Raw genomic sequence first — 53550 nt, 5'->3', positions numbered from 1 at the left:
TGACCTCTTCGAAGTGGTCACCGACGGGGTCTACCTGCGCGCGGTGCCGCTGATCCGGCTGCTCGGCGCCTCCCAGGCGCTGGGCGAGTTCCTAGTCCGCCGCCCGGAGAACTGTGACCTGCTCTTCAGCATCGCCGACACACTGGAGGCGGACCGGGATCAGCGCCAGCACAATCACGCCCCCGACGACGACGCGGCCATCGCCGTCCCGGAGATCACCGAACCCGAGGTGCTGCGCGACCGGCTGATGGAGTCCGTGCATGCCGAGGCATCAGCGGAGCGACCCACTGCGGCGCTGGACGTCGAGTTCACCGCCAAGGTCGCCGGCGTCGCGCTGCGCCGTGCCTACCGGCGCGAACTGACCGCGCTGGCGCTGCGCGACCTCAGCGCCAGTGACCCCGCGGCCTATCAGCCGATGGTCTCCCGGCAGCTCTCGGACCTGGCCGCCGCCGCCATCGATGCCGCGCTGGCGGTCAGCCGGGCCGAGCTGACCCACCGCAACGGGCGCACCGCGGAGACCGTGGAGCTCGCCGTGATCGGCATGGGCAAGTGCGGCGCCCGCGAGCTGAACTACATCTCCGACGTGGACGTCATCTTCGTCCACCGCGCCTCCGCTGACATCGACTCCGCCGCCGCGCGCAACACCGCGGTGGCCATGGCTTCTGGGATCTCGAAGGTCATCAACGGCACCGGCCCCGAGCCCGGGCTGTGGGAGGTGGACGCGAACCTGCGCCCCGAGGGCCGCGAGGGAGACCTCTCCCGCACCCTGGAGTCCCACCTGGAGTACTACAAGCGCTGGGCCCACGGCTGGGAGTTTCAGGCGCTGCTCAAGGCCCGGCCCATCGCCGGGAGCCGCAGCCTGGGCAAGGACTACATCGACGCCATCTGGCCGCAGGTCTGGACCTCCTCGGCCCAGGAGAACTTCGTGGAGAACGTCCAGCGGATGCGCCGACGGGTCTTCGACAACATCCCCGCCGACGAGGTGGAGCGGGAGATCAAGCTCGGCCGTGGCGGGCTGCGCGACATCGAATTCACCGTCCAGCTGCTCCAGCTGGTCCACGGCCGGGTCGATGAGTCCCTGCGCGTGCGGGACTCGCTGACCGCCATCGAGATGCTCGAGGCCGGGGAATACGTGGCCCGCACCGACCGTGACGCGATGTCGCGCTGCTACCGGATGCTGCGCCTCTACGAGCACCGGATCCAGATGAGCAACATGCGCCGGACCCACCTGATGCCGGTCAAGCCCGATGAGGTCCGCGCGCTGGCCCACTCTGTGCAGCCGCCGAACCGGCGTCGTCGTCCTGCCGGGGACGAGGTGCTCCACCAGTGGCGCGAGATCGCGCGGGAGGTCGCCAGCTTCCACGAACGCATCTTCTACCGTCCGCTGCTCTCGACCACCGCGGTGCTCTCCGATGAAGAGGTCCGACTCACCGCCAAGGCGGCACAGGACCGGCTGGCCGCGCTGGGCTACCACGATCCCGCCGGCGCGATGCGCCACATCTCCACGCTGACCTCCGGGGTGTCCCGCCGGGCGAAGCTGCAGCGCCGGATCCTGCCGATGATGCTGGGCTGGTTCGGCGAGGGCGTGGACCCCGACGGCGGGCTGCTGGCCTTCCGGCGGCTCAGCGAGTCCCTCGGTCAGAGCCCCTGGTACCTGACCATGCTGCGCGATTCCTCCGTGGCGGCCGAGCGACTGTGCCTGGTGCTCTCGGGCTCCCGGTTCATCTCCGACATGCTCGAACACTCGCCGGAGTCCACGAAGTGGCTCGGCGACAACGCGGCCCTGGCCCCGCGCAGCTTCGACGCGCTGTGGAAGGAGATCAGCAACAAGATCACCCGGCACAAGGGGGACCCCGAAGCTGCCATGCGACTGACCCGTCTGGTCCGCCAGCGCGAGACGCTGCGGGTCGCGATCGGCGACGCCGTCGGGCTGCTCGAGATCTCCGAGGTCGGCACCGCGCTCTCCGATGTGGACCGGGCCGCGACCCTTGGTGCCATGCGGGTGGCCGAGTCCGAGGTCTGGCAGGCCGAGGGTCGGCACGCCGACCTGGCGGTGATCGCGATGGGCCGCCAGGGAGGACGTGAGATCGGTTATGGCTCAGACATGGATGCGATGTTCGTCCATGACGTCGCCGAGGGCGGAGACCCGAAGCTCGCTGACGCGCAGGCGCAGAAGCTTGCGATGCGGGTCAGCGCCCAGCTCTCCAAGCCGCTGAAGCCCGCCATCCGCGGGGAGTTCCCGCTCAAGCTCGACGCGGACCTGCGGCCAGAGGGCAAGCAGGGTCCGCTCTCGCGATCCCTGGAGTCCTACACCGAGTACTACCGGCGCTGGATGGACGTCTGGGAGCGTCAGGCGCTGCTGCGCGCCCGGCCGATCGGCGGCGACGATGACCTGCTCGACGGGTTCATGGAGCTGGCCGACTCCGTGCGCTACGGGGCTCCGCCGAGTGCCTCGCAGATCCGCGAGATCCGCCGGATCAAGGCCCGGGTGGAGTCCGAACGGCTGCCCCGCGGGGCTGATCCGTCCCGGCACGTGAAGCTCGGCCGCGGCGGTCTCAGTGATGTGGAATGGCTGGTGCAGCTCGTCCAGCTTCAGCACGCCCACGCCATGCCGCGGCTGCGCACCAGCGCCACGCTGGTCGCGCTCGACGCGATGGTCGACGAGGAGCTGATCAGCCCGCTCGACGCCGAGCAGCTCGCCGAGGCCTGGAAGCTCTGCACCCGGGTCCGCTCGGCCACCACCGTGTGGAGCGGCAAGACCGCCGACGTGTTGCCATCAGCCCGCCGCGACCTCGACGCCGTCGCCCGCTGGTGCGGGTTCCCCTCGGGGGGCAGCGCCGACTTCGAGGACCACTATCTGCGCACCACCCGTCGCTGCCGGCAGGTCTACGAGCGGCTGTTCTACGACGAGGTCTAGCTGTCGACGACGGCTCAGGGCCTCGGATGCCCCGGGTCGCTGGGCACTGGGTCGGATGATGATCTCGTTGACATCCACCCCGTCCCCGGCGCTGACGCAGTAGCCGATCACTGCCGCGATCGCGGAGGCGGGCAGCAGATGGACGCGCTACTCGCCCATGAACCTCTGCGTCTCGGGATCGGTGAGGGTGTCGGGCAGCTCCGACTCCGTGGCCCCGGGGCTGATCGTGGCCGATGAGCTGACCGTCCAGCTCAAGGCCGGACTGGGTGGAGACCCCCCCGTCACGGTACGGGGCGCTGATCGGCTCCTGACGCATAGCTGCCCGACCATTCCTCGAGTGACCCTCGACCACAACGAATCCACGTCACTGGAGATCACAGTGTCGGTGATCAGACCATGCCGCCATTGGCGTAGAGCGTCTGCCCGTTGATCCACCGCCCGGGTCCGGCGAGCAGTGCGACGACTTCAGCGATGTCCTTGGGGGTTCCGAGACGCTCAAGCGGATTCATCTTGGCCAGCCGGTCGATGGTCTCGTCGTCCTTGCCGTCGAGGAACATGTCGGTGGCTGTGGGGCCCGGTGCGACCGCGTTGACCGTGATGTCTTGTCCGCGCAGCTCCTTGGCGAGGATGAGACTGACGGCGTCCACTGCGCCTTTGGTCGCCGCATAGGGGCCGTAGCCGGGGAGTGCGAGCTTCTTGACCGAGGTGGAGAAGTTGATGATCGCGCCGCCCGCGCGCACGTGGTTCGCTGCGGCTCGGTTGACCACGAAGGTGCCCCGGATGTTGGTGCGGTGCATCTTGTCCAGCACCGCGAGGTCGAAGTCCGCGATGGGTCCGAGGACCATGGAGCCCGCCGCGTTGACCACGACGTCGATCCCGCCGAACCGGCGCTGCGTCTCTTCAAAGAGCGCGTCGACCTCCAGCTCTTCGGCTACATCGGCTTGCATGGCGAAGGCCGTGCCGCCTTGGGACCTGATGGCTTCCACCGCCTCGTCGGCGGCGGCGGTGTTTCCGGCGTAGGCGATGGCGACGTTCTGACCCTCGGCGGCGAGTCGCTCGGCGACTGACCGCCCGATACCGCGTGAACCGCCGGTGACGATCGCGACTCGGCTCTTTTGCTGCGTGGTGATGCTTTCAGACATGGGGGATCCTTCTGTTGTTGATGTGGATGGGTATCGTCTGCGCTGCGGTCGGCGCGGCGGCTCTGGCCCGACCGAGAAGCCCGGTCGGGCAGAGCTCAGGTCTGGGAGACTGCGATGGATCCGAGAATGCTGAGCCGTTCTGCAGAGGGAGACCCAGGCTCCGTCTCGTATACGATCTCGTTCCCGGAGAGACAGGCCCTGTTGCACCCACCCAGATGAACCGGCGGGTGCCCCGTTCACCAGGGCAGGTCAATACCTTCCCAGGTGGTGAAGCTGTTGCTCGGGCCGTCTGGCCCGAGGCGTGCGACGCGAACCACCTCGCGGGATGCCTCATCGACAGTCTCTGTCCCCTGGAAGTTGACCAGCGCGGTCTTCGCGAAGCCAGGGGATACGAGGTTGACCGAGATGTCAGTCTCCTCCAGTTCGATCATCATGGACAGCGTCACTGCGTTGAGCGCGGTCTTCGATGCGGAATAGACCGGCTCGAAGGTCTCGTGGAAGGGGAAGGCCGGGTCAGCCATCCTCGTCAGCGAGCCTTGTGCGCTCGTGACGTTTATGATGCGTGCGTCCGCTGATCGTCGCAACAGCGGCAGCATCTCCTGGTATACGGCGAGGACTCCGAAGACGTTGACCTCCCAGACTGCCCGCACCTCATCGAGGGAGACGACGTTGGGCTGCGCCCGCGCGCGCAGCTCGTCCATGTCTTGGATGTCGGAGCGGACGGAGGAGATCGCGGCGTTGTTCACGAGCAGATCGAGTCGGCCGGCCTCCTTCTCGATGATCTGGGCGGCGTGGTGGATGGAGGCCCTGTCTGTCACGTCGAGGCGAATAGCGGTGGCGTTGGCACCGATCTCGGCGGCGGCGCGTTCACCGCGGGGCAGGTCGCGTGATCCGACGTATACGCTGACGCCGTCGGCGGCCAGTTCCCTCGCGACCTGCTTTCCCATGCCTTGGTTGGCTCCGGTGATGAGTGCGATGCGGTCATCGGGGTTCATGGTGACGGTCTTTCCTGTGGGGCGCTGCTGATACGGGGAGTGGGGGAGGGCGGTCGCCTGAGGAGCGTCCTTTGGCCTCGTCGGCCTCCTGGGGACCGCCGGAGAATGCCAGGGCGGCGATGGACATCATGGTGGTGCTGCTGAAGAGCGCAGACGCGCCTGTCGTATGGTGCATGGGTGCCGTTCTGTCGTCAGGGCTGCGAGGGTTACGAGGGCACCGATCCGATGACGGAGAGCAGCTGCAGCTTCTCGTAGCTCTCTGAGCCTGGAGATGCTGTGTAGACCAGCAGCAGATGGAGCTGGTTGCGATCCACCAGCGTCTGGCAGTTCAGCTCCAGTGCTCCCACCTGGGGGTGGACGAAGTGCTTCAGTTCAGCGGGCCGGATTCCGACTTCGTGGTTGTTCCATGCCTCCTGGAACTCCGGATTGTCCTTGAGCAGCTCGACCAGGTGTGCCGCTTCTGAGCGGGGACCGCGCAAGGTGGTGACCTGACGCAGGTGAGACACCCACATCCTGGTCAGAAACGGATGATCCTCCGGCCGGTAGAAGTCCCGCGCGCCCGGCCGGGTGAACCAGCGATAGCCGATGCTCCGCTCGGGACCGGTGAAGGAGGTCAGGTTCCCGCTCAGGGCGACACCGAGCGGCGTCTGTTTCAGAGTCTGTCCAAGCTCGGTGACGATCTCGGCCGGAGTGTCATGGAGGCGATCAAGGATCCGCAGCAGACCTGGACTGATGTGCGCGCTCTCGGGCCCCCGGCTCGGCGCGTGGCGGCCGTTGAGTCGGAACAGGTGATCTCGTTCATCGAGGGACAGGTGAAGACCCTGGGCGATGGAGGCCAGCATCTGCTCGGACGGCTGCGTGCCGCGCTGCTGCTCCAGCCGGGTGTAGTAGTCGGTGGACATGTGGCAGAGGACTGCCACCTCTTCACGCCGCAGCCCGCCGGTGCGTCGTCGTTCCCCGCGGGGAAGCCCGACGTCCTCGGGCTGCAGGAGCTCGCGGCGCCGTCGGAGAAACTGCGCCAAGCCGGCGCGATCCGTGGTCATTGGTATCTCCTCCATGTGGTGTCCCTCAAGTTTTACCGGCAGGCGGGTCCCGTCACCAGGGACTGACCGTCCCTCTCGTCGGTGAGCCAGGGGCTGCGAGTCCAAGGACGAGCTGACACCGCCTGGTCCCATGTGGCTGGACTACATGTCCGCCACAGGAGGGGACGGGGGATCGGGGGGACTGGAGAGTCCTGGATAGACCCGCACCAGAAGTGAACCATTGGTGTCACACGCCGGAACTGGCGAGGAATCACCACAATGAGGAGCTTCTAATGGTCACCAACATCGAGATCCCCAACATGCGAGGCAAGATCGCCGTTGTGACAGGAGCCAGTGATGGCATCGGCTTTGTCATCGCCTCACGTCTCGCGGAGGCGGGTGCGGAGGTCATCATGCCGGTTCGTTCCCCCGTCAAGGGTGAGGCTGCCGCGGAGCGTATCCGCACGGCTGCGGGAAACCGGAACGTCTCCACCCGAGAGATGGACCTCTCCTCGCTCGACTCCGTCGCCGCTCTGACCGACCAGTTGATCTCCGAGGGCCGACCCATCCACGTTCTGATCAACAATGCCGGTGTCATGACGCCACCGACCCGGCAGGTCACGAAAGACGGGTTCGAGCTGCAGTTCGGCACGAATCATCTGGGCCACTTCGCGCTGACGATGGGGCTGTTGCCCCTGCTCAAGGACGGGCGCGCGCGTGTGACCCACCAGACGAGCATCGCGGCGCGCCGGGGTGAGATTCTCTGGGAGGATCTGAACTCGGAGAACAACTACGACGTCATGAAGGCGTACACGTCTTCAAAGATCGCCGTTGCGCTCTGTGCCCGGGAGCTGAACCTTCGCAGTCGTCGAGAAGACTGGGGGATCTCCAGCAATATCTCCCACCCGGGCGTCTCTCCCACCAACCTGCTCAATGCGCAGCCTGGACTCGGACGCGATCGAGAGACGGGTGGTCGCCGGATGATTCGGGTGCTTTCGCGTCTGGGGATCGCCGGGACGCCACAGTCAGCGGCACTTCCCGCGCTGGTCGCGGCCACCGACCCCTCGGCGCGTGGGGACGAGTTCTACGGACCTCAGCGCACCATGGGCGGCGGCCCCTCTAAGCAGGAGTTCTGGGCACCGTTCGCTGGCATGGACAACGCCACGCGGATCTGGCAAGCGTCCGAGCAGCTCGTGGGGATCCGCTTCGCAGTGTGATCCCCACCCCATTGTTGCGGGATCACCGCAGACTCGAATCAGCGTCTACAGGTCGTCCGCGGATCATGCCACTGGGGGAGTAAATCACCGGAGCAGCGCGTGGACTTGCCCGGAGAGATCTGCGAAAGACCGCATTGGACGTGGCTCTCCAAGGACCACGACTGATCAAGTTCGGAAGCATCAGGGGTGCGCATGAGGTCTCCTCCTCTCGCGCCGCCAGGGATTGAAAATCCGTCAACGGTAGTAGATCTGCACCTCAGTGGACTAGGGTTTCCGAGATTCTTGCGCGCCCTGCGCAAGCCTGTGACGTCTGGAGGAGGTCGCACATGTCAGCCGGATTCAGCTGGGTGCCGGATGCGGAGCGGGGCGAATGGCTGCGCTCTATGGAGGCGGAGTCCTTCGGCAGCCTCTTCTCGGTGGTGCCCCGGGGCTTCGAGATGTACGCCCGGGTGTTTCACCCCGTGGAGCGTGACCGTCCGCGCGCGACCAGGTCCTGGCACGCCATAGATCGGACGACCTACTTCGACGATGCCGCGGACATCGGGGCCCTGCTCGAGACTGAGCCCTGCACCTGGTCGGCGGCGGCCGCCTCATTCGGGACGACCATGCACGCAGAGGCGCAGTATGCGCGCCTCATCGGATCCGCTTCCGGCGAGGAGGTGGGAGCTGTGGCCGCCGATGGCTGGCGGTACGGCGAGCCATCGGAGGGTGCCCTTGATGCGAGCACGCTGACGGCGGCGTCCCAGGTGCTCGCACGTCATACCGGGACCCCCGACACGGGCATTGCAGCGATCTGGGAGGGGTGGGGCGGCCTGGTGAGTTCAGCCGGGTCGAAGGACTACCTGACCGAGGCGAGCCCGCCTCCGGTGGGCCACCCCGCCGCCGGAGAGGGTATCTGGGGCACAACGGCTCAGTCCTTTCGGCGGCGATTCGCTGTCGCCGCCCAGCGCAGCAAGAGCTCGGTGCGCTCGCTCCGGGTGACCCTGCCGCGTCTGGCGCCTCGAGCACCGAAACCAGGAACGGGCGTGCTGGCACCCGAGATCGCAGCGGGGCCCCGATTCGACCTGCACGGGGACACCGGGCGGAACTACGTCCTCTTCGAAGCCGGTGCTGCCGCCTTCGCCGATCCTCACTGGCCTGCCCGCGCGCCGTGGTCCGATGACGCCGCCCGAGTGCAGTCACCCAGCATCCTCTGGCCCGAGGATCGTTCCTGGGTGCTCGCCACGGAGCTCGACTACGACTCCACGCTGATTGCGGGGACCGCCGCCCTGATCAGCGATCTCGTGCGGACATCAGGTCTGGAGGTGCTTCCGATCCACCCGAACGCCGACCTGACCTGGGACGGCGACTCGATCAACCGGGCCGCGTGAGGTCAGACATCACACACACGAACGCGCCCACCCGCTCGTCCAGGGATGAGTGGGTGGGCGCGCCAGTGCGTGAGCGGATCAGACTGCGAGCTTGGCGATCAGCGCCTCGGCGGTCTCCGCGGAGGACTGCGGGTTCTGACCGGTGATCAGCAGACCGTCCTGAACGACGTAGGAGCTCCAGTCATCGCTCTTGGAGTAGTCGCCGCCGAGCTTGGTCAGCTCGTCCTCGACGAGGAACGGCACGACGTCGACCAGGTCGACCCCGGCCTCCTCGGTGTTGGTGAATCCGGTGACCTTCTTGCCCTGCACGAGCGGGGTGCCGTCCTCGTTGGTGGCGCGGCGCAGCACGCCGGGGGCGTGGCAGACCAGCGCGAGGGGCTTCCCGGCGCGCAGCGTGGACTCGATCAGGCGGATCGAGGCGGGATCCTCGGCGAGATCCCAGAGCGGTCCGTGGCCGCCGGGGTAGAACACGGTGTCGTAGTCCGCCTCGGAGACGGAGTCCAGGCGAAGGGTCTCTGCCAGCGCGGCGGTTGCCTCGGCGTCGTCCTCAAACCGGCGCGTGTCATCGGTCTTGAAGTCAGGCTCGTTGCTGGCGGGATCCAGCGGCGGCTGGCCGCCCTGGGGGGAGGCCAGGGTGATCTCGTAGCCGGCCTCCTGGAAGCGGTAGTACGGTGCGGCGAGCTCTTCGAGCCAGAACCCGGTCTTCTTGCCGGTGTCGCCGAGCTCGTCGTGGGAGGTGAGAACGATCAGGACCTTCATGGGGATCTCCTTGGTATAGACGGTCTTGTAGCGTGAGGTGCCGCAGACTGAGTGCTCAGGCGGCCTGCGAGGGGGATTTCTGGGATTCGGCCATGCTGGGCGCGAGCAGCTCCAGGGTGCGGTGCTGGACCGCCTCTTCGGGCGCGAGGTTCACCAGCATCAGCTCATCGGCCTGGACCTCATCCGCGAAGGCGTCGAGCCAGGTCACGACCTCCTCCTGAGTGCCGACGGCGGCGCGGGAGAGCATGCTGAGCACCTGCTGGCCGGCGGGGTGATCGCGGAGCATCACTACATCGTCATCGGTGATCTGTCGGTTGCGGCCCAGGTGGTTCTTGATCCAGGCGTTCTCCGCCAGAGTCTTCTGCGCCTGCGCGGTCTCCGCGTCGTCGTGGGCGATGACATTGGCCGCGGCGATGAAGTGCGGCTGCGCGTCTGGTCCCAGCAGTGAATTGGTCGCGTCGAAATGTTCGCGGTAGATGTGCGCCGCCTGGTTGAGCATCTGCGGGGCGAAGTGCGAGGCGAACGCATAGGGGAGTCCCAGCTGGGCGGCGAGCTGGGCGCCGAAGAGCGAGGACCCGAGGATGTAGAGCGGGACGTTGGTGCCCCACCCCGGATAGGCGTTGACGCCGGGGATGCGGCTGTATCCGGTGAGGTAGCCGCTGAGCTCCATCACGTCGGCCTGGAAGCGGTCTGCCTCGGTGCCGTCGCGGCGCAGCGCGCGCATGGTGGGTCCATCGGTGCCGGGTGCCCGGCCCAGCCCCAGGTCGATCCGCTCGGGGTAGAGCGTCGCCAGGGTGCCGAACTGCTCGGCGATCATCAGCGGGGCGTGGTTGGGAAGCATGATGCCCCCGGAGCCGACCCGCACGTTCTCGGTGGCGGCGGCCACGTGCTGGATCAGCAGCGCGGTCGCGCTGGAGGCGATGTTGGGCATGTTGTGGTGCTCGGCGAACCAGATGCGCGTGTAGCCCAGCTTGTCAGCGGTCTGGGCGAGCCGGACGCTGCGGGCGATGCCGTCGGCGACGGTCTCCGGCGCGCGGACAAACGCGAGGTCAAGCAGGGATAGCGGGCGCGAAGCGGTGTTGGGCATATCTGATGCAACAGCACAGAGGAGCGATCTCATTCCGCGAAGTGGCCACCGGCACAGGTTCAGGCTCTGCCCATGACTGTAGAGCCCCTACAAATTCGTTGACACACTGAACCAAAGTGCTATGTTCGCATCACAATGATCAAGCAGGTGCGGTGTGGCAGACGTGACCACTCCGTCTGCTGGAGACGCCTTATTCTCCAGTCGTTCCGGCCGGCCACCCGATTCCTGAAGGGGATTTCCGCCGTGGCGAATGCCGATCCATCACCCGCGGAGAACGAGCAGCCCGCGCGGTCCTTCTACATCTCATTGGCCATCGGGTCTGCGCTGCTGACCGTCCTGATCTACGGCTTCCTGATCTGGTCGAACTGCGAGTCCGACGGGATAGCCGCATTCTTCGGCGACGTGCACCGCTTCCACACCGCCCAGGGCTGCTAGCAAGGTTCAGACGTCCGAGCAGCACCAGGAGCAGCACCAGGAGCAGCACGTCGAGCGCACAGCAGATGGTCCTGGACGACTCGCGGGTCCAGTCCAGCGTCGGCCCTCGACCCGGGCAATGCCCGCCCGACAGCTCATGCCGCCGCTCGCAGGGAGCTTCACAGAAGTTGTCACGTTGCGCCAGAACCCGTGGACTGACGTGATCTGCGCTACGGTGACGCCATGGCTCTCATCAACAGCAATGGTCTGGCACACGTCCGGCTCACCGTCACCGACATCGCCCGATCGAAGGCGTTCTACGACCAGGTCTTCGGCTGGCCCGCCGTGGTGGACACCTCGGCGCACGCCGATGATCCCGCGGTCCGCGCCTCACAGGAGCAGTTCTACGGCGGGGTCATCTACCAGACGCCGCAGGGCACGCTCGTCGGTCTCCGGCCGGTGGGGGAGACCTCGTTCAATGCCGACACCACCGGGCTCGATCACCTGAGCTTCGCCGTGGACTCCCGCGACGCGCTGCAGGACGCTGCCCAGGCGCTGGCCGGAGCCGGCATCGAGCACGGTGAGATCAATGACCTCCACGACACCGGGCTGGCGATCCTCTCCTTCCAGGACCCCGACGGCATCAACCTCGAGCTCACCGCACCCCTGGGCTGATCTCCGCAACCATCCACGACACAGTCTCGGGGCCTATGCCCAAGGCGTAGAGGTCCCTGACACAGCTGCGGCCCCGCACCGACTACTCGGTGCGGGGCCGCAGCTGTTAAGGCTCGGTGTGAGATCAGACCGAGTAGTACAGCTCGAACTCTGGCCTAGGTATAGGTGGGTCTAGTGGCGTCTCGTCTTCCCCGTGATTCCGGGGGAGTAAGCCCAGCGGGGGATAGTCGGATCGTGAGGGATGCAGTGGCGTTTGGGGCCGAGATGGGGCCAGCTTCTGTTCCCGGAGCTAGGATTCAACCATGTCCGGCAAGGTCCCCCAGGAGGAACGCTGCGAGTGCAGTTGCACCGTCAATGAGCGAATGCCGCAGGTGCAGAGCCCGCCCTATGCGTTCGACGTCCCAGGGGCCGCGCACTACACCGGCTCATCCGAATGGGAGATCCGCGACGCACTCCGCCGCGGCGACCTCACCCCCAGCTACCGGGGAACCAAGGTCAAGATCAAGCGCACCGAGCTCGAGCACTGGGTCGACAACCTACCCAACGAGCGCTAACCGCTCTCTGATCTGGGCCAGTGGTGTCCACTCCAGGTGTGTCGTGTCCTACCCTGCGATTAGGCTCGCACCATGGACCCGATGACGACGCACTGGCTCACGGCGGAGCAGGTCGCCCAGACTCTCGGATTCACCTCGAAGACGATCCGCAGCTGGTGCGTGCAGGGCCGGTTCCCGAATGCTAAGAAGTTCCCGGACGACAAGCCCCGCTCAGAGTGGCGGATCCCCGAGAGCGACGTACGTCTACTCAGTGACCGCCCGCCCCACCAACGTGGTCGCATACTGACCCGTAAGGAGCGGGCGGCGCTTATGAACCTCTATAGGGGATGACCCAGGGAGCACCCGACACGAAGCATGGCCCTCCCTGTGGTGGTGCCCTACTTCTCTAGCTCAGCTATTGCATAGCCCAGATAGCCCACAGCCTCAGCTAGTTTCTGGACTGCTGGATCAGTCGACGATGACTGCGCCTGGTAGGCACTGGCAGTTGCTGCTAACGCGAACTGCTTGGATTTCTGACTCATAGCGAACTCCTGATGGTAGACGTGCGAGACTCGGAAACGTTGAAACCGTATTACCTATCTCTGACTGCTCCGGCGCATTGGTGAAGCTTGCTTGGGAGTAGTCGTATTCTGCGGATTCAAAGCTGAGAGTTCTTGTGCGATGGATAAGAGTGCCGAGACTTCGGCCACTTTCAGGCGCTGATCAACGCTTAAGCCGTCGAGCTCGGTGATAGTTCCTGACGATTTTCCCTGCGCTCTCCCTATCGTGTCGCAGAGCGAATCCCACGCGGTGCTGTAGTCGTTCATGGTCACACCTTCCTAGACTGACACTTAGCCGGCGAGAACCGACGTGAACCACTGTATGTACGTTTCAGAACACATGCTTCAGCCAGGGGTTAAAGACTCAGAAGTTGGTCTGGTGAATTCCGTTCCCCTTGTCATACCCTGCGGTTAAGCTTCGGCACACGTGCGGATCGATCACTCACACCTAGAGGGGCACACCATGACCAGCCAGGCCTTCCATCCACCGGATCCGAACGCTATGGCGTGGGCGAATATGCGCTATGAGGCGGAGTCCAAGTCGATCGCGGTCGCCTACATACTGTGGATCTGCTTCAGCATCCTCGGGGTGCACCGCTTCTACCTGGGCAGTCCGCTTATCAGCCTTGCCCAGCTCTTCACCCTGGGCGGCCTTGGAGTCTGGACGCTGATTGATGGCTTTCTGATTCCGGGTCGGATCCGGGCGGTCAATGAGGAGATCCGGATCGAGGTCTACCGCCGCCATGGGCTGCCGGCGCACTATCCCGGCGCCACGGGCCGGTGACACAGCAAGGGAGGGCGAGAGCTTCCGGCCCATGTCCTAGCTGTGCGCCATCATCGTTCCATGAACGGTGCCCGCCCACTCCCAGAGTTGCTGATCTACGGGGAGCACAGCCTCGACCCTGCCAAGGTGAAGTCGGCACCGTACCGGCGCGAGCCTTACGTCCGCGTGGAGCTCCCCGACCTGGGCACGGTGGACGCGAAGGTGCGCCGATGGACCCCGACTCGGGTGCTGGTCGTGTGGGATGACGACGCGCACGACAGGCGGAGCGCGTGGGTGCCCGCCGACTGGGTAACCAGGATCGACCGGGCCGAGAGTTCGTGGCGTGATCCGTACGACCTATGATGAAGGCAGCCTCAGTCGGCCGTTGCGCCCCCTCGCCCATCGAGGTCATCTCCTCGCTGGTGCCAACGCCTTCCGCGTTCGAATGGTCGCCCTGTCGAGAGAATCGCGGAGATCCACCACTGCGCCGCGCAGCACTGCATCGGCATCTTCGCCTGTTGCACTCTTGGCACGTGACAGCGACAGGTATGCCGTCACCATCAACTCTTCCAAGGGCTCATACACGTCCGGTGCGGCGTATAGCTTGAGGCCAGCAATCTTCATTCGCATCACTGACTCATGCGCTTCAAGGTCGGCAAGAGCCTCAGAAGCACCCTCGTCGGCCTGCGAAACCTCTGCTCTCACTTGCCGCTTGCTGATGCGGCCTGCCGCGCCTTCTCCAATAAAGTGGAAGTGCGCGGAGAGGTTGTTGACGAACCTCTCAAATGCCCAGACGTATCCCGCAGCATCCTCAATCACTGCTTTGGCCGCTACCGACAGACGTTCTTGACGCGCCCGTTCCAGCTCGCGGCGGAATGTGAAGCGATGAGCGAGCCACGTAGCCAGCACTGCCACGACCACAGGCGCGCCCCAAGTAAGCAGGAGAGCCAGATAGTCAGGCGCGGCGGCGGTGGCCTCCTCGGCGGCGTCGGGGCTCGTCAGATACATCCGTTGATCATATTCGCAAACACGAGAGCCGCCCCACCCTTGACTGAGGGTGGGGCGGCTTTCGTGGGGGCGTCTTTGTCCCAGTGAGGGAGGGCCAGGCGATCGGTTCAATCTCCCACGTGTTCCCGAGACGCCAGGCAGCTAGTCTGTGCGCATGTCACTTATCTTAATGTCACACGAAATTGAGCTGACTTTCGACAATGAGCAGGAGGCAACATCGGCCTACGCTGCGTTAGAGCCAATCCTTCTGAACCTTGAAATTGAACACCGGCGTGGGACGGACCGAGCCGAAGCTTGGGTTGTCCGATCAAAGGTGCTCTACGACTCCAAAGTCGAGTACGTCCAGGCAATTGCGGACACAGTAAGTGCGACCGGGAACATCGACTATGAGGCCCGCGAGGTGTTTCTTGGAAACGGTGGATGACCTGGGATGCATCCCGAAGTAGCTCGAGCCGTCTTCCGGACTCCCCAAGGGAGGGCCACGCGGTAAGCGCGACCCTCCCTGGCCTACTTCGTCACCCCTGCCTCTCTGCGACTTGAGCCCTCTTAACCGACTTAGCGATTACGTGGCCGTCAAGCTTGACCGAGGCGTGCACCGGTGCCGCCTGGACAGCTGCCACCATGGCCGAGGCGAGCCGCGGATAGTCGATGCTGAACCCTTCGCCCCCGCCGGCTGCGGAGGCCTGTGGTGCCGGTGCGGTTGACGCGGTAGACATCGGTGCCGTGTAGGCCTGCGGTGGGATCATCTGGGACTGACTGACCGGCCCACCTTCTTCGAGGTGCAGGGCGTTGATCCGATCGAACAGGCCCACCCCGTACTTCTCCACCGCCGCGGTGCGCATCATGTACTCACCGTTGGACGCCATGATCGGCACATCATCCGACGTGCCAGTGCCGGGGCCAACGATGGGGCCGCCGTCCTTCTTGGTGACACCACCGTTGGTCCTGCCGCCAGGGCCTGCCGTCAGAGCGCCGATAGTGTGCACGGTGATGTATGAATCGCGGTTCCGAGCCGCCGTGTTGATGGCCGACTCGGCGTCCCAAGTTGCCGCGTCCACATCGATCGTCGCCCCGGATGCATTCACGGATCCGAGGAGCCGATCCTTAGCGACCGTGGCTGGGTAGGTGTTGCCGTCGATCGTGATGTTCTCTTTGCCGTTCCTGACGGCCCAGAGCACCTTGTCGAGCACCGTCTTCGCGGGGTAGTCGTTGCCGCCGATGGTGACCCTGTCGGAGGAGTTCCGGATCTGCCCTCGAAGGCTTTGCAGGACTTCATCCGCTGGCACCTTGTTGCCGCCGATGCTGACGTTCTCCCAGGAGTTCTCCACCGAGGTGAGGAGTCCAGATAGCACCTCATTTGCCGGCGCCCTGGTCGCTGAGATCGTCACGTCTCCCTCGGACTCGGAGACGGCCCCCATGAGGGCTCCTAGGGCTTCGTCGGCCTGGTAGGTCTGCCCATCGATGGTGACCTCTCCAGTCTCTTCATCGATCATTCCCATGAGGGCTGTCATGGCGTCTTCTGCGCTGAGCGTGTCACCGTTGATAGTGACGTCTCCCTCGGTCTCATCGATCACCGTCTCGAGCTCACCGAGTCTGCCGGTCATCTCGGTCACGGAGTCGTGGACCTTGGCTGACATGACCAGCGGATCGAACTCGTCATTCATCTTGGTGCGGATGTCGTCGAGGCCGCCGCTGATGCTGCGGATATCGTCTGCTGCCTCCTGGCCGTTCTCTCCGAGCTCCCTGGCGCCTTCTGCTGCCAACTTGAGAGCGCCACCAGCTCCCGCGAGTTCCGCGTTGCCGGTGATCGCTGCCATTCCTATGGCTGCGTTTCCCAGCCCGTCTAGGAAGGGTGGAAGGACACCGCTCACGAACCCGGTGAATCCTTCTGTCATGGACGCTGCGGCTTCTAGGCCCATGTCTGCGAGGTCTAGGGCGCCGTTGGCCGCTTCCTGGAAGAATTCCATGAGTGGTCCGCGGTTGGCGGCTACCCAGTCCGCGGCCCCGGAGATGTCGTCGGAGAAGGCTGCGGCGAGTGCTCCCTGGATCCCTTCGACCCCGGTCTCGATGCTGGCTTTCGCTGCTGCGATGTCGGTCGCTGCGTTGTCCCCGAGGGTCTGGAGGACGTCCTTGATCTTGCCCTCTGTGTCCCCGAGAGCGTCCTGGACTGTCCCGAGGTCCAGGGCGAATAGTGCCGCCCCGAGGTCTTCACCTGGCCCGCCGAAGAGGTTGGCGATCGCCTCCTGAGTGTTGCCGCCTTCGTCCTTCGTCTTGCGCAGAGCATCGAAGACGATGCCCATCGCGTCGCGGGCCGCGGGTCCGCCCTCTTGGAATCCAGACACGACGCCCTCGACGTCTACCCCGAGGTTCGCCAGCGCCTCGCGTGCGGGGTCCGTGCCTTCCCTGACTCGGAGACCCATCTCCTTCACGGCGTCCGCGACCTTGTCGGTGTCTCTGGCCCCTTCATCGAGTGCCTGCCGGATGAGACCCATGGCGTCGGCTCCGTCGAGGCCCACCTGCTCGAACTGCCCTGAGTATTCGTTCAGGGTGTCCATGAGGTCGTCGGATACTGCCCCTTGTGAGGTGGCGGCGATGAGGTCGAAGGCTTCCTCGGCATCTGAGACGAGCCCTGTCTTGAGCATCTGCCCGACTGCTCTGGCTGATTCCGGGATGTCGTACTCGAAGACATCCGAGATCCCTGTCAGTTGGGAGATGACCGCGGTGATCTGTTCCTGGGTCGCGTCCTCGTCGATCAGTCCTTGCTGGAGTGCATGGCGGGCGGTGTCGAGGTTGGCTTCGGTGGACTCCCCGAAGGCTGAGGCGTAGGCATTGCCCGCCGCCAGTCCGAAGCGCTGTGCGGTGGCCTCGTCGAGGCCGGTGCGGGCTGAGAACATGTCCCGCGATACTTCGACCGCGAGGCCTTCCTGGATCCCGTTGATGAGTGCCCCGCCGATTGCTGCCCCGATGCCCACGACTGCGCCGGCGATGGGGATCGTCGCGAGGGCCGCTATCACTCCCTTGGAGAGTCCCTGCCCTGCGTCGTCGCCGGCCTGCTCACCTTCGGCGCCTAGGCCTGAGATCGCGGACTCTGCCGGTGAGGTGTCCGCGTCGAGTGTCATCTCTGCCGTCTGGCCGTCGAGGCTGCGGAGTGCCTGTTCTGCTACCCCGAGCTGTGACTCTGCGCGGGACGCATCCCCGGTCACGGTCACTTCCCCGGTCTCACCGTCCAAGGCTGTGAGTGCTTGCTCTGCCGTTCCGAGCTCGGCCTCTGCGCGGGAAACATCCCCCGTAACTGAGACTTCCCCGGTATCTCCATCGACGCTCTGCAAGGCCTCTTGGATCTCTGCGATCCGGCGCGATGCGTCGGTAATGTCGGCATCGACGGAGAATGACGGGTCCTGCATCTTGGCCAGGATCTCCATGGCCTTCATGACCGCCGCGTACTTGCGATCGAACGCCGCGACGTCGAGCTCTACGTGTCCTCGGAGTGTGCCGAGGTCCAAATTACCTGCCATGGCCGGCCCCATTGATGGTGGAGGCTGCCGAGCCGGTGAACACTTCGTCGGCCTGGTCGAGGTCTATTCTGAGCGACTGCGGGCCGATGCGGAACGCAGAGAGTGTGCCGTCTTGAATGCGGCGAAGAATGGTCTTGGTGCTGACGTGGTAGCGGGCGGCTGCCTCGGCCGTTGTGGCGAGGTTCAGCGGCGGCGCTGTGAGTGCTGACATTGCGGCGTCTCCTTGGATACCAGAAAAGCCGAGAACGTAGACGCCATCGGTGGCGTTACGTGCTCGGCTCCCCCCTGGAGTGCCGTTCGACAGGGCTTCACTCGGCGGCCTCCTGTGCCCATTCCGAGTGCTCTTCAATCTAGCGTCGGCTATTCAATTGGTGTCTCTATTCTACCTCTGTGGGCTTCACTGTCCTAGTTGTCTCCGGCGCTAGATCAGCGTCATGCCGCCATCTTCAAGTAGCGGTAGACCGACGCCCGGGACATGTCCGTGAGCTTGGCGATCTCATCGGCGTTCATGCCCTGCGCCTTGTAGGTCCTCACCTTGGCGGCGGTGGCGTCGTCCACACGGCGGGGACGTCCGCCCTTGCGGTTATTCTGCGCTGCGGCGGCGAGGCCGGCGCGGGTGCGCTCGGAGATGGTGTCTCGCTCGAGCTGCGCGAAGGCGGCCATGATGGTGAGCATGGCGCGGCCCATTGGTCCGGTGGTGTCGATGTTCTCTGTGAGGGACTTGAAGCCGACGCCGCGGGCTTCGAGCTCTTCGATGACCTGGAGGACGTGGCGGGTGTTTCTGCCGAGCCGGTCGAGCTTCCAGACGGTGAAGACGTCCCCGTCGCGGAGGTGGTCGAGTGCTGCTGTGAGCTGTGGCCGTTCGGTCTTGGATCCACTGACGCCCTGGTCGGCGAAGATGCGATCTGCGCCTGCCTTGTTGAGCGCGTCTTTCTGGAGGCCGAGGTTCTGTTCTTGCGTGGAGACCCGTGCGTAGCCGATGACCGCCATTGTCTTGCCCCTGTCTTATATTACCGTTGGTCGAGTTATTAGACGATAACCCTTATTGGGCGGCATTACAAGACACGCCATGATGCGGATCGCTCTCGCGGGAGCCGGACCGGGACGTGTCGCAAGAAACGACCGTTTGCAAGACAGACGAAAGCGCCCGCCAGCCGAAGCTAACGGGCGCCCTCTGTGGTGGTGCTACTTGTCCTCTGCTGCGGACCTCAGTGCGGTCTCTGCGCCCTTGAGGAACGCCCTCCCGCTCTTGGTGGCCGCGAGGTCGCCGTCTTGGATCTCCTCGAGCACCGCGGCCAGGGAATCGGCGGTCTGCTTCATCTCTGCTGCCTTCATTCGGATTCTCCTCAGTAGGTTCCTTCTGGTGTCGTTTGGTGCTGTGGCTAGGTCCGGACGCCGGCCGCTGCTGCGAGAGCTCGGACCGCGGACAGTGAGACCAGCATCCGCCCGTCCTTGTCGGTGGTGTACTCCAGCCGGCCACTGACCGCCGCGTTGGTCACGCTGGTCATGTTGACCCCGGAGAGCTTCGCGGCCCTGTAGATCGAGACCTGGTCACCCATGGTCAGCCCTTCTGCAGATTGATCGCGGCGGTCTTGGCTTCGGCGTAGGCGCTCTGCACGCTGTAGTGCTTCCCGGCGATCGCTCGGCCTGCCAGGTGGTCGACCTTGGCGAACACCTGGGCGGCGTGGGCGGTGCGGACTCCTCTCTCGAAGGCCTCACGGTTCGGACCGTCCGGGATGACGCTCGCGAGCCGGTTCGCGGCCGCCATGCCCAGCTCGTCCGGGGTGAGCTCCAGGGGGTTCTGCCCCGTGCCGTTCTTGGCCCGCAGGTGGCCTCGTGCGAACCGTTCGGCGGCCAGCACCTCGGGCTGTGATGCTCCCCGCAGGAACTCCTTGAGCGGGGTGCCGGACTCGAGGACCGGGAGGACGTCGTACTTCCAGACGTGCTCCGCTTCGATGAGCGCTTCCGGGGTGCCCTGGATCTTCGGCCGTGATGCCTCGAACCGTTCCAGCTCGGCGGCTGCCGCTGATTCGACCTTGGTCCGGTTCTCCAGGAGCGCCTGCTCTGCTTCGGCCTGCGCGGCCTCGGTGAGCTCTGCCCGCTTCCGGGCGTTGGCTTCGCCGGTGAGGTCAGGATCTCGGAATGCCTGGGCCTCCTTGACCTTCGCTTCGTGGCCTCGGATGAGGTCGGCGGTCTCGTCGGCGGCGGTGGTGATGGTCTCTGTTGAATCGGTCATGCTGTGCCTCCTAGGCGTTGTGGTTGTCGAGAGCCCGCTGATGGGCTTCGATTCGTGCGAGGAGATGCTGCGAGGAACGTGTCTGTCCGCGCCGTAGCTTCTCCGGTACTGCGTCTATGGGGGTGTGGCCGGGGATGCCCGCCGGCTGGTCTGCGATCTCTACTTGCAGCTTGGACACGGTCGCCTCCATTAGGTCGGCCATCTTGCGGACGTTGCCCGGGACGATCTGGCCGCGGGCCTCCATCAGCCGGATCTTGTTCCGCATCTGCCGGGCGGTGTCCTGCGCGGACCTCAGAGCGCTCCGGCGCTGCTTGTTGTCCTTCGCCCAGCGGCGCCGGGTCGCACCCTCTCGCAGTGATGCCCCGGCCAGGGTCGCCAGACGGTCCGTGACGGCCTCCTGCTCCCCTGCTGGTGCAATCACACGGGCGAGGGCCTGCACAGCTCCCACGACCGGCCTGAGCTTGCCCAGCTCGTAACGGGAGATCGTGCCCGGGCTGATCCCGGCCAACTTCCCGCAATGGACCTGCGTAAGCCCAGCGTCGGCGCGGAGACGGCGAACCTCGGCGCCGAACCCATCCCGCAGACGGTCACGCTCATCGTCAGGGATGTGTTCGCGGACATCACGCGGACGCCGTACCGGACCACCACTAGGCGTAACGTGCGCGTGCGCGAGTTTTGGGTCCGGACCGTCCGGATCAGGTCCGGGGACGGTTTCCACACGGTCTCGAACCGGATTAGGCGTAACGCGTGCGCGCGCGCGTTTCGGTTGCGTACCGTACGCACCGTGTGAATCAGTCACCGGAATCCTTCCCCGCGTGCGCGTGTGCGCGGGAGCCCCAGAAACCGTTTCCGTCGGTCTTGGTCGCATTTGAAATGCGGGCTGGTGGTCGCTGCCAGTCGAGGTGTTCCTCATCCCGGGCGAGGGTCGAGGGCAGGGGGCCTTCCTCGACGCCGTTGGCGTTGGTCATTGGTCTAGTCATCGGTCTTCCCTTCTGGGAGTTTGGATAGGGTCTCGAGCCGGCCGCTCCGCAGCGTCTCCAGCTGCTCCCGGGGTGTGCCGGCGTAGTTCCGCTGGAGGAGGAAGATCAACATCCTCGAGAACTCGGTCACCAGGGGTGCATCGTCCGGGCTGGCGAGCATTTCGAGCCTGCTGGGGTCCTCGTCGAGCTCCAGCAAGCACCAGCCGATCGCGGCCAGGAGGTCATCGTCCATGCGTTCAGTCCTTCCAGGTAGCTGCTCGGAGTGACCAGCACTCGGGGCAGGGACAAGATGTGTCGGTCGGTCCGCGGTGCGGTTGAGGTTGGCGCATCATCCGGGCCGCGTCGGGTGCCAGTTTCGAGTAGGGTCCGGCGGGTCCGAGACCGGCGATGTAGTTGCACGCGCACGGGGCGTATCCGCATTCTTCGCAGGGGTTCACTTCGCATCGCTCCAATCCCTGTTCGGATTCCGGAACTGGTTGAAGTCGAACGGCCGCGGATCCCTCGGGGCGAACCTCTCCGGTTTCGGCGCCGGCGGATCATCAGGCCAGGTGTCGGAGTAGCTCTGGGCCGGTGGCGGTTCGGCCGAAATCGGGGCCGGATCTGGGGTCGATTCGATTTCCCCGGTCTGAGTGTCTACTTCTTCAAGAAGGGAGGTCTGTTCTTCCTCCTCCTTGCCTCCGCCTTTTCCTCTTCCTTCCATCGTCCGAGGACTGTCCGCGGACATCCCCTTCTTGGAGCGTGCTTCGGTGCACTTATCCGGGCTGCACTGGGAATGATCTCCCCGCTCATGGCGCCTATCTCGCTGCTTCCGTGTGCGGTCCCGTTCCAAACGGTTCAGCGTGTTCGCCTCGAGCTGCGCTGCTGAGGTCTGGAACTTCTGGAAGTCGGAGATGAAGTAGCCCTCATCCGTCTCCTGCCAGAGACCGGACCTCACGAGCTCCCCGGCTAAGTCGGGCGAGGAGTGTGGGACCAGCGGGAGGTCGTCGTGTGCGATCACTCCGTCCGTCATGTTCGACACCGACCAAGCCGTTCCCAGCACGAACTGCCGAAGTGCTGGCGGGGTGGCCTTGAGAACCCTCCGGTCGTTCAGATAGTGCGTGGGGAATCGGGAGTCCATCTAGCCCTCCTGGGGGTCTCCGTGGTGGCTCTCTGCGCCGGTGAGGATCTCGTCCAGCGGCCGGATCGTGCAGAGCACCACGCGGGCTTGTAGTCCGCGGTCCTTGGCCCGCTGTGCGGTTCTTTGAGCGGCTGTGAGGCTGAGGTGGACCCGGCGCCGGAACTGTGGCTCTCCGGTCGAGCTGTGGACCTCTGAGACGACTACGAAGGCGTCTGCGAGTCGTTCGCGGGTGACCTCGTCGATGAGGTGTTCCTCGATCACTGGGCGGCCTCCGTGACTCTCGATTCGCTCCGGCTGAGGATCCATTCGGCTGCCTGCTCGGGAGTCAGTGCCCCGATGCACTCACCGCAGAAGTTCTTCCCGTTGCGAGGGGGGTCAATGAGGTGGCCGTCCCGGGTTTCAGGTTGGGCCGACTTTCCACAGAAGGTGGGGGTGTCTCGCCCGTCGATCAGGGATTCGTAGAAGTCGTTCTTGCTATAGAGGTGGATGCTCATAGCCCCTCACCGCCGTGGAGCTTCTGGGCCTCGCGGATGAGCCATTCTCCGAGCCGTTCGAGCTGTTCGGGTCCGGCGTCGATCCAGACGTTCTGCCCCGCGGGATCCACGATGACGAGTTGCAACGCGTGGAGCTGGTTCTCGTCGTCTGGCCCATCGAACATGTCCGACAGGTAAAACTCGGTCTTGTCGGGCGCCTGGGCCGGGGTGTCGTTGTCCCCGGTGTGGATGGTCAGGGATCCCTTGAGCTTGCTGGTCACGCCGGCGACGGGAGGAAACGAATGTTCCTCAACGCGGGGGACGAATGTAGTATCAGACATCATCAGTGCTCCTTCGTGGGGTTCTGGTATCTGAGCGACCTGGTGATCTTCTTGGCGGGAGGTGCCAGGTCGTTCTTCTATGTCCGGGGTGATGCTCATGCGCTCACCTCGGCCCGTTCGGCCTCGAAGTGTGAGTTGACCCAGGATTCGAGATCGTCTTCTCTCATGACCCGTCGTCCGGCGATGATCGCCGTGTGGGGAAGTTGCTCTGTCGAGATCATGTACTGAACCTGCCCAACTGACCTGTTCAGCCGCTCCGCAATGTCTTTGACGTAGAGCAGTCGACTGGGGCCGCTTGTCTTGTGTTCCATGGGGGCCTTCCTGCTACATGGTGTTGGTGACCTACCAACACCATGTAGCGTAGCACACCTCAACGTCGTGCTGTCCAGGGGGCATCAGGGTGATGTAGTCTGGCGTTGTGAACAGCCAGAATGAGAAGACCTCAGAACCGACGGCCGAGACGTACGAAACGTTCAAAATGCCGTGGGAGCACACCTTCCGCATCAACCTCATCTACGTGCGCGAGCTCCGCGGCATCTCTCAAACAGGCCTAGCTAAGCTGCTGAAAGCTGAAGGGCTGCCCTTCCATCAGCAGACTGTCCAGCGCATCGAGGACGGCAAGCGTCCGATCCGCCTAAACGAGGCGTTCGTCATGGCCAGGGTGCTCGGCGTCGATATCTTCCAGTTGCTATCTGGGGCCGGCGCGCAAGGCCTTGAGCGTGATGTTGAACTGAACGCGGCGGACGTCGCACGGGGGATGGTGAAGCTGTTCAGCGACTGGGACGACCACCTGGGTCCGATCCGCGACAACCTCCTGGACGTGCTCATAGACGCACGCGAGCCGGTGACGGAGGCTATCGCTTCTCCTGACGTGGATATGGAAGATCGCACCGTGTGGTTGTGGGCTGTCGCGATTCGCCTGGTCGACGTTGCAGAGAGGATTCTCGATGCTTATGACTCGGTCTCAGCCTTCGAGCATCAGTCGGTCCCGAGGGACAAGTGGACGGAGGATTCACACATTCGACGGCTGGAGATGTGGCTATCGCAGTGGAATCAAGACAAAGATCTACAACAGTTTCTGACAGACCTTCTCCGTGAAGATCACGCGTGCCTCGAGGGCGTGTCCGATGACCGGAACCCGTTCCGCCTGGCCCGCAGTGGAGCAATGTTCGACGATCTCCTTGCCTGGGGGAGGAGGTAGGCCATGGCCTATCTGAGGACGCGTGAGAACGGAACCGTTCAGGTCCGCTGGTGGGACCTCAACGGTTCTCAGCGCTCTAAGACCTTCGGCGCGGATGAGAAGCGCACGGCCAAGGCCTTCAAGTCTCAGGTAGAGACTCAGCTCAACGCCGGCATCAACGTCGATCTGAGGAAGTCCAAGACCACGTTTTCCCAGTGGGCCGAGGTGTGGAAGCAGGGCCAACGGATGCACCGACCGTCGACTTACCGGCAGGTTGAATCGGACCTGAAGCGGCTCGAGAAGGCATTCGGCGACAAGGCGCTGCGATCGATCACAGTCTCCTTCGTGCGGGCCTGGGTGGGCTCCATGCAGGCCGAGGGGCTCGAGCCTTCCACTGTCTACGCCCGCCACTCTCGCTTGAAGCAGGTCATGGAAGCCGCGGTCGATGAGGGATTGCTCCAGAAGTCACCGGTGGGCCGCAAGACGGCGCCTAAGCTGACCGCGCGACAGTTTCACATCCCGACCACGGAGCAGGTCTGGGAGCTTCACGGGGCGATGCCTGAGGGCTTGCGGCCGGCGATCCTACTGGGGGCCTTCGCGGGCCTGCGGAACGCTGAGGCGGTCGCGCTGCGGACTGAAGATGTGGACTTCATGCGGGGTGAGATCACGCCGAAGATCCAGCACGGCGGGGGAGAGCTCAAGACCGAGTCCTCCCGCTGGACGATACCCATTGCGGATGAGCTGTCGCTCGAGCTCTCGCGCTACGTCGACACCGGGTTCACTGACACCTTCGTGCAGTCCGCCTACGGCCAGCGGATCACGCCCACACGCTTGCAGGTGCACGTCAGCCAGAAGGCCGAGCGGCTGGGGTTCTATGAGGGGTTCCGGTTCCATGACCTGCGGCACTTCTACGCCTCCGCGTTGATCGCCGCGGGGCTCGACGTCGTGGCGGTGCAGCACTGCCTGCGCCATGCCAAGGCGTCCACCACCCTGAACACCTACGGGCACTTTTGGCCGGACACCGCAGAGGCCCCACGTGCGGCGGTGAGCAAGCTCTTCGCGGCAAATGGGGCCTCTGAGGGGCCAGACGCGGCTACTTCCGCGTCATCTGGCTAGACCGAGTAGTACAGCTCGAACTCGTACGGGTTCAGCCGCAGGTTCAGCGGTGCGATCTCTTCTTCGCGCTTGTATTCGATCCAGGCCTTGACCAGGTCCTCGGTGAAGACGCCTCCCTCGAGCAGGAACTCGTGGTCGGCCTCGAGTGCCGCCAGAGCCTCTTCCAGCGAGCCGGGAGCCTTCTGGATGCTGGCAGCCTCTTCGGCGGGCAGCTCGTAGAGGTCCTTGTCGATCGGGTCGGCAGGTTCGATCCGGTTGCGGATGCCGTCCAGGCCGGCCATCAGCTGCGCCGCGAACGCCAGGTAGGGGTTCGAGGAGGGATCCGGTGCGCGGAACTCAAGACGCTTGGCCTTGGGGTTGGCGCCGGTGATCGGGATGCGGATCGCCGCGGAGCGGTTGCCCTGCGAGTAGACCATGTTGACCGGAGCCTCGTAGCCCTTGACCAGGCGCTTATAGGAGTTCACCGTGGGGTTGGTGAAGGCCAGCACGGCCGAGGCGTGCTTGAGCAGACCGCCGATGTACCAGCGGGCGGTGTCGGAGAGGTTCGCGTAGCCCTTCTCATCGAAGAACAGCGGCTCGCCATCGGTCCAGAGCGACTGGTGGCAGTGCATGCCGGAGCCGTTCTCACCGAAGATCGGCTTGGGCATGAAGGTCGCCGACTTGCCGAACTGATCCGCGGTGTTCTTCACGACGTACTTGAACTTCATCAGGTCATCGGCAGCGTGGGTCAACGTGTTGAACCTGTAGTTGATCTCCTGCTGACCGGGGCCACCGACCTCGTGGTGGGAGCGCTCGACCTCCAGTCCGACGGCGTCGAGGGCCACGCAGATCGCGTCACGCAGATCGGCGCTCTTGTCCTGGGGGCTGACCGGGAAGTATCCGCCCTTGGTGGCCATCTTGTGACCGAGGTTGCCGCCGGGGATCTCCTCGGAGGACTGCCAGGAGGCCTCATCGGAGTCCAGCGAGTAGAAGGACGCATCCGGGCTGGACTGCCACTTGACATCGTCGAAGAGGAAGAACTCGGCCTCGGCGGCGAAGAAGGCGGTGTCGGCGATGCCGGAGGCCTCGAGGTACTCCTCGGCCTTCTGGGCGACGCCGCGGGGGTCACGGGCGTATGGCTCGCCGGTGCGCGGGTTGACGATCGAGAACGTCATCACCAGGGTCTTCTCCACGCGGTACTCATCGATGTACGCGGTGGTCACATCGGGGATGAGCTGCATGTCGGACTCGGCGATGCCCTGGAATCCACGAATGGAGGAGCCGTCGAAGAGCTGTCCGTTCTCGAAGAAGTCGAGGTCAACGGTCTTGGCCGGAAGGTTGAAGTGGTGCTGGAGGCCGGGAAGGTCGGTGAAGCGAACGTCGACGAAGACGACATCCTCTTCCTCGATGTACTTCAGAACTTCATCAGGGCTTTTGAACATACGTCCGTGCTCCTCGTCAGGTGTCTGGGCTTGCGCGCGTAACAGTGGTGAACGCTCTGCTACACGCTATGGGCCGGGCATTTCCCGGCCATCACGCAAATGTTTCCGTCATGTAACTTAAGTTGCTCATGGGCTCGTGACAAGGGCGCCCCGGTCGGGCGAATAGACTGACCGGGGCCGTGTTCGCACGGCCACATGCTCTACATCACCTTCTCATATTCAAGGCGCAAGGAGATCTGTGGCGAAGAACGACGGCGCACCCCCCAGCGGTTCCCCGGCAGAGTCCGGAGAGCCGCGATGGGCCGGTGATCAACTGGGTCTGCCAGAGTCCGGTCCCGGCAGCATGGCGCCCTGGAGTCGGCGCATCCTGGCGCTGTTCATCGACTGGGGAATCGCCACCCTGATCTCGATGGCCTTCTTCGGCGGTGCGGAGCTGGCGACGCTGGGCATCTTCGTGGCGATCCACATCATCCTGATCGGCCTGCTCGGCGTGACCATCGGCAAGCGGCTGGTGCGGATCCAGGTGGTCCGCGGTCAGAAGATCCCTGGACCGTTGTGGTCCACGGTGCGGACCCTGCTGCTGCTGCTGATCCTGCCGGTGATCCTGATGGGCACCGACGGCCGCGGCGCCCACGACCGGGCGGCAGGCACCGTCCAGCTGCGCATGTGAGTGCCCCCGGACCCGCGCGGGTGAGCCGGCTCGCCGATCGCCCCGGCCGTGGCCTTGCGGTCATCTGCGCCAGTGCACTGAGCACGCAGTCAGGCGCCGCCGTCGGTTCCCTGGCCTTCAGCAGCCTCACCCCGGTCGGAGTGGTCGCCGCCCGGCAGCTGGTCGCCGCCACCGTGCTGCTGGGGATCGCCCGTCCGAAGTTCTGGCGCTTCACCCGCAGCCAGTGGTCGCCGGTGCTGCTGCTGGCCTTCTTCTTCGCCGGAATGAACACCGCGCTCTATGCCGCCCTGGAGCGCGTGGGCCTCGGCACGGCGGTGACCATCGAGTTCCTGGGCCCACTCGCCGTCGCGGTGCTGGCCTCACGGCGCCCCCGGGACGGGATCTGCGCGCTCATGGCGCTGACCGGGGTGGTGCTGCTGACCCGCCCCGGTCCCACCAGCGACCTGCTGGGGCTGGGCTTCGCGGTACTGGCCGCGGGCTGCTGGGCCGGGTACATCCTGACCAACCGGGTGGTGGGCCAACGCCTGGAGGGCGTGCAGGGTGTCGCCGTCGGCACCGCCGTCTCGGCACTCGGGCTGCTGCCGATCGCCGCAGTGATCGTGTGGCATATGCAGCCGCCCTGGGAGGCGTTCCTCTTCGCGGCCGTCGCCGGAGTGCTTGCCTCGGCGGTGCCGTACTCGCTCGATCTGATCGTTCTGCGCCATATCAGTCCAGTGCTCTTCGGCCTGGGAATGTCTCTGCACCCGCTCTTCGCGGCCCTGATCGGGGCGGGATTCCTGGGGCAGCACCTCCCACTGGTGGCCTGGGCAGGCATCGTGCTGGTGGTGCTGAGCAATGCGCTCACGCTCAGCGGGCCCGCGCGCCCCCGCACACCCTCCCGTTGAGGGGCGGAATCTGCGGGTAGTTGAGTGGGTTTTCGCCGTCAGATGCACGTGAAATCCGCCACTCGACGCAGGTAATGATTCAGGTTGCAGCCTTGAAAGTAGTGATTTAAGGCTGTAGCCTGCATCTATGTTCGTCGTCACTGCTGATCAGCACCGCAGCACCGAGTCAGGGGAGCGGGTGGATGAGCTCTTGGCGGAGCTCGCACCGTGGAGCGCCCGGTGGGAGGCGCAGATCGTGCTGCCGCTGGAACGCACGGTCGGTGATGAGGTCCAGATCCTGCTGGCCAGCGCCGAGGCGGCGGTGGACCTCGCGCTGACCCTGTGCCGGACCGAGCAGTGGGCCGTGGGCATCGGCGCGGGAGCCGTGGAGCGGCCGCTCGGCACCAGCGCACGCGCCAGCTCAGGCAGTGCGTTCATCCAGGCCCGCTATGCCGTGGAACGAGCCCGCAGCCGCACCGAACCGGTCCCGCTGGTGGTCCAGGGCGACCAGCCAGACGCCGCCGTCGCGGCGACTGCTGTGCTGCAGCTCCTCGGCGGGGTGGTGCGACGGCGCGCCGACACCGGCTGGGAGGTCAGCGATCTCACCGAGCAGGGCTTCACCCGGGCCAAGATCGCCGCGCAGCTGGGCATCACCGTGTCAGCAGTCAGTCAGCGCGCGCGCTCTGCGATGCTGGAGGAGGAGCGACGCAGCCGACCCGTCGCCGCGGCTCTGATCGCCGCAGCGGCCGGCGAAGGCGGCTGGACGATCGCACCAGCTCAGGATCAGACCTCCGCTCAGGATGAGGCCCCAGATCATGCCCAGCACCAGGAGGACCCACGTTCATGACATGGCTTGCGATCACCGCGGTGGTGCTGCTCACCCTCGCCCTCTCAGCGTTCCTGGGCGCGGTGCTGGTGGGCTGGCTGCTGCGCCGCGTCGAGCCCGAGGGCTACGGCCCGGGCATTCTGCGCGGGGGCACCTGGATCGGCATCCTGGAACGACTGGCGATCACCGGCGCGGTCTTCGGGGGCTACCCGGAGGCCATCGCGGTGGTGCTCGCGGTCAAGGGCCTGGGCCGCTACCCGGAGCTGCGCTCCTGGCAGGCCGAGCACCGCGCGAAGGCCACCGAACGGTTCATCATCGGCACCCTGGCCAGCTACATCTGGTCCGGAGCACTGGGCCTGATCGGTGTGGCGGTGATCGCAGCGATCAGCTGATCGCTGGGCCCAGCCGGCGTTCGATCGCCCGGGCCAGCTCCTGCGCCGCCCAGGGGGCGCGGTGCAGATTCAGCGCGGGTTCGAACAGCTCGGCCTCCAGCAGCACCGTGCCGTACTCGGCGGAATCCACCAGATCGATCCGCCCGTAGAGCGGCATCTGGGTCTCGGTGGCCTGGGAAGCTGCTTCGAGCACCTGCTCCCCGAAGCTGACCTCGGCGGTAGAGGCTTGAACCAGCTGCGGGTCCTCCAGGTAGGTGCCGCCGCGCAGACCGCCGCCGCGGGCGAGCAGCGCGCCCTTGGAGATCGAGTGCGTGTGGTGCCCGTCGATGAAGTAGAGCGCCTTCTCCCGGCCCTCGCTGAGCTCAGGGATCTCCGGCTGGATCATGACGGTGAGTCCGCGGGCGAGGATCCGCTCACCGAGGGAGAGCGCGGCGGGGGAGTCTGCGCGCAGCAGCCCGGTGTCGAAGGCGCCCGCCGAGATGGTGGGCTTGATGACCACCCAGTCACCGCCGTGGCCGGCCAGCCCGCGGCGCAGCGCGTCGTCGTCGTCGGCCCAGTCCGTCGGCACGCTGGCCAGACCTCGGACCTCAAGCGCACGCAGGTAGACCTTGTCCAGGTTCCAGCGGATCAGTTCGGGGCTGTTGAGCACCCGGACCTGCTCCTGCGCCCGGTCCAACCAGGCGAGGAACTCACGGGTGCGGGAGGAGTAGTCCCAGGGAGTGCGAACAACCAGCAGGTCATACTCCGGTACAGGGTCCCAACGGTGCCAGATGACCGGCTCCGCGCTGATGTCCAGCCGCTGCAGCGCGGCGATCAGCGGATCGGTGTCCCGGTCAGGAGCCTTCGAGTAGTCATCGGTGACCACGATCCCGACCCGGCGCGGCTGTGGAGCGGTGACCAGGCTGTGTTCGGGAAGCCAGCGGAAGCGTTCGACGACGATCAGCTCGTCGTCGTCCAGGCCAGGCTTCTGCGGCCCGCCGTGGCTGCCCTGTGCAGCGCCGATCTCACCCGTGTCGTGCCAGAAATCCTCATGCGCCTCGCGCCAGGCGGCCACAGAGGCGTAACCTTCACCCTCGCCGCGAGCGACCTCCTGGTCGATCTCACCCAGCGGCACCAGGTCCACCTCCAGCACCTCGACGACGCCGAGGCTCTCCTCCTGCACGCCGAGGAGCCGCTGCAGCCCTGGTGTCGGCAGCGGCTCGGCCTCGGCGAGGTAGGAGCGGTGAAGGCTGGTGGTCGCGGTCTTGACCCCGGTGATGACTGCGCGGGTCAGACGGGCACGCAGCTCCCCGGAGGCGAGGTCCATCGGCGGCAGCGTGTCGATCTGATCCGGGGTCATGCTCTGTTCTTGGGTCATGCTCTGTTCCGGGTGATGATCAATTGCGGGTTCGAGCGCGGCGCAGGTGTCACGGCTTCATGCTGCCGGTGCGCTGGTAGTTGCCGTGCCAGCTCAGCGCTTCGCCGAGCAGGTGCGGGGTGTGCTGACCGCGTGCGTTCGCGGCCACGGCGCGGTCGAAGTAGTCCTGGAGCAGGTCCTGGTAGTCCGGGTGGGCACAGCTGCGGATGATGGTCCGGGCGCGGGCGGCGGGGGAGAGGCCGCGCAGGTCTGCCAGGCCCTGTTCGGTGACCAGGATCTGGGTGTCGTGCTCGGTGTGGTCGATGTGGCTGGCGAAGGGCACGATCGAGGAGATCGCGCCGCCCTTGGCCATCGAGCCGGAGACGAAGAAGTTCAGGTAGGCGTTGCGCGCGAAGTCTCCGGAGCCGCCGATGCCGTTGATGATGGAGCTGCCCATCACGTGGGTGGAGTTCACGTTGCCATAGATGTCCGCCTCGACCATGCCGTTGATGGAGATGACGCCCAGCCGGCGGATCGCTTCCGGGTGGTTGGAGACCTCCTGGGTGCGCAGCAGGATCCGGCCCTTGTACTCCTCGGCGCGGGCGTTGAACTGCTCGGCCCGTTCGGCGGAGAGGGAGACGGAGGTGGCGGAGACGGCCGTGAGCTTGCCGGTGTCGATGAGGTCAAGCATGCCGTCCTGGATGACCTCGGTGTAGGCGAGGAGATCCTCAAACTCGCTGTGCGCCAGCTCCGCCATCACGGCGTTGGCCACGTTGCCGATGCCCGACTGCAGCGGGAGCAGGTTCTTCGGCAGTCGTCCCTGGTCGATCTCGTAGCGCAGGAAATCCACCACATGGGAGGCCATGGCTTTGGACTGCTCGTCGGCGGGCTTGAACGGCAGGTTCCGGTCCGGGGCGTCGGTGTGCACCACAGCGACCACCTTCTCCGGGTCTACCCGCAGGTAGGGGTCACCGATGCGCTGGAGCGGGTCGGTGAGCTGCAGCGGACGTCGCTCCGGGGGCAGCTTCGTGCCGTAGTAGATGTCATGGAAGCCCTCGTAGGCGCGGGGATGCCAGTCGTTGACTTCGAGGATCACCTTGTCCGCGAGCTGCAGCCAGGTCTTGTTGTTGCCCACCGAGCTGCCCGGGACCAGCAGCCCGTTGGGCAGGATGGCGGCGACCTCGATGACCGCGACGTTGAGCTGGCCGTAGAAGCCGAACCAGGCCTGCTGGGCGGAGTGGCTCAGGTGGGTGTCGACGTATTCGGTCTCCCCGGTGTTGATGGCCTCGCGCAGGGTGGGGTCCGACTGGAAGGGCAGGCGTCGGCGCACGGCGCGGGCCTCGGCCAGCACGCCGTCGAGCTCGGGTGCCGTGGAGGCTCCGGTCCAGAGATCGATGCCGAAGTCCTCGCCGCGGTCGTGGGCGTCTTTGGCGCGTTCGGCCAGGGCCGCCGGGACCGCCTTGGGGTACCCGGCGCCGGTGAAGCCGCTCATGCCGACCCGGTCGCCGTCGTTGATGTGGCTGGCGGCCTCCGTGGCCGAGGTGACCTTCGTCGCCAGCGTGGGGCAGGTGATTCGACTTGGAACAACGCTCATGCCTCCAGCCTAGGTGACCCTCGACCCTGCCGGGATCGGGGCGCCGAGCGCTACGCTGAGTGACACGACGCGGGGTCATCTCCGCACCTCAGCAAGCACCTCAAGACGGAGGACGCACCATGAACGGATTCGTGCCCTATCCGGTCCGCGAGACCTACCGGCTGATCGAGCCGGGTCCGACGGTGCTGATCTCCACCTCTGACGGTGTTCGGGACAACATCATGACCAACGCCTTCAACATGCCGGTCCGCCATGACGGCATCCTCGCGGTCATCGTAGGGACCTGGGACGCCAGCTTCGCGACCCTGCAGTCCACCCGGCAATGCGTGATCGGCATCCCCGGGGCCGAGCTGATGCGCACCACGGTGCAGCTGGGCAACTGCTCCGGGGAGGACCTGGACAAATGGGACCATTTCGGGCTGACTCGAGTGCCGGGGATCAGTGTGGCGGCGCCGCTGATCGGGGAGTGTGTGGCCAATATCGAGTGCAAGGTCGAGGACGACTCCCTGGTGGATGACTATTCGCTGTGGCTTCTGCGCACCACCGCGGCCTGGATCAGACCCGATGCCGCACGGGCCCCGGAGTTCCATCACCGGGGCAACGGGACGTTCACCACCAACGGCGAGCTTCACGACTTCAGCGATGAGATGACCAAGTGGAAGTACTTCACGGACTAGAGGAGTCCTCGCGGCGCATCGGATTCCGCATTCTGCCCGAGGAGGATCTCACGAGGGGTCTGCGAGCAATCCGTGAGCACGAGGCCGCGCTGGGACTAGACCTATGGCCCCGGGTCGTGATGCACCGCGGACTTGCCCCGGGTGAAGCGGCGTCCCCGGTGTAATGACCCGCGGGTGACCCTAGCTTGAGTAGGCTGATCCGGTGCGCGCATTGAGCTTCAGGGACCCGTTGCCGGCCCACTGCACACGCCTCCTCATTGTGGGCACTTCCGGGGCGGGGAAGACCAGGTTCGCCGAGCAGCTGGCGGTCATCAAGGACCTCCCGCGGTTCGAGATGGACAACCTCCATTGGGGTCCTGGATGGACGCCTCGACTCACATTCCTCGACGACGCCTCGGCCGCCGCGGCATCAGACTCCTGGGTCACCGAGTGGCAGTACTCCGCGGCCCGACCGATCCTGGCGCGACGCGCTCATGCCATGATCTGGCTGGACTACTCGGTGCCACGACGCATGTACTGGGTCGCTCGCCGTACACTCATGAGGCGCGCGACCCGAGCGTCGCTCTGGGACGCGGGCCTGCGCGAGGAACCGTTGCGGACCATCTTCACGGAGAAGGACCACATCATCCGCTGGGCCTGGCGCACCCGACGAAATCTGGACCAGCTGCCGGGCGTCGTCGAGCGTGAGTATCCGCATCTCGTGCTCTATCGATTCACGTCACCAGGTCAGGCTCGACGATGGCTGCGGACCTTTCGGTCGAGGTTCGTCCGAAGGCTGGGACATGCGTCGTAGCAGGCAGCCTCCTCCCGCGTGGTTCATGCCCGGGACGCCGCGGCCTCGGACATGACGGGCACCGACGGTGTCAGTGCCGGCCGACCTCTCGTGCAGCTTTCACGGCGGCCTGCGCCCCGTCAGACCAGACCGCTCCGTGGCCTGGGAGCACAGTGTCGGCTTCGGTGAGCGCGATCGCGTCCAGCGAGCTGATCGCCTGGGCCGTGTCCTTGGTGGCCGCTCCGGCGACGATCTGAGGTCCGGTCTCCCCGGTGTAGGGATCCAGGGTGACCAGGGCGTCGCCGCTGAAGACCGCCCGGCGGTCCGGGAAGTGCAGGATGCAGTGCCCGTCGGTGTGGCCCGGGGTGTGCACCGGGACCGGAAAACCCGGCACTTGAAGCGTGGATCCGGCGGTCATCAGCTGGACGCCGTGCACGCCCTTGACGGTGAGCGCTCCGGAAGCCACCATCCGTCCCAGCAGCGGCAGCGATCGCGGGTGTCCCAGCGGGTAGAGCAGCCGGTTGCGTTCCGTGGCATAGCGGTAAGGCGTGGTCGCGAGCTCGGCGTCCTCGTGATGGATGATCACCGGGATGCCCAAGCTCTTCTGGGCGCGCAGCGCGAACCCGAGGTGATCGAAGTGCCCGTGGGTCAGCACCAGGGCCTTCACCTCATAGGGCATCCGCTGGCGCGCCTTGAGCACCTCCATGACCTCGTGCCACATCCCCGGCAGTCCGGCGTCGATGAGAGTGATCCCGTCCTGCGCCTCTACGACGTAGCAGTTCACGTTCGCCTGGGAGACCAGATGAATGCCAGGGGCGACGCCGTATTCGATCATGTGCTGCGGTTCCGTTCCGTGGGAGTTCCATCAATCCTGGGTCTCCGCACGGGGGTTGGTCAAGCGTGGCCTGGATCCGGGGTGTCCCAGGCCACACCCAGGAGTCTCCAAGGGGGCGATCATCAGTGCTCAGCGGCGGCGTCGGACCAACGTCCAGGTGTGGCCGTTGTTCACCTCATGGCTGAGCTGGTCCAGCGCCATCTTCGCGATCGCCAGACCGCGGCCAGACTCCGCCAGTTCCTCGGGAAGCTCCGCCTCGTGCAGTGCGATGGTGACCGGCGCGGCGTCGTCCTGGAAGCGGGCCGAGAGCGCGGCGGCGTCGACCGTGAGGTCCGCGGTGACGGTGACCCCGGCGTCGCCCTGACAGTTCGAGTGCATGACGATGTTGGTGATGATCTCGCTGACCGCGAGCGAGAAGAAGGTGCGATCCTCATCGGTGAGGTCACCGGCGCCTTGGAAGAGCTCTTCCAGGGCGGTGAGCACCCGATCCACGAAGTCCAGCTCCGCCGCCCCGGTCAGGGTGACGCGGGAGCCCCCATCAGCTGTCACCGAAGGCCGCCTCGACGGTGGGGTGGTCGCGGAGCACGCGATCAAGGCTGGTCAGCTTCAAGACGCTCTTGACCGAGTCGCTGGCTGCGGCGAGCCGCAGATCGCCCTCGGCGAGTCGGGCCGCTTTCAAGCCGCCGATCAGCGCGCCGAGTCCGGAGGAGTCGATGAACTCGGTCTGGGCCAGGTCCACTACGATGCGGGGATTCCCGTCCTCGATGAGCTTCTTGATCGCCTGCTTGAGCCGCGGAGCGCCCGCGGCGGTGAGTCGTCCTTCGGGGCGCACGACGGCATGGTGTGGATGGGTGGAGACGTTCAGATTCATGGTGTTCCTTCTGCCTCTTCGGCGTGTGCTGCGGGTCCCTTGTAGCGCAGGGCTTGGATGACGATGCTCAGGGCGGCCAACGAGTAGGCCACCCAGACGGTGTTGACCAGGGTGCCGACACCGTCTGCGGTGCCCAGCTGCACCCTGACGATGCCGGTGATCAGCGCGAGGATCAGCAGCGCGATGGCTGTGAGCTGGGGCCATACCTCGCGCAGCGGCAGCGTACCGCTCTCACGGCCGTCCTTGCGGGTGACCACGAAGCTGAGCGGCTTCTTGAACACCACGTTGGCGAAGGCGGACGTGCAGGCGCGGATCCAGACCGGGAAGAGCGCCAGCGAGTATTGCTGGCCGCGCCAGGTGCGAATGCCGCGCGCCACGACCAGGAACATCAGCTGGTTGATCAGGAAGTACGGCAGGAAGCGGGCGAAGAAGTCGCCGCTCCACGCGTTGACCGGCATCACGCCGAACATCAGGTAGATGACCGGGGCGGAGAGGTAGATGATCGCGGCGAAGCCGGCGAGGTAGCTCCACATGGTCCCGAAGTACATCAGTCGCTGGCCGGCCGAGAGTCCCCGCTTGGCCAGCGGGTTGTCACGCAGGAACACCTGCATCGTGCCCTGGGCCCAGCGCAGACGCTGCTTGAGCATGGTCTGCAGGTCCTCCGGCGCGAGCCCTCGGGCGAGGATCTCGTGGTGGTAGACGCTGCGCCAGCCCATGCTGTGCAGCTGCATGGCGGTGGCCATGTCCTCGGTCACCGAGATCGTCGCCAGCGGCTGGATCGGCTGGGCCTCGTCGGGACGGTCCACGCGCAGCGCGTCGACGAGGGCACCCACGGACTTCACCGCCGCCAGCGGGGAGAGCTCCCGGGTGGTGAGCGCATCCAGTCCGACCTCGTCGATGACGAGGGCGCCGAGCTCGGCGTCGCGCTGGACCGGCAGCGCATGGATGGCGACCAGATCCTCGGCCATCGTGTCCATGTCCTGCTTGACCAGCCGGCCGGAGGCCTCGTTGACGGCTGCGTGCAGCTGGTAGGTGACGTCGGCGATGGGCTCTCCAGAGGTGACGGCGTGCCTGGCGCCGGTGACCTCTTCGCGCAGGTGTTGGAGTTCCTTGTGCAGCTCTGGCGTGGCCCGGTGACGCCGCGTTTCGCGAGAGAGCAGCTTCTCCGCCGCACGAAGGGTGCGATCGGTGGAGTCCTGGAGGTTGCGCACGTAGCCGACGATCCCCAGCTGCATCAGCGCGTCGCGACGCAGCACAGCGTTGGAGCCGCAGAAGAAGGCTGCGTTCCAGCCGTCCTTGCCCTGCTGGATGGGACCGTAGAACAGCGGCGCCTGGCTGCCCAGCGGGTCGGCCTCGTCGACGTTGATGAACCATTGCGGGGTCTGCACCAGTGCGACCTGCTCGTCGTCCCCGAAATAACCGAGGGTGCGGTGCAGGATCAGCGGGTCCGGGATCTGGTCGGCGTCGAGGATCAGCAGGAACTCCCCGTCGGTCTCGAACAGCGCGTTGTTCAGGTTTCCGGCCTTGGCGTGGCGCGGCTTGTCGGTCCAGTCCTCCGACCGGGTGATGTAGCCCAGCCCTTCGGCGCGGGCTGCGGCGGCCATCTCCGGACGGTTGCCGTCGTCAAGGACATGGGTCTCGTGCGGGTAGGCGATGTGCTTCGCGGCCCGCGCGGTGGCCATGACCATCTCGATCGGCTCGTTGTAGGTGGTTATGAAGACATCCACGGTGCCAGTGGGAGGGGATTGAGGACTTTCGCGCTCCTTGGACCGCCACATGGTGGTGGCGAAGAGGAACGTGTCGATCAGGCTGTAGGTCTCCGCGAGGACCAGCGGCACCGCGATCCACCAGGCCTCCCAGTTCAGCGAGTCCATCCAGCGCCAGGTGACGTAGTTGATCCCGGTCAGCACTGCGAGCACCGCGAAGACCCGGATCAGGATCAGCCGACGGCTCAAGAGTCTCTCCTGACCACGACCACGGTGACATCATCGACGGCCTTGGCCGCGACGGCGATGCGCATCGCCTCTTGGACGGCGCCCTCAATGCCGAACTGGGCGAGGACCTGCTCGACCTGACCGAAGGGATCGTCCAGGTCCAGCAGGTCGAGCAGGCCGTCGCTGCAGCTCAGCAGCGCGTCTCCGGGGTTCAGCCGCGCGGTGCCGAGGCCGTGGGGCTCGTCGAGGCCCATGGCGAGGGGGAGCCCGGTGGAGTTCAGGTGTTCCCAGCTGCCGTCGGCGCGCAGGATGAAGCTGAGGCTGTGTCCGCCGTCGACGTAGGTGATCTCTCCGGTGCGGGTGTCGAGGTCGCCGCAGAAGAGCGTGACGAACATGTGCAGGTCCCCGACGTCGTGTTCCAGCATGGCGTCGATCTCGCTCACCGTTCTGAGCAGCGAACGTTCGGGTGCGGTGCGCATGGAGGCGCGGACGGCAGAGGCGATGATGCCGGCACCGATGCCCTTGCCCATGACGTCTGCCAGGGTGATGCGGAGCTGGTCATCGTGCAGGGTCACGTCGTGGAAGTCTCCGGAGACGGCGCCCGCCGGCGCGGAGGCGGCGGTGACGGTGAATCCGGGGGGCTGGGGGAGGTTGCGCGGGGCCAGCGCGCGCTGGACCACGGCCGCGTGGTCCAGTTCGTGCTGTTGGGCGAGCTCGGTCTGCACCCAGATGGCCAGGTCCTTCAGGAGGTCGCGCTGGCTCTTATCGAGGCTGCCCGGCTTCGTGTCGAGCATGCACAGGGTGCCGACGTGTTCACCACCGGGTGCCTGCAACGGGTGTCCGGCGTAGAACCGGAGGTGAGGATCGCCGAGGACGAAGGGGTTCGAGGCCCACTTCGCATCCCGAGCGGCGTCCTCGATCACGAAGGCGTCGGTCTGCTGGATCGTGGCCTCGCAGAACGCCCCCGCTCGGGGAACCTCTTTGACGCCGAGTCCGACCTCCGACTTGCGCCACTGCCGATCCCGGTCCAGGAGGTTGACGCTGACCATGGGGACCTCGAAGATCTGCTGCGCGAGACGGGTGATCCGGTCGACGCGTTCATCGGGGGGGAGTGTCGAGGATCCTCAGGGCGTCAAGTGCACGTTGTCGGCTCTTTTCGTCCAACATACTCGGCTCCTCAAAAAAGCTTTTGTACCGCAATTGCTAAAGCTTAGAATACACAAATGGGCGGGCCCTGAGGCCCACCCATCTGCGGTGTTGTCATTCTGAGATCATCGCGACGACCTGAGCGGGTCAGCGTGCGGGTCGTGACGACCGGCCTGCTGCACCGGCGCCGCTGCGTCCGGAGGGGCGACCGCCACGGGCGGGACCGCCGGAGCCGCCGCGACCGCCACGTGCCGCTCCGCCGCCGCGAGGCGAGGAGGTGCCGGGACGACGACGGGGCTGCTGCTGCTGGACCGGGGCGCGCGGTGCGGGCTTGACGAACTCGGCGGTGGCACCGACCAGTTCGCTCACAGCCTCGGACTCGGAGTTCACCCGGATCGGGTGCACGGCGATGGCTGCCTTGCGCAGCAGAGCCTGCGTGTCGCGGCGCTGCTCGGGGAGCATCACCGTGACGACGTCACCGGCGCTGCCGGCGCGGGCGGTGCGTCCCGAGCGGTGCAGGTAGGCCTTGTGCTCGGCCGGCGGATCCACGTGGACCACGAGCTCCACCGAGTCCACGTGGACGCCGCGGGCGGCGACGTCGGTGGCGACCAGGACCTTGATGTCGCCCTCGCCGAAGGCGGCCAGGTTGCGGTCACGCTGGGACTGCGACAGGTTGCCGTGCAGGTCCACCGCGGGCGTGCCCTGATCGGTGAGCTGCTTGGCAAGCTTCTTCGCCTGGTGCTTGGTGCGCGTGAAGAGGATCCGGCGTCCGGTGCCGGAGGCCAGCTGCTTCACCAGGTCGCGCTTGTCATCGTTGTGGACCTCGAAGACGTGGTGGGTCATCGCGGAGACGTGGGAGGTGGCCTCGTCCACGGAGTGCAGCACCTGGTTGTTCAGGAAGCGCTTGACCAGCTTGTCCACACCGTTGTCCAGAGTGGCTGAGAAGAAGAGCCGCTGACCCTTGGAGTCGGTCTTCTCCAGCAGCCGGGTGACCACCGGGAGGAAGCCGAGGTCTGCCATGTGGTCGGCCTCATCCAGCACCGTGATCTCGACGGACTCGAGGCTCAGGGCGCGCTGGTTCAGCAGGTCCTCGAGCCGGCCGGGGCAGGCCACGACGATGTCCACGCCGGACTTCAGCGCGTTGATCTGGCGTGAGGCGGTGACGCCGCCGAAGATCGTGGTGGTCTTGAGGTTGTACGAGGCCGCGAGGGGCTCGAGCACCGCGTTGATCTGGGTGGCCAGCTCGCGGGTGGGGGCCAGGATCAGGCCGAGCGGGCGGCCGGGGCGGCGGTTCTTGGCCGCGTTCTTCTCGCCGAGGCGGGCGACCATCGGGATGGAGAAGGCGAGGGTCTTGCCCGAGCCGGTCTTGCCGCGGCCAAGGACGTCACGTCCGCCGAGGGTGTCGGCCAGCGTCTGCTGCTGGATGGCGAAAGCGTCAGTCTTGCCATCCGCAGCCAGTGCGCGCACCAGCGGTGCGGGAACGTTGAGGTCGGCGAAGGTCTGGGTCTCAGAAATGGCGGGAGCCTTTCGGAAAGCGCCAGACACAGGGAAGGCAGGGGTGTTCCTGCCTGGGACTGGTCTGGCATAGGGCGAAGGCATCGGTTGATGCACTCGGTCGCCGCGAGAAAATCACTGCTGAAACGTGAGCCGGTGGAAATCACGGCCCCGTTGATCAAGGCGTTCTTACGACGCAGGCACCCACACGTGCTGGGCACCAAGGTCACTACTCTACCTCATGAGCAGTCCCTGCAGAGCCAGGTCACTTGCCGCTGATCTGGCTGTAGTGCTCCAGCGCCTCCTCACGCGAGGCCTTCAGGTCTACGATGGGCTCCGCATACTCGGGGCTGTTGAGCTCCGGGATCCAGGCGCTGATATAGGCGCCCTTGGGGTCGAAGCGTTCCCGCTGACGCTCCGGGTTGAAGATCCGGAAATACGGTGCGGCGTCCATCCCGCAGCCGGCCACCCACTGCCAGTTCGCCGGGTTGGAGGCGGCATCGGCGTCGACCAGCGTGTCCCAGAACCAGGCCTCACCCTCGCGCCAGTCGATGCCGAGGTTCTTGATCAACAGGCTCGCTGAGGCCATCCGCACCCGGTTGTGCATATGCCCGGTCTCCCAGAGCTGGCGCTGCCCGGCGTCCACCCAGGGGAACCCGGTCTCCCCCTTGGTCCACGCGCGGAAGTCCTCCGGCGCCTCGTGGCGGGACTTCCAGGGGTAGGCGTCGAACTGGGCGCGCAGATTGGTGTGCGGCAGCTGCGGGAAGTGGAAGAGCAGGTGCCAGCAGAACTCGCGCCAGCCGATCTCGGAGAGGAACTTGCCCACCGCCTCATCGGTCTGCTGATGGGCGGCGTTCCAGACCTGGCGCGGGCTGAGCTGGCCGAAGCGCAGGTAGGGCGAGATCCGCGAGGTGCCGTCCCCGGCGGGGACATCCCGAGCGTCGTCGTAGTCCTGGACCTGATCCTCCAAGAACTCGCGCAGCCGCTCGTGGCCGCCGGCCTCCGTGGGGGTCCAGTTCTCACGCAGACCTCCGGCCCAATCTGGACGGGTGGGCAGCAGCGCCCAGTCCTGCAGGCTTCCGGCGCCGTGGTTCAGCGCAGGAAGCGCGGACTCGACGTCGGCGAGGGTGCCCAGAGGTGCGGGGCGTTCGAGCGGAGCGCCGGGATCCCGCACGCTGATCTGCTTCCAGAAGGGGGTGTAGACCTTATAGGGACCGCCGGTGTTGGTCTGCACGGTCCATGGCTCATGCAGCAGTGAGGCGTTGAAGCTCTCCACCTCGATGCCGAGCTCCGGCAGCGCGGCCTTGATCCCGGCGTCCACCGCGCGCTCGGGTCCGCCGTAGCGCCGCGACCACTGCACCTTGTCCGCGCCGAGCTCCTGAGCCAGCGTGGGCAGGATCTCCGCAGGGTCCCCCGCCCGCAGCAGCAGCGGGATCCCGAGTTCGCCGAGATGGGCCGTGAGTGACTCCAGCGCGTGGTGCAGCCACCACTTCACCGCACCACCCAGCGGGCGCACCCCGGGGCTGACCTCATCGAGGACATAGAGTGCGACGACGTCGCCGGGATTCTGCGCGCGCTGGCAGGCGGAGAGCAGCGCCTCATGGTCTGCGGTGCGCAGATCGTCGCGGAACCAGAGGAGCGTGCGGGTCATCAGTGCCCTTTCGGCGAAGCGTCGCCGCGCGAGCGGCCGTCCTGGCTGGCACAGTAGCAGGGGAACCCGCTCATCGACTGGGCTGGTGAAGGAGATGACGATGTCTGAGGAAACGCAGTCCGCCGAGGAGTCCGAGCGCTGGCTGGTGATCAAGGGGCGACGCTGGCGCCGGACCGATCCGGCGCTGCCCGAGGAGCTGGTCGCCGCGCTGAAGTCCCACCTTGGCCGCGGCAGATCTGGGGTCGGGGCGGGGAAGAAGACCGGCGACGACGAGCGGGTGACCGCCTCCCGGAGACGGGTCGGTCTGGCCAAGACCGGACTGGGGGAGCGCGGTCCCTACTGGTGGGATCTTCCTGAGGCCGAGAGGATCGCTGCGGCGGAGCGGGTGCTGGCGGAGCTCGATGCGCTGGATGAGCCCTACCGCACGTAGCTGCCGAGGGGGTCGTGGCGGCCTTCCCCAGAATCCGGGACGGCGATGGTTCCGTCCCGGCCCCGATGCAGAAGCATGAGTCCGAGGAGAGCCAGCAGAATCTCGAGGGCGGCCATCCCGGACGCCAGCGGAAACAGGACGTGGTGCAGCGTCGCAGCCGACGCCTCGGGATTCGACGCGACGGGGCCGAGATCCGGGACGAGGCTGTGGGCATGTCCTGCCTGGACTGCCGCGTCGGCCACTCCTGTCTCCGCCGCGCCCGACAACTGGTCCCCTCGAGCGGAGTCGTGCTGGTCAGCCTCAGCGGTCATCCAGAGATGCACCCCGAGCATCGCAGCGTTCATGACGGCGATCGTGGTCCAGGACCTCCGGCCGGCTTTCCGCCAGAGGTGTCCGGCGCAGGGCAGGCAGATGATCGCCATGCCGGCCATCGCCAGAGCAGATCCAAGGTGGTGGCCGTGGCCGAGCAGGATCAGGTGCAGCAAGCCCGAAGCGGCTGCGCCGAGGGCGGCTGTTCGACGGATCGCGAGTGTCATGCGCACTTGACCCTTCCGAAACACATGTGAAATGTGTCATATTTATTGTTGAGCGTGCGCTCAACTATAAGGAGGATCACCATGGCTGACAAGACCCGGGACCACTCGTCCCGTCACCCCCTGACGCCCCTGTCCGTACCCGAGATCGAGGTGATGCGCGGCATCCTGGATCGCGAATCGCTGCTCTCCGATGCGACGCGGGTCTCCTACGTGACCCTGCGTGAACCTCCCAAGCAGGACGTCGCCGCGTGGACGCCCGGGACCCGGCTGCCCCGCGAGATCGCATTGCTGCTCACCGACCTGGAGACGCTGACCCTGACCGAGCTCGTGGTCGATCTCGATCAGGAGGCCATCGTGGAGCGCCGAGAGGTCAACGCGGCGGACCAGGGTTCGGCCCCGAGCTTTGATGAAGACCTCGCCGGTGCCGATCCGATCGTGAAGGCCGACAGGCGCTGGGTCGAGGCGATCGCGAAGCGTGGCGTGACCGATCTGGACAAGGTGGTCGTCGTCGGGCTCTCCGCCGGGATCTTCGGCTACGCCGACGAGGTCGGCGTGCGGATGGTCCGCGCGCTGGCCTTCCGTCAGGACTATCCCAGCGACTCCGTCTGGGCGCACCCCATCGATGGCGTCGTCGCGCATGTCGACCTGACCAACAAGAAGGTGCTCCGCGTCGTGGAGACCGAGGTCATGCACGTGCCCGAGGAGTCCGGTGATTACCTGGACCCCGCGGTGCGGGGTGACTACCGCACCACCCTGAAGCCGATCTCCATCACCCAGCCGGAAGGGGTGAGCTTCAGCCTCGAGGACGGAGTCCTGGCCTGGGAGAACTGGAAGGTCCGGGTCGGGTTCAATGGCCGCGAAGGCCTGACGCTGCACCAGCTCAGCTTCCATGATCACGGCGTGGACCGGCCCATCCTCTACCGCGGCTCCATCGCCGAGATGGTGGTCAGCTACGGCGACCCCACCCCCACCCACGCCTGGCAGAACTATTTCGACGTCGGCGAGTACCAGTTCGGCCGGCTCGCCAACGCCCTGGAGCTCGGCTGCGACTGCAAGGGGGAGATCACCTATGTGGACGCCGTCGTCGTCGATGACCGTGGGCAGCCCAAGACCCTGCCCAATGCGATCTGCATCCACGAGGAGGACTACGGGATCCTGTGGAAGCACACCGATGACTTCTCCGGAACCAGCGAGGTGCGCCGCCAGCGCCGCCTGGTGGTCTCCTTCTTCGTCACCGTGGGCAACTACGACTATGGCTTCTACTGGTACCTGTACCTGGACGGAAAGATCGAGTTGGAGTCCAAGGCCACGGGAGTCGTGTTCACCTCCGGAATGCCCTCACCCGACTACCCCTACGCCACCGAACTGGCCCCGGGCCTCGGAGCTCCCGTGCATCAGCACCTCTTCTGCGCCCGTCTGGACATGACCGTGGACGGCACCAGCAACTCGATCGACGAGATCGACGCCGCGCAGGTTCCCACCAGTGATGAGAATCCGTGGGGCAACGCCTTCACCCGCAATGTCACGCGACTGCGCTCCGAGAAGGAGGCCGTGCGCGATGCGAAGGGTTCAGTGGGCCGGGTCTGGCAGATCAGCAGCGCCGAGAAGACCAACAGGCTCGGTGCTCCCACCTCCTATGTCCTCCATCCGGAGGAGAGCCCCACCCTGTTGGCGGCTCAAGACTCCTCCATCCGACGCCGAGCCGCGTTCGCGGGGCACCATCTCTGGGTCACTCAGTTCCACCCAGATCATCAGTTCCCGGCGGGGGACCAGGTGAACCTCAATCCAGGCTTCGGCGGACTGCCGAGCTACATCGAGCAGGATCGCTCGCTCGTGGGAGAAGACCTGGTGCTCTGGCACACCTTCGGGCTGACTCACTTCCCGCGGACCGAGGACTGGCCGATCATGCCGGTGGACTACGCCGGCTTCACGCTGACCCCGAACGGGTTCTTCGACCGCAACCCGACCCTCGATGTGCCCCCGGAGTCTTCCGCGCACTGCGCCGCGAAGCCGGAGGACGCAGGTGACGCGCAGACTGCCGGCACCGGGGAATCCGACGGGTGCGGCTGCGGGTGTGGCTGAGCCCTCGTAACTCCACGTCGGTCCTCACCGGAACCTCGCCTAGAGCGTCGCGGCGGTGCGACCTGCGGCGGTGAGCCAGGGGCAGAGGCAGTGGCGGATCATCCGCCACTGCCTCTGCGTCTCGGCCAGCGGCGTGCGCAGCGCGCATTCCACCTGCAGGCCGGTGATCAGCACCATCAAAACGTCCGCGAGCTCCTCGACCGGGGCCGCGGCGCTGAGCTCCTCTGCGTCCATCGCCTCGATCAGGTGCTCGGTGATCTGGCGTCGCCACCTCGCGCCCACCTCGGTCTGGACCCTTCCCAGCTCGGGCTTGGAGGAGGCTCGGCCCCAGAAGTTCGTCACGATCAGAGCTTCGCGTTCCGTCTCCGGTCCCACCGGCAGAACCTCCCGCAGCATGGCGGTCAGCGCCTCCAGGCCCGTGCGATGGCCGACCCGTTCGGCGATGCGTGAATTCGTGCGGTCAAAGATCAGCGTGAAGGCGCGGAAGACGACGTCGTCGAACCCGGCGAAGTAATGCCACAGCGACCCGGTGGAGACCCCGAGCTCGGCGGCAACCGCTCGGGAAGTCGCCGCTTCCAGTCCGTCTCGATCAGCGATGCGCAGATAGGTCCGCACGATCTGCTGGCGGCGGCCTTCTCGGTCGATCTTCTTCGGCATGAGCTGATTCTCCCGCATCAGCCGGGCTCAGGCGGCCAGTGACCCCCCGACCAGCCGCTGTCGCCGGTAGACGCTCGGCGATTCTCCGTACTCGGATTTGAACAGCCGGGAGAAGTGCGCAGCGTCATGGAGCCCCCAACGACCCGCGACCCAGGAGACCGGGCGTTTCGCATGGATCGGGTCGAGCAGATCCCTGCGGATATGTTCCAGCCGGCGGGTGCGGATCCACGCGGAGATCGTCTCACCCTCCTCGGCGAAGATCGTGTAGAGGTAGCGCAGCGAGACGAAATGGGCCGCCGCGATCGAGGTCGGCGTCATCGTCTCATCGCCCAGGTGGTTCAGGATGTACTCGCGGATCTCCCGGTGCAGACTTCCGGTGGCGGAGGCAGGACCGTCGCTGCGGCTGTCGAGCTCCTGGGCGAGCATCGTCACCATCAGGTCCAGTGCGGAATGGACCAGCCGGGTGCCGTAGGCGCCGGGCAGCTGCTCGATGCTGTTGCAGAGCTCGATGAAGAACGGGTTGATCAGGCGCCCGAATCCGCGGTTGCTGGAGAAGCAGGTGGCGGTGACGCGCGCGATCTGTTCTGCGGTGAGGTCCACCGGCTCTCGCGGGATCACCATCACCATGGTGCGGCTGGGCTCAGGAAAGTCCAGGGCGTAGGGACGGTGGGTGTCGTAGATGGCCAGATCTCCGGGTCCGAGGTCGGCGCGCCGGCCGTCCTGCTCCAGGATGCCCCGTCCGGAGAGCTGCAGGCTGAGCTTGTAGAAGCGGGAGTCGTCCTTGGAGATCAGATTCGGCGTGCGGCGCACCGTATGGGCGGTGGTCAGCAGCTCGTAGACGCCGACGCCGTCGACGGCGGAGCTGCGAATGCGCCCGGAGAAGGTGGTGCCCGGCTTCGCCTGGATCTCGAGCGGGACGACGGCCGCCGCGATGGCTTCGCGCCAGCTGTCGAGGTCGGACGCCGGCATGGCGCACCCGGGGGACACCGGCTCGAGATCGGCGCCCATGGAGTTGATCGTGTGCATCGTCGCTCCTGTGCAGAGGCTCACGTCCAGTTTATTGAGCACATGCTCAACATTGATGACAGAGGAGTTTCGAACATGTGAACCTGGGTGATTCCTCAGTGTGACAGCGCTCACAGGGCTTGTAAAGGGTCCGTGCCGGCGTGCGGCCCGGGTGGGTGCAGGTGGATCAGCCCGGATGTGCAAAGCCCGTGCATCCTGGTGCAAGACTCGTCCCTCCACGTCTCGGGATACTTCGAAGCACCGGCGACTGCACCTCGTCGGAACCTGAGGAGAAATGGAGCACCCGATGACCGAGCATGCTGCCTCTACCCGGCCCACGGCGGAGGAGGAGACCGCGCTGGCGAAACGGACCCTCGGCGTTCCAGCCCTGGTCTTCCTGATCATTGCGGCCTCCGCACCCCTGACCGTGCTGGCCGGGGGCGCCACCACCAGCTTCGCGATCACGGCCCAGACCGGTGTGCCCGTGGGATATCTGCTGCTGGGCGTGATTCTGGGTCTCTTCGCCGTCGGGTACGGGCGAATGAGCACCTACGTGCAGAACGCTGGGGCGTTCTACGCCTATGTCGCTGCAGGACTCGGCACGCGGCCCGGCATCGGGACGGCGTTCCTGGCGCTGATGACGTACAACGCGATGCAGATCGGCATCTACGGCGTGTTCGGCTTCACCGCGTCCTCCATCGTCGACGATCTCTTCGGCGTCACGATCGCCTGGTGGATCTGCGCGCTGGCCGGCTGGGCCCTGGTCGCGTGGCTGGGCGTGAATCGCATCGACCTCTCGGCGAAGGTGCTCGCGGTCATCGTGCTTCTGGAGTTCCTCGTCGTGATCGTCGTGAGCCTGCTGTCCCTGACCTCAGCCCCTGAAGGGATCACGGCTGAGACGCTGCTCCCGGAGAACTGGATGAACGGAAGCCTGGGTGCGCTGCTCGCGTTCGGCATGGCTGCCTTCATGGGCTTCGAGTCCGGAGCGATCTACTCCGAGGAGGCGAAGAACCCGGAACGCTCCGTGGCTCGAGCCACCTATATCGCGGTGGCGATCATCGCGCTGTTCTATGCCGCATCGTCCTGGGCGCTGGCCGTCGGAATCGGTCCGTCGCAGATCGTGGCGCAGGCTCAGGAGTGGGGACCAGACCTTGTCTTCGTCTTCCTCGACGGCAGGCTGCCGGCGATGCTGGTCAATCTCGCCGCCGTGCTGTTCCTGACCAGCATCATGGCGGCGCTGGTGGCGTTCCACAACGCGGCCGCCCGCTATTTCTTCTCCATGGGTCGAGCCCGGATCATGCCTGGACTGCTGGCGCACACGGGGGCACGCAGCGGTGCTCCGATCGCCGGCTCCCTGCTGCAGAGCGGACTTGGACTCACGCTGATCATCGTCTTCGCGATCGCGGGGTCCGGGTCTGAGCTGGGGCCCCTGTTTCCGGTGCTGACGATGTTCCCCTGGCTGACCAACGCCGCCGGCTTCGGCCTGGTGCTGCTGCTGTGCATCACCTCGGTCGCGGTCCTGCGGTATTTCAATCGGGAGCCTGAGCGGCATCCGCTGTTCGTGCGCACCGTCGCTCCGCTGCTCGCCGCCATCGGACTGGGCCTCATCGCCGCGCTCATCATGTTCAACTTCGATGTGATGATCGATTCCTCCAGCTCATCGGCCCTGGTGGTCATCCTGCCCGGGGCCATCGTCGGATCTGGCGTGGTCGGGCTGCTCTGGGCGCAATACCTCCGGGTGAAGCGTCCCGAGATCTACCGGGGCGTCAGCCGGTCGAACATCGGCTGACCCCCCGGCATGCCGCAGGGGCCGACGCCGGAGACTCTTCGATTCAGGGGTTGTGCGCCACATCACATACCGTATACGATCTGGAATATCATCCGCCGGCAGGGTCCGGACCGGCTCGTCGAGGAGACCACATGAGCGCACAAGAACTAGGCACGCCCGGCAAGATCGTCGCCGTGCACATCAGCTATGAGTCCCGCGCCGCGGAGCGTGGCCGACGTCCCGCGACCCCGTCCTACTTCTTCAAGCCGACCAGCTCGCTGGGGGTCTCCGGAGGTGCTGTGCAGCGCCCCGACGGCACCGAGCTGCTCGCCTTTGAAGGTGAGATCGCGCTGATCATCGGCGCAGAAGCCCGCCAGATCACCGCCGAGGACGCCTGGAGCCACGTCCGAGCCGTGACTGCGGCCAATGACTGGGGGCTCTACGACCTGCGCGCCGCGGACAAGGGCTCCAATGTGCGCAACAAGGGCCGCGACGGCTACACCACGGTGGGCCCTGAACTCATCGACGCCGCTGCGGTGGACCCGCAGAGGCTGCGCGTGCGCACCTGGAAGAACGGCCACCTCGTCCAGGACGGGGCCACCGGTTCGATGATCTTCCCGCTGACCCAGCTCGTCGCCGACCTCTCCCAACACCTGACCCTGCAGCCCGGAGACATCATCCTCACCGGCACCCCCGCCGGCGCCTCCGTGGCCGAACCCGGCGACACCATCGAGGTGGAGGTCGACGACGCCGGTGGACTCACCAGCGGCCGACTGATCAGCCCGGTCACCGAGGGCCCCGGGGAGTTCGATCCCGCGCTCGGCTCGCTGCCCAGCGTGGACGACACTCAGCGCGAAGAGGCCTGGGGCTCCCGAGAGGCCGCCGGCCTGCCGCCGAAGCCGGTCCCCGGAGTCAACCCCGACCTGCGCGCCGCGCTGGAACAGGTGCCGGTGGCCGCGCTCTCCCAGGAGATGCGAAAACGCGGCTACAACAACGTCACCATCGACGGCGTGCGGCCCACCCGCAGCGGAATCAAGCTCATCGGCACCGCCCGCACGCTGCGCTTCGTGCCGAGCCGCGAGGACCTCTTCGCCTCTCACGGCGGCGGCTTCAACGCGCAGAAGAAGGTGTTCGACTCCGTGGACCCCGGCGAGGTCATCGTGATCGAGGCCCGCGGCGAACGCGGCTCCGGGACCCTCGGAGACATTCTGGCGCTACGTGCCCTGCACCGCGGCGCCGCCGGAGTCGTCACCGACGGCGGTGTGCGCGACTACTCCACCGTGGCCGAGATCGCCCTGCCGGTCTTCAGCCAGGGCCCGCACCCGGCGGTGCTCGGGCGCAAGCACGTCCCCTGGGACGCAGACCTCACGGTCGCCTGCGGGGGAGCCACCGTGCAGCCGGGGGATGTCATCGTTGGCGACGACGACGGGGTCATCGTCCTGCCGCCGGCGATCGCAGTGGAGGTGGCCGAGGCGGCGCTGGTCAAGGAGGCCGAAGACGCCTGGGTCGCTGAGCAGGTCCAGGCCGGGCACCCCGTGGACGGCCTCTTCCCGATGAACTCCACCTGGCGCGCCCGCTACGAGACCGAACAGGGACGCTCCGGCGCCGAGGCCCCGGTGAAGGAGGGCGAGGGCCCGTGATCCGCATCGACGAGCGGATCAGCAAGTCCGAGCTGACCTACGACTGGATCCGCGAGCGCATCATCGGCCGAGAGTTCAACCCCGGCTATCGGCTCGTCCTGGGCGCCATCGCCAAGGAGCTGGGCATCAGCGTGGTCCCGGTCCGCGAGGCGGTGCGCCGGCTCGAGGCCGAGGGGCTTGTCGAGTTCGAGCGCAATGTCGGGGCCCGGGTGGCCATGGTCAACCAGGACGAGTACATCGACACCATGCAGACCCTGGGCGTGCTCGAAGGGGCCGCCACCGCGCTGGCGCTGCCGCTGATGCGCGATGCCGACCTCGGCCGAGCCCAGGCGATCAACGATTCCATGCGCGCCATGCTCGAGGACTTCGACCCGGTCGCCTTCACCTCGCTGAATGAGAAGTTCCACCGGGCGCTCTTCCAACGCTGCCCCAACCCGCACATCTCAGAACTGGCCGACCGCGGCTGGAACCGGATGTCGGGGCTGCGCAGCTCCACCTTCGCCTTCGTCCCCGACCGGGCGCCCCGCTCCGTGCAGGAGCACGACGACATCCTGCACCTGATCCGCGAGAACGCCGAGCCGCTGGAGATCGAGATGGCGGTGCGACAGCACAAATGGCGCACCGTCGAGGCTTACCGCCAGCAGCGCACCTCTTCCTAGCGCACCTCTTCATAAGGAGACCCACCAGAGATGACCGACTACCAGAGCCCCGTTCCGGCTGACCTGCCGGAGAAGATCCAGCACTACATCGACGGCGAGCTCCGCGACTCCGCCGAGGGCGGCACCTTCGAGGTGCTCAACCCGGTGACCAACGAGGTCTACGTTCACGCCGCCGCGGGAACAAAGGCCGACGTCGACCTCGCCGTCGCGGCGGCCGGACGCGCCTTCGAGACCGGACCATGGCGCGAGACGCTGCCCCGGGAACGCTCCCGTGTGCTGCACCGGATCGCCGATCTCGTGGAAGCCCGTGGCGACCGGCTCGCCGAGCTGGAGTCCTTCGACTCTGGGCTGCCCATCACTCAGGCGCTCGGACAGGCCCGACGCGCCGCGGAGAACTTCCGCTTCTTCGCCGATCTGATCGTCGCCCAGGCCGATGACGTCTATAAGGTGCCGGGCCGGCAGATCAACTACGTCAGCCGCAAACCGATCGGTGTGGCCGGGCTGATCACGCCGTGGAACACCCCGTTCATGCTCGAGAGCTGGAAGCTCGCCCCCGCCCTGGCCGCCGGCAACTCGGTGGTGCTCAAGCCCGCCGAGTTCACCCCGCTCTCGGCCAGCCTCTGGGCCGGGATCTTCGAGGAGGCCGGACTGCCCCAGGGCGTCTTCAACCTGGTCAACGGCCTCGGCGAACAGGCCGGGGACGCCTTGGTGAAGCACGCGCACGTCCCGCTGATCTCCTTCACCGGAGAATCCAGCACCGGACAGACCATCTTCGCGAACGCGGCACCGGCGCTGAAGGGGCTCTCCATGGAGCTCGGCGGGAAGTCCCCCGCCGTCGTCTTCGCCGACGCGGACCTCGAGGCGGCCATCAACGCCACCATCTTCGGAGTGTTCTCGCTCAACGGCGAGCGCTGCACCGCCGGCAGCCGCATCCTGGTCGAACGCAGCATCTATGACGAGTTCGTCGAGCGCTACGGCGCCCAGGCCTCCCGGGTCAAGGTCGGGCTGCCGCACGAGGCTGGCACCGAGGTCGGCGCACTGGTGCACCCGGAGCACTTCGAGAAGGTGATGAGCTATATCGAGATCGGCAAGGAGGAGGCCCGGCTGGTCGCCGGCGGCGGCCGCCCCGAGGGATTCCCCACCGGGAACTTCGTGGCCCCCACGGTCTTCGCCGACGTCGCACCGGAAGCCCGGATCTTCCAGGAGGAGATCTTCGGCCCGGTCGTCGCGATCACCCCCTTCGACTCCGACGCCGAGGCGCTGGAGCTGGCCAACAACACCAAGTACGGGCTGGCCGCCTATATCTGGACCAATGACCTCAAGCGGTCGCACAACTTCGCCCAGTCGGTCCAGGCCGGGATGGTCTGGCTGAACTCCAACAACGTCCGGGACCTGCGCACCCCCTTCGGCGGGGTCAAGGCCTCGGGCCTGGGCCACGAGGGCGGCTACCGGTCACTGGACTTCTACACCGACCAGCAGGCCGTGCACATCAACCTCGGCGAGGTCCACAACCCGGTCTTCGGCAAGGACGACTGAGCCTCTCACCCCGAGCGGGGCGCCCCCCCCCGGCACCCGGCCACCCACACCCACACCTTCCACCATCGAGCAAGGACGCTTCTGATGACTGACACCCCCGCCCAGGATCGGATCCCGACCCCCGCCTCGCCCGCGCCGGACATCCTGCGCTGCGCCTATATGGAGCTGATCGTCACCGATCTGCAGCGCTCCCGCGACTTCTACGTCGACGTCCTGGGCCTCACGGTCACCGCCGAGGACGAGGACGCCATCTACCTGCGCTCCATCGAGGAGTTCATCCACCACAACCTGGTGCTGCGCCGCGGAGAGACTGCCGCCGTCGCCGCCTTCTCCTACCGGGTACGCAGCCCTGAGGACCTGGACAAGGCCGAGGCGTTCTACCGCGAACTCGGCTGCGAGGTGATCCGCAACAGGGAAGGCTTCACCCGCGGCATCGGTGACTCCGTGCGGGTCCAGGACCCGCTGGGCTTCCCGTATGAGTTCTTCCACGACGTGGAGCACGTGGAGCGCCTGGCCTGGCGCTACGACCTCTACACCCCCGGCGCGCTGGTCCGGCTGGACCACTTCAACCAGGTCACCCCCGATGTGCCCAAAGCCGTGGCCTACATGGAGGACCTCGGGTTCCGGGTCACCGAGGACATCCAGGACGAGCACGGCACCACCTATGCGGCCTGGATGCGGCGCAAGCCCACCGTGCACGACACCGCGATGACCGGCGGCGCCGGGCCCCGGATGCACCACGTGGCGTTCGCGACGCATGAGAAGCACAACGTGCTGGCGATCTGCGACAAGCTCGGCGCGCTGCGGCTCTCGGACCACATCGAGCGCGGCCCCGGCAGGCATGGAGTCTCCAACGCCTTCTACCTCTATATCCGCGACCCCGACGGGCATCGGATCGAGATCTACACCCAGGACTACTACACCGGAGACCCTGACAACCCGGTCGTGACCTGGGACGTGCACGACAACCAGCGGCGCGACTGGTGGGGCAACCCGGTGGTCCCGTCCTGGTACACCGAGGCCTCCACCGTGCTGGACCTGCACGGGCGCCCGGTGCCCTCGGTGGAGCGCACCGAGCACTCCGAGATGGACGTGACCATCGGCGCCGACGGGTTCTCCTACACCCGCAAGGACGACGCGGACTCCATGCCCTCCTGGAAGCAGGGCGAGTACAAGCTGGGCCACCAGCTCTGATGCAGGGCGAGCCAGAGACCAGGAGAGCAGCATGCTGACCTCGGAACAGATCACCACCATCGCTGACGAGCTCGCGGAGGCGGAGGCGCAGCGCAGCATGATCCCGCTGCTGACCACCCGCCACCCCGAGATGACCATCGA

General features: G+C 66.1%; 60 protein-coding genes and 1 pseudogene (2 of these 61 running past the window's edge). 27 read left to right on the top strand and 34 right to left on the bottom strand.

What is annotated here, in order from left to right; all coding sequences use genetic code 11:
* Nucleotides 1-2917, top strand: partial view of a bifunctional [glutamine synthetase] adenylyltransferase/[glutamine synthetase]-adenylyl-L-tyrosine phosphorylase gene (locus ACHAA4_RS02055; protein ID WP_435772529.1) — the 3' portion only. 200 nt of this gene lie to the left of the window's left edge; 2917 of the gene's 3117 nt are visible here — the last part of the coding sequence; its start codon lies off the left edge, out of view; the stop codon is at nucleotides 2915-2917.
* Between the two features lie 389 nt (nucleotides 2918-3306).
* Here ACHAA4_RS02055 and ACHAA4_RS02050 read toward each other — a convergent pair whose 3' ends face one another.
* The 3 genes from ACHAA4_RS02050 to ACHAA4_RS02040 form a co-directional block, all read right to left on the bottom strand.
* Complete coding sequence (locus tag ACHAA4_RS02050; RefSeq protein WP_435772528.1) at nucleotides 3307-4059, bottom strand: SDR family oxidoreductase; 753 nt, start codon at nucleotides 4057-4059, stop codon at nucleotides 3307-3309.
* A 236-nt stretch (nucleotides 4060-4295) separates the two neighbouring features.
* The gene (locus ACHAA4_RS02045) at nucleotides 4296-5054 is read right to left on the bottom strand and encodes an SDR family NAD(P)-dependent oxidoreductase (RefSeq protein WP_435772527.1); all 759 of its coding nucleotides are present in this window, start codon (nucleotides 5052-5054) and stop codon (nucleotides 4296-4298) included.
* A gap of 206 nt (nucleotides 5055-5260) precedes the next feature.
* Nucleotides 5261-6097 carry a helix-turn-helix transcriptional regulator gene (locus tag ACHAA4_RS02040; RefSeq protein ID WP_435772526.1) on the bottom strand — a complete coding sequence of 279 codons (837 nt, stop codon included), beginning with the start codon at nucleotides 6095-6097 and terminating at the stop codon, nucleotides 5261-5263.
* Between the two features lie 272 nt (nucleotides 6098-6369).
* Here ACHAA4_RS02040 and ACHAA4_RS02035 point away from each other — a divergent pair, with 272 nt between their 5' ends.
* Together ACHAA4_RS02035 and ACHAA4_RS02030 are read left to right on the top strand one after the other, a co-directional pair.
* A complete protein-coding gene (locus tag ACHAA4_RS02035; RefSeq protein ID WP_435772525.1) occupies nucleotides 6370-7293 on the top strand; it encodes an SDR family oxidoreductase in 924 nt (307 codons plus the stop codon).
* A 326-nt stretch (nucleotides 7294-7619) separates the two neighbouring features.
* Entirely contained in the window at nucleotides 7620-8663 is a 1044-nt protein-coding gene (locus tag ACHAA4_RS02030) for a hypothetical protein (protein WP_435772524.1), read from the top strand.
* Between the two features lie 78 nt (nucleotides 8664-8741).
* Here ACHAA4_RS02030 and ACHAA4_RS02025 read toward each other — a convergent pair whose 3' ends face one another.
* Both ACHAA4_RS02025 and ACHAA4_RS02020 read right to left on the bottom strand, forming a co-directional pair.
* Nucleotides 8742-9422, bottom strand: coding sequence for a type 1 glutamine amidotransferase domain-containing protein (locus tag ACHAA4_RS02025; protein ID WP_435772523.1), 681 nt, complete (start codon nucleotides 9420-9422; stop codon nucleotides 8742-8744).
* Between the two features lie 55 nt (nucleotides 9423-9477).
* On the bottom strand, nucleotides 9478-10509 hold the full coding sequence (locus tag ACHAA4_RS02020) for an LLM class flavin-dependent oxidoreductase (protein ID WP_435772522.1): 1032 nt from the start codon (nucleotides 10507-10509) through the stop codon (nucleotides 9478-9480).
* 243 nt (nucleotides 10510-10752) lie between these two features.
* Here ACHAA4_RS02020 and ACHAA4_RS02015 point away from each other — a divergent pair, with 243 nt between their 5' ends.
* The 4 genes from ACHAA4_RS02015 (at nucleotide 10753) to ACHAA4_RS02000 (ending at nucleotide 12482) form a co-directional block, all read left to right on the top strand.
* Nucleotides 10753-10944, top strand: coding sequence for a hypothetical protein (locus tag ACHAA4_RS02015; RefSeq protein ID WP_435772521.1), 192 nt, complete (start codon nucleotides 10753-10755; stop codon nucleotides 10942-10944).
* A gap of 222 nt (nucleotides 10945-11166) precedes the next feature.
* Nucleotides 11167-11598 carry a VOC family protein gene (locus tag ACHAA4_RS02010; protein WP_435772520.1) on the top strand — a complete coding sequence of 144 codons (432 nt, stop codon included), beginning with the start codon at nucleotides 11167-11169 and terminating at the stop codon, nucleotides 11596-11598.
* Between the two features lie 362 nt (nucleotides 11599-11960).
* Nucleotides 11961-12152: a helix-turn-helix domain-containing protein gene (locus ACHAA4_RS02005; protein WP_435772519.1), complete on the top strand. Its 192-nt coding sequence runs from the start codon at nucleotides 11961-11963 to the stop codon at nucleotides 12150-12152.
* Between the two features lie 72 nt (nucleotides 12153-12224).
* Nucleotides 12225-12482, top strand: a complete 258-nt coding sequence (locus ACHAA4_RS02000) for a helix-turn-helix domain-containing protein (RefSeq protein WP_435772518.1) — start codon at nucleotides 12225-12227, stop codon at nucleotides 12480-12482.
* 245 nt (nucleotides 12483-12727) lie between these two features.
* Here the strand turns inward: ACHAA4_RS02000 and ACHAA4_RS01995 are convergent, their stop codons facing one another.
* Nucleotides 12728-12958: a hypothetical protein gene (locus ACHAA4_RS01995; protein ID WP_435772517.1), complete on the bottom strand. Its 231-nt coding sequence runs from the start codon at nucleotides 12956-12958 to the stop codon at nucleotides 12728-12730.
* Between the two features lie 196 nt (nucleotides 12959-13154).
* Here ACHAA4_RS01995 and ACHAA4_RS01990 point away from each other — a divergent pair, with 196 nt between their 5' ends.
* On the top strand, nucleotides 13155-13475 hold the full coding sequence (locus ACHAA4_RS01990) for a TM2 domain-containing protein (RefSeq protein WP_435772516.1): 321 nt from the start codon (nucleotides 13155-13157) through the stop codon (nucleotides 13473-13475).
* 60 nt (nucleotides 13476-13535) lie between these two features.
* Nucleotides 13536-13817, top strand: a complete 282-nt coding sequence (locus ACHAA4_RS01985; RefSeq protein ID WP_435772515.1) for a hypothetical protein — start codon at nucleotides 13536-13538, stop codon at nucleotides 13815-13817.
* Nucleotides 13818-13862: 45 nt separating this feature from the next.
* Here ACHAA4_RS01985 and ACHAA4_RS01980 read toward each other — a convergent pair whose 3' ends face one another.
* Complete coding sequence (locus ACHAA4_RS01980; RefSeq protein ID WP_435772514.1) at nucleotides 13863-14462, bottom strand: hypothetical protein; 600 nt, start codon at nucleotides 14460-14462, stop codon at nucleotides 13863-13865.
* 154 nt (nucleotides 14463-14616) lie between these two features.
* On the opposite strand from ACHAA4_RS01980, the gene ACHAA4_RS01975 reads away from it, so the two are divergent.
* A complete protein-coding gene (locus tag ACHAA4_RS01975) occupies nucleotides 14617-14886 on the top strand; it encodes a hypothetical protein (protein ID WP_435772513.1) in 270 nt (89 codons plus the stop codon).
* 91 nt (nucleotides 14887-14977) lie between these two features.
* On the opposite strand, the gene ACHAA4_RS01970 is transcribed toward ACHAA4_RS01975, so the two are convergent.
* From ACHAA4_RS01970 to ACHAA4_RS01940, 7 genes are all read right to left on the bottom strand, one after another.
* Nucleotides 14978-17977 (bottom strand): phage tail tape measure protein, encoded by a 3000-nt coding sequence (locus tag ACHAA4_RS01970; RefSeq protein ID WP_435772512.1) that lies wholly within the window; start codon nucleotides 17975-17977, stop codon nucleotides 14978-14980.
* The gene (locus tag ACHAA4_RS01965; RefSeq protein WP_435772511.1) at nucleotides 17967-18188 is read right to left on the bottom strand and encodes a helix-turn-helix domain-containing protein; all 222 of its coding nucleotides are present in this window, start codon (nucleotides 18186-18188) and stop codon (nucleotides 17967-17969) included. Before ACHAA4_RS01965 ends, ACHAA4_RS01970 begins: the two co-directional genes overlap by 11 nt.
* Before the next feature lie 221 nt (nucleotides 18189-18409).
* Nucleotides 18410-18967, bottom strand: a complete 558-nt coding sequence (locus tag ACHAA4_RS01960) for a recombinase family protein (protein WP_435772510.1) — start codon at nucleotides 18965-18967, stop codon at nucleotides 18410-18412.
* Between the two features lie 195 nt (nucleotides 18968-19162).
* Nucleotides 19163-19312: a hypothetical protein gene (locus tag ACHAA4_RS01955; RefSeq protein ID WP_435772509.1), complete on the bottom strand. Its 150-nt coding sequence runs from the start codon at nucleotides 19310-19312 to the stop codon at nucleotides 19163-19165.
* 47 nt (nucleotides 19313-19359) lie between these two features.
* Nucleotides 19360-19536 (bottom strand): hypothetical protein, encoded by a 177-nt coding sequence (locus ACHAA4_RS01950; protein ID WP_435772508.1) that lies wholly within the window; start codon nucleotides 19534-19536, stop codon nucleotides 19360-19362.
* 2 nt (nucleotides 19537-19538) lie between these two features.
* Nucleotides 19539-20213, bottom strand: coding sequence for a hypothetical protein (locus tag ACHAA4_RS01945; RefSeq protein WP_435772507.1), 675 nt, complete (start codon nucleotides 20211-20213; stop codon nucleotides 19539-19541).
* A gap of 10 nt (nucleotides 20214-20223) precedes the next feature.
* Nucleotides 20224-20634, bottom strand: coding sequence for a hypothetical protein (locus ACHAA4_RS01940; protein ID WP_435772993.1), 411 nt, complete (start codon nucleotides 20632-20634; stop codon nucleotides 20224-20226).
* A gap of 96 nt (nucleotides 20635-20730) precedes the next feature.
* Here ACHAA4_RS01940 and ACHAA4_RS01935 point away from each other — a divergent pair, with 96 nt between their 5' ends.
* Nucleotides 20731-21003, top strand: coding sequence for a hypothetical protein (locus ACHAA4_RS01935; protein ID WP_435772992.1), 273 nt, complete (start codon nucleotides 20731-20733; stop codon nucleotides 21001-21003).
* 1 nt (nucleotide 21004) lies between these two features.
* On the opposite strand, the gene ACHAA4_RS01930 is transcribed toward ACHAA4_RS01935, so the two are convergent.
* The 6 genes from ACHAA4_RS01930 to ACHAA4_RS01905 form a co-directional block, all read right to left on the bottom strand.
* Complete coding sequence (locus ACHAA4_RS01930) at nucleotides 21005-21181, bottom strand: hypothetical protein (protein ID WP_435772506.1); 177 nt, start codon at nucleotides 21179-21181, stop codon at nucleotides 21005-21007.
* Nucleotides 21182-21185: 4 nt separating this feature from the next.
* On the bottom strand, nucleotides 21186-21425 hold the full coding sequence (locus ACHAA4_RS01925) for a hypothetical protein (RefSeq protein ID WP_435772505.1): 240 nt from the start codon (nucleotides 21423-21425) through the stop codon (nucleotides 21186-21188).
* A 201-nt stretch (nucleotides 21426-21626) separates the two neighbouring features.
* Nucleotides 21627-22310: a hypothetical protein gene (locus tag ACHAA4_RS01920; RefSeq protein WP_435772504.1), complete on the bottom strand. Its 684-nt coding sequence runs from the start codon at nucleotides 22308-22310 to the stop codon at nucleotides 21627-21629.
* The gene (locus ACHAA4_RS01915) at nucleotides 22311-22571 is read right to left on the bottom strand and encodes a hypothetical protein (protein ID WP_435772503.1); all 261 of its coding nucleotides are present in this window, start codon (nucleotides 22569-22571) and stop codon (nucleotides 22311-22313) included.
* Between the two features lie 229 nt (nucleotides 22572-22800).
* Complete coding sequence (locus tag ACHAA4_RS01910) at nucleotides 22801-23124, bottom strand: hypothetical protein (protein WP_435772502.1); 324 nt, start codon at nucleotides 23122-23124, stop codon at nucleotides 22801-22803.
* 95 nt (nucleotides 23125-23219) lie between these two features.
* Nucleotides 23220-23435, bottom strand: a complete 216-nt coding sequence (locus ACHAA4_RS01905; RefSeq protein WP_435772501.1) for a helix-turn-helix domain-containing protein — start codon at nucleotides 23433-23435, stop codon at nucleotides 23220-23222.
* A 107-nt stretch (nucleotides 23436-23542) separates the two neighbouring features.
* On the opposite strand from ACHAA4_RS01905, the gene ACHAA4_RS01900 reads away from it, so the two are divergent.
* Together ACHAA4_RS01900 and ACHAA4_RS01895 are read left to right on the top strand one after the other, a co-directional pair.
* Nucleotides 23543-24325, top strand: coding sequence for a helix-turn-helix transcriptional regulator (locus ACHAA4_RS01900; protein WP_435772500.1), 783 nt, complete (start codon nucleotides 23543-23545; stop codon nucleotides 24323-24325).
* Nucleotides 24326-24328: 3 nt separating this feature from the next.
* Entirely contained in the window at nucleotides 24329-25420 is a 1092-nt protein-coding gene (locus tag ACHAA4_RS01895) for a site-specific integrase (RefSeq protein WP_435772499.1), read from the top strand.
* Here the strand turns inward: ACHAA4_RS01895 and glnA are convergent.
* On the bottom strand, nucleotides 25417-26841 hold the full coding sequence (gene glnA, locus ACHAA4_RS01890; RefSeq protein ID WP_435772498.1) for a type I glutamate--ammonia ligase: 1425 nt from the start codon (nucleotides 26839-26841) through the stop codon (nucleotides 25417-25419). The two genes, ACHAA4_RS01895 and glnA, sit on opposite strands and share 4 nt — an antisense overlap.
* 238 nt (nucleotides 26842-27079) lie before the next feature.
* On the opposite strand from glnA, the gene ACHAA4_RS01885 reads away from it, so the two are divergent.
* The 4 genes from ACHAA4_RS01885 to ACHAA4_RS01870 all read left to right on the top strand — a co-directional run bounded on the left by ACHAA4_RS01885 (nucleotide 27080) and on the right by ACHAA4_RS01870 (nucleotide 29592).
* Nucleotides 27080-27511, top strand: a complete 432-nt coding sequence (locus tag ACHAA4_RS01885; RefSeq protein ID WP_435772497.1) for an RDD family protein — start codon at nucleotides 27080-27082, stop codon at nucleotides 27509-27511.
* Nucleotides 27508-28395 (top strand): EamA family transporter, encoded by an 888-nt coding sequence (locus ACHAA4_RS01880; RefSeq protein ID WP_435772496.1) that lies wholly within the window; start codon nucleotides 27508-27510, stop codon nucleotides 28393-28395. Before ACHAA4_RS01885 ends, ACHAA4_RS01880 begins: the two co-directional genes overlap by 4 nt.
* Nucleotides 28396-28522: 127 nt before the next feature.
* Nucleotides 28523-29221, top strand: coding sequence for a hypothetical protein (locus tag ACHAA4_RS01875; RefSeq protein WP_435772495.1), 699 nt, complete (start codon nucleotides 28523-28525; stop codon nucleotides 29219-29221).
* On the top strand, nucleotides 29218-29592 hold the full coding sequence (locus ACHAA4_RS01870; protein ID WP_435772494.1) for a hypothetical protein: 375 nt from the start codon (nucleotides 29218-29220) through the stop codon (nucleotides 29590-29592). The genes ACHAA4_RS01875 and ACHAA4_RS01870 overlap by 4 nt, the downstream gene beginning before the upstream one ends.
* Here the strand turns inward: ACHAA4_RS01870 and ACHAA4_RS01865 are convergent.
* Both ACHAA4_RS01865 and scpC read right to left on the bottom strand, forming a co-directional pair.
* On the bottom strand, nucleotides 29585-30949 hold the full coding sequence (locus ACHAA4_RS01865) for a DcsG N-terminal domain-containing protein (protein WP_435772493.1): 1365 nt from the start codon (nucleotides 30947-30949) through the stop codon (nucleotides 29585-29587). The two genes, ACHAA4_RS01870 and ACHAA4_RS01865, sit on opposite strands and share 8 nt — an antisense overlap.
* A 49-nt stretch (nucleotides 30950-30998) precedes the next feature.
* A complete protein-coding gene (scpC, locus tag ACHAA4_RS01860) occupies nucleotides 30999-32522 on the bottom strand; it encodes a succinyl-CoA:acetate CoA-transferase ScpC (RefSeq protein WP_435772492.1) in 1524 nt (507 codons plus the stop codon).
* 119 nt (nucleotides 32523-32641) lie between these two features.
* Between scpC and ACHAA4_RS01855 the strand changes: the two genes are divergently transcribed.
* Both ACHAA4_RS01855 and ACHAA4_RS01850 read left to right on the top strand, forming a co-directional pair.
* On the top strand, nucleotides 32642-33199 hold the full coding sequence (locus ACHAA4_RS01855; RefSeq protein WP_435772491.1) for a flavin reductase family protein: 558 nt from the start codon (nucleotides 32642-32644) through the stop codon (nucleotides 33197-33199).
* Between the two features lie 259 nt (nucleotides 33200-33458).
* Nucleotides 33459-33992: a P-loop NTPase family protein gene (locus ACHAA4_RS01850; protein ID WP_435772490.1), complete on the top strand. Its 534-nt coding sequence runs from the start codon at nucleotides 33459-33461 to the stop codon at nucleotides 33990-33992.
* A 70-nt stretch (nucleotides 33993-34062) separates the two neighbouring features.
* On the opposite strand, the gene ACHAA4_RS01845 is transcribed toward ACHAA4_RS01850, so the two are convergent.
* From ACHAA4_RS01845 to ACHAA4_RS01810, 8 genes and pseudogenes are all read right to left on the bottom strand, one after another.
* The gene (locus ACHAA4_RS01845; RefSeq protein ID WP_435772489.1) at nucleotides 34063-34806 is read right to left on the bottom strand and encodes an MBL fold metallo-hydrolase; all 744 of its coding nucleotides are present in this window, start codon (nucleotides 34804-34806) and stop codon (nucleotides 34063-34065) included.
* A gap of 129 nt (nucleotides 34807-34935) precedes the next feature.
* The gene (locus ACHAA4_RS01840; RefSeq protein WP_435772488.1) at nucleotides 34936-35355 is read right to left on the bottom strand and encodes an ATP-binding protein; all 420 of its coding nucleotides are present in this window, start codon (nucleotides 35353-35355) and stop codon (nucleotides 34936-34938) included.
* A complete protein-coding gene (locus ACHAA4_RS01835) occupies nucleotides 35345-35677 on the bottom strand; it encodes an STAS domain-containing protein (protein ID WP_435772487.1) in 333 nt (110 codons plus the stop codon). The genes ACHAA4_RS01840 and ACHAA4_RS01835 overlap by 11 nt, the downstream gene beginning before the upstream one ends.
* Nucleotides 35674-37632, bottom strand: a complete 1959-nt coding sequence (locus ACHAA4_RS01830; RefSeq protein WP_435772486.1) for a glycosyltransferase family 2 protein — start codon at nucleotides 37630-37632, stop codon at nucleotides 35674-35676. The genes ACHAA4_RS01835 and ACHAA4_RS01830 overlap by 4 nt, the downstream gene beginning before the upstream one ends.
* Complete coding sequence (locus ACHAA4_RS01825) at nucleotides 37629-38357, bottom strand: PP2C family protein-serine/threonine phosphatase (RefSeq protein WP_435772971.1); 729 nt, start codon at nucleotides 38355-38357, stop codon at nucleotides 37629-37631. Before ACHAA4_RS01825 ends, ACHAA4_RS01830 begins: the two co-directional genes overlap by 4 nt.
* A pseudogene (locus ACHAA4_RS01820) lies at nucleotides 38343-38708 on the bottom strand (GAF domain-containing protein); the annotation flags it as partial. The pseudogene ACHAA4_RS01820 and the gene ACHAA4_RS01825, both read right to left, overlap by 15 nt.
* Nucleotides 38709-38904: 196 nt before the next feature.
* On the bottom strand, nucleotides 38905-40302 hold the full coding sequence (locus ACHAA4_RS01815) for a DEAD/DEAH box helicase (protein ID WP_435772485.1): 1398 nt from the start codon (nucleotides 40300-40302) through the stop codon (nucleotides 38905-38907).
* Between the two features lie 214 nt (nucleotides 40303-40516).
* Nucleotides 40517-41902, bottom strand: coding sequence for a cryptochrome/photolyase family protein (locus ACHAA4_RS01810; RefSeq protein WP_435772484.1), 1386 nt, complete (start codon nucleotides 41900-41902; stop codon nucleotides 40517-40519).
* A 100-nt stretch (nucleotides 41903-42002) separates the two neighbouring features.
* Between ACHAA4_RS01810 and ACHAA4_RS01805 the strand changes: the two genes are divergently transcribed.
* Nucleotides 42003-42332 (top strand): biopolymer transporter Tol, encoded by a 330-nt coding sequence (locus ACHAA4_RS01805; protein WP_435772483.1) that lies wholly within the window; start codon nucleotides 42003-42005, stop codon nucleotides 42330-42332.
* Here the strand turns inward: ACHAA4_RS01805 and ACHAA4_RS01800 are convergent.
* Nucleotides 42320-42868: a hypothetical protein gene (locus ACHAA4_RS01800; protein ID WP_435772482.1), complete on the bottom strand. Its 549-nt coding sequence runs from the start codon at nucleotides 42866-42868 to the stop codon at nucleotides 42320-42322. The genes ACHAA4_RS01805 and ACHAA4_RS01800 overlap by 13 nt on opposite strands.
* Nucleotides 42869-42949: 81 nt before the next feature.
* Here ACHAA4_RS01800 and ACHAA4_RS01795 point away from each other — a divergent pair, with 81 nt between their 5' ends.
* On the top strand, nucleotides 42950-44950 hold the full coding sequence (locus ACHAA4_RS01795; protein WP_435772481.1) for a primary-amine oxidase: 2001 nt from the start codon (nucleotides 42950-42952) through the stop codon (nucleotides 44948-44950).
* 39 nt (nucleotides 44951-44989) lie between these two features.
* On the opposite strand, the gene ACHAA4_RS01790 is transcribed toward ACHAA4_RS01795, so the two are convergent.
* Nucleotides 44990-45607, bottom strand: a complete 618-nt coding sequence (locus tag ACHAA4_RS01790) for a TetR/AcrR family transcriptional regulator (RefSeq protein WP_435772480.1) — start codon at nucleotides 45605-45607, stop codon at nucleotides 44990-44992.
* 27 nt (nucleotides 45608-45634) lie between these two features.
* Nucleotides 45635-46633, bottom strand: a complete 999-nt coding sequence (locus ACHAA4_RS01785; protein ID WP_435772479.1) for an AraC-like ligand-binding domain-containing protein — start codon at nucleotides 46631-46633, stop codon at nucleotides 45635-45637.
* A gap of 286 nt (nucleotides 46634-46919) precedes the next feature.
* On the opposite strand from ACHAA4_RS01785, the gene ACHAA4_RS01780 reads away from it, so the two are divergent.
* The 6 genes from ACHAA4_RS01780 to hpaH all read left to right on the top strand — a co-directional run.
* Nucleotides 46920-48401, top strand: coding sequence for an APC family permease (locus ACHAA4_RS01780; protein ID WP_435772478.1), 1482 nt, complete (start codon nucleotides 46920-46922; stop codon nucleotides 48399-48401).
* Nucleotides 48402-48532: 131 nt separating this feature from the next.
* Entirely contained in the window at nucleotides 48533-50020 is a 1488-nt protein-coding gene (locus ACHAA4_RS01775) for a fumarylacetoacetate hydrolase family protein (RefSeq protein ID WP_435772477.1), read from the top strand.
* Nucleotides 50017-50679, top strand: a complete 663-nt coding sequence (locus tag ACHAA4_RS01770; RefSeq protein WP_435772476.1) for a GntR family transcriptional regulator — start codon at nucleotides 50017-50019, stop codon at nucleotides 50677-50679. Before ACHAA4_RS01775 ends, ACHAA4_RS01770 begins: the two co-directional genes overlap by 4 nt.
* A 30-nt stretch (nucleotides 50680-50709) precedes the next feature.
* Nucleotides 50710-52215 carry a 5-carboxymethyl-2-hydroxymuconate semialdehyde dehydrogenase gene (hpaE, locus tag ACHAA4_RS01765; protein WP_435772475.1) on the top strand — a complete coding sequence of 502 codons (1506 nt, stop codon included), beginning with the start codon at nucleotides 50710-50712 and terminating at the stop codon, nucleotides 52213-52215.
* A gap of 84 nt (nucleotides 52216-52299) precedes the next feature.
* Nucleotides 52300-53409: a 3,4-dihydroxyphenylacetate 2,3-dioxygenase gene (hpaD, locus tag ACHAA4_RS01760; protein ID WP_435772474.1), complete on the top strand. Its 1110-nt coding sequence runs from the start codon at nucleotides 52300-52302 to the stop codon at nucleotides 53407-53409.
* Nucleotides 53410-53440: 31 nt separating this feature from the next.
* Nucleotides 53441-53550, top strand: the start of a protein-coding gene (gene hpaH, locus ACHAA4_RS01755; RefSeq protein ID WP_435772473.1) for a 2-oxo-hept-4-ene-1,7-dioate hydratase. The gene runs 676 nt beyond the window's last position; the window shows 110 of its 786 coding nt (coding positions 1-110); it begins with the start codon at nucleotides 53441-53443; the stop codon falls past the right edge of the window.

This window comes from Nesterenkonia maliinae (assembly GCF_051262655.1).
In the GTDB taxonomy this organism is placed as follows: domain Bacteria; phylum Actinomycetota; class Actinomycetes; order Actinomycetales; family Micrococcaceae; genus Nesterenkonia.
This window is presented reverse-complemented; position numbering and strand designations above follow the sequence as displayed.

What these genes read in the sequence shown, in the direction of transcription:
- ACHAA4_RS01845 (WP_435772489.1), bottom strand. Translation starts at nt 34,806, where the DNA reads ATGATCGAATACGGCGTCGCCCCTGGCATTCATCTGGTCTCCCAGGCG.
- ACHAA4_RS01835 (WP_435772487.1), bottom strand. Translation starts at nt 35,677, where the DNA reads ATGAATCTGAACGTCTCCACCCATCCACACCATGCCGTCGTGCGCCCC.
- ACHAA4_RS01985 (WP_435772515.1), top strand. Translation starts at nt 13,536, where the DNA reads ATGAACGGTGCCCGCCCACTCCCAGAGTTGCTGATCTACGGGGAGCAC.
- ACHAA4_RS01810 (WP_435772484.1), bottom strand. Translation starts at nt 41,902, where the DNA reads ATGACCCGCACGCTCCTCTGGTTCCGCGACGATCTGCGCACCGCAGAC.
- ACHAA4_RS01910 (WP_435772502.1), bottom strand. Translation starts at nt 23,124, where the DNA reads ATGTCTGATACTACATTCGTCCCCCGCGTTGAGGAACATTCGTTTCCT.
- ACHAA4_RS01875 (WP_435772495.1), top strand. Translation starts at nt 28,523, where the DNA reads ATGTTCGTCGTCACTGCTGATCAGCACCGCAGCACCGAGTCAGGGGAG.
- ACHAA4_RS01775 (WP_435772477.1), top strand. Translation starts at nt 48,533, where the DNA reads ATGAGCGCACAAGAACTAGGCACGCCCGGCAAGATCGTCGCCGTGCAC.
- ACHAA4_RS01960 (WP_435772510.1), bottom strand. Translation starts at nt 18,967, where the DNA reads ATGGCGGTCATCGGCTACGCACGGGTCTCCACGCAAGAACAGAACCTC.
- ACHAA4_RS01965 (WP_435772511.1), bottom strand. Translation starts at nt 18,188, where the DNA reads ATGTCAGCACTCACAGCGCCGCCGCTGAACCTCGCCACAACGGCCGAG.
- ACHAA4_RS02010 (WP_435772520.1), top strand. Translation starts at nt 11,167, where the DNA reads ATGGCTCTCATCAACAGCAATGGTCTGGCACACGTCCGGCTCACCGTC.
- ACHAA4_RS01865 (WP_435772493.1), bottom strand. Translation starts at nt 30,949, where the DNA reads ATGACCCAAGAACAGAGCATGACCCCGGATCAGATCGACACGCTGCCG.
- ACHAA4_RS01970 (WP_435772512.1), bottom strand. Translation starts at nt 17,977, where the DNA reads ATGGCAGGTAATTTGGACCTCGGCACACTCCGAGGACACGTAGAGCTC.
- ACHAA4_RS01795 (WP_435772481.1), top strand. Translation starts at nt 42,950, where the DNA reads ATGGCTGACAAGACCCGGGACCACTCGTCCCGTCACCCCCTGACGCCC.
- ACHAA4_RS01780 (WP_435772478.1), top strand. Translation starts at nt 46,920, where the DNA reads ATGACCGAGCATGCTGCCTCTACCCGGCCCACGGCGGAGGAGGAGACC.
- hpaD (WP_435772474.1), top strand. Translation starts at nt 52,300, where the DNA reads ATGACTGACACCCCCGCCCAGGATCGGATCCCGACCCCCGCCTCGCCC.
- ACHAA4_RS01955 (WP_435772509.1), bottom strand. Translation starts at nt 19,312, where the DNA reads ATGAAGGCAGCAGAGATGAAGCAGACCGCCGATTCCCTGGCCGCGGTG.
- glnA (WP_435772498.1), bottom strand. Translation starts at nt 26,841, where the DNA reads ATGTTCAAAAGCCCTGATGAAGTTCTGAAGTACATCGAGGAAGAGGAT.
- ACHAA4_RS01800 (WP_435772482.1), bottom strand. Translation starts at nt 42,868, where the DNA reads ATGACACTCGCGATCCGTCGAACAGCCGCCCTCGGCGCAGCCGCTTCG.
- ACHAA4_RS01995 (WP_435772517.1), bottom strand. Translation starts at nt 12,958, where the DNA reads ATGAACGACTACAGCACCGCGTGGGATTCGCTCTGCGACACGATAGGG.
- ACHAA4_RS01945 (WP_435772507.1), bottom strand. Translation starts at nt 20,213, where the DNA reads ATGACCGATTCAACAGAGACCATCACCACCGCCGCCGACGAGACCGCC.
- ACHAA4_RS02050 (WP_435772528.1), bottom strand. Translation starts at nt 4,059, where the DNA reads ATGTCTGAAAGCATCACCACGCAGCAAAAGAGCCGAGTCGCGATCGTC.
- ACHAA4_RS01980 (WP_435772514.1), bottom strand. Translation starts at nt 14,462, where the DNA reads ATGTATCTGACGAGCCCCGACGCCGCCGAGGAGGCCACCGCCGCCGCG.
- ACHAA4_RS01905 (WP_435772501.1), bottom strand. Translation starts at nt 23,435, where the DNA reads ATGGAACACAAGACAAGCGGCCCCAGTCGACTGCTCTACGTCAAAGAC.
- ACHAA4_RS02000 (WP_435772518.1), top strand. Translation starts at nt 12,225, where the DNA reads ATGGACCCGATGACGACGCACTGGCTCACGGCGGAGCAGGTCGCCCAG.
- ACHAA4_RS01950 (WP_435772508.1), bottom strand. Translation starts at nt 19,536, where the DNA reads ATGGGTGACCAGGTCTCGATCTACAGGGCCGCGAAGCTCTCCGGGGTC.
- ACHAA4_RS02045 (WP_435772527.1), bottom strand. Translation starts at nt 5,054, where the DNA reads ATGAACCCCGATGACCGCATCGCACTCATCACCGGAGCCAACCAAGGC.
- ACHAA4_RS02040 (WP_435772526.1), bottom strand. Translation starts at nt 6,097, where the DNA reads ATGACCACGGATCGCGCCGGCTTGGCGCAGTTTCTCCGACGGCGCCGC.
- ACHAA4_RS01895 (WP_435772499.1), top strand. Translation starts at nt 24,329, where the DNA reads ATGGCCTATCTGAGGACGCGTGAGAACGGAACCGTTCAGGTCCGCTGG.
- ACHAA4_RS01855 (WP_435772491.1), top strand. Translation starts at nt 32,642, where the DNA reads ATGAACGGATTCGTGCCCTATCCGGTCCGCGAGACCTACCGGCTGATC.
- scpC (WP_435772492.1), bottom strand. Translation starts at nt 32,522, where the DNA reads ATGAGCGTTGTTCCAAGTCGAATCACCTGCCCCACGCTGGCGACGAAG.
- ACHAA4_RS01935 (WP_435772992.1), top strand. Translation starts at nt 20,731, where the DNA reads ATGGACCTGCGTAAGCCCAGCGTCGGCGCGGAGACGGCGAACCTCGGC.
- hpaE (WP_435772475.1), top strand. Translation starts at nt 50,710, where the DNA reads ATGACCGACTACCAGAGCCCCGTTCCGGCTGACCTGCCGGAGAAGATC.
- ACHAA4_RS02020 (WP_435772522.1), bottom strand. Translation starts at nt 10,509, where the DNA reads ATGCCCAACACCGCTTCGCGCCCGCTATCCCTGCTTGACCTCGCGTTT.
- ACHAA4_RS02030 (WP_435772524.1), top strand. Translation starts at nt 7,620, where the DNA reads ATGTCAGCCGGATTCAGCTGGGTGCCGGATGCGGAGCGGGGCGAATGG.
- ACHAA4_RS01920 (WP_435772504.1), bottom strand. Translation starts at nt 22,310, where the DNA reads ATGGACTCCCGATTCCCCACGCACTATCTGAACGACCGGAGGGTTCTC.
- ACHAA4_RS02025 (WP_435772523.1), bottom strand. Translation starts at nt 9,422, where the DNA reads ATGAAGGTCCTGATCGTTCTCACCTCCCACGACGAGCTCGGCGACACC.
- ACHAA4_RS01990 (WP_435772516.1), top strand. Translation starts at nt 13,155, where the DNA reads ATGACCAGCCAGGCCTTCCATCCACCGGATCCGAACGCTATGGCGTGG.
- ACHAA4_RS01785 (WP_435772479.1), bottom strand. Translation starts at nt 46,633, where the DNA reads ATGCACACGATCAACTCCATGGGCGCCGATCTCGAGCCGGTGTCCCCC.
- ACHAA4_RS01790 (WP_435772480.1), bottom strand. Translation starts at nt 45,607, where the DNA reads ATGCCGAAGAAGATCGACCGAGAAGGCCGCCGCCAGCAGATCGTGCGG.
- ACHAA4_RS01925 (WP_435772505.1), bottom strand. Translation starts at nt 21,425, where the DNA reads ATGGACGATGACCTCCTGGCCGCGATCGGCTGGTGCTTGCTGGAGCTC.
- ACHAA4_RS02035 (WP_435772525.1), top strand. Translation starts at nt 6,370, where the DNA reads ATGGTCACCAACATCGAGATCCCCAACATGCGAGGCAAGATCGCCGTT.
- ACHAA4_RS02005 (WP_435772519.1), top strand. Translation starts at nt 11,961, where the DNA reads ATGCCGCAGGTGCAGAGCCCGCCCTATGCGTTCGACGTCCCAGGGGCC.
- ACHAA4_RS01930 (WP_435772506.1), bottom strand. Translation starts at nt 21,181, where the DNA reads ATGACCAACGCCAACGGCGTCGAGGAAGGCCCCCTGCCCTCGACCCTC.
- ACHAA4_RS01805 (WP_435772483.1), top strand. Translation starts at nt 42,003, where the DNA reads ATGTCTGAGGAAACGCAGTCCGCCGAGGAGTCCGAGCGCTGGCTGGTG.
- ACHAA4_RS01870 (WP_435772494.1), top strand. Translation starts at nt 29,218, where the DNA reads ATGACATGGCTTGCGATCACCGCGGTGGTGCTGCTCACCCTCGCCCTC.
- ACHAA4_RS01975 (WP_435772513.1), top strand. Translation starts at nt 14,617, where the DNA reads ATGTCACTTATCTTAATGTCACACGAAATTGAGCTGACTTTCGACAAT.